The organism is Nocardia sp. NPDC088792, from assembly GCF_044750615.1.
In the GTDB taxonomy this organism is placed as follows: domain Bacteria; phylum Actinomycetota; class Actinomycetes; order Mycobacteriales; family Mycobacteriaceae; genus Nocardia.
In genome coordinates this window covers 113,045-169,650 of record NZ_JBIVKC010000003.1, presented here as the reverse complement: position 1 = coordinate 169,650, position 56,606 = coordinate 113,045, and the positions used below count along the sequence as shown (strand labels likewise).

Genomic DNA, 56,606 nt, shown 5'->3' with positions numbered 1-56,606 from the left:
GACGGCAGCCCGGACAGGCTCAGGTCCTCGATCCACACCGCGGTGCGCTGCACGAGCGCCTGCCGCGCCGGCGTGGCCACACCGGGCGGCACATACCGCCACCGCTCGGCCTCATGCGCGTCGATGCCCGCGAAACCGAGTAACGACAGGGACGCGTCGGTGCCCGCGGACCAGATCGCCACCGCGGTAGCGCCCAGCGGTTCGAGCGCGTGGTCGAATATCGACCTCGCCACTCGCTGCGTGTCACCGCCTGCGAGCAGCCCGCTCTCCGCCGTGCGCAGTCGTACGGCCGCGGATATCTTGTCCGGCTTGGCGGTTCGGAGCAGGAACTCCTCCGCCACGGCACTGACCTTGTCCTGCGCTGCCTGGTTGACCAGGTCGGCGGCCAGCTCCATGAGGGTGACACCGGCCTGCTCGGCCAGCGCGTCGAGCTGGCGCGCCGCCTGCACGGGCCCGCAACGCAGCCGTTCGATCAGCACGCCCTTGGCCATCTCGACCAAGCCGCGGCCGTCGGCGTTGGCCTCGGCCTGCTTGATCTCGCGGCGCAATCGCTCCACGGTGGCGGCGAGGCGATGAATGGCAGGCAACGGGGTTGCGGGGGCGCCCGGAACAGCTTCCGAATCGCTGCCGCGGGTGTCGGATTCGGTCATCAGACATCCAGCCAGTTCTGGATGCAGGCAAGCAAAGCATCCGCGTCGACCGGTTTGGTGACGTAGTCGTTGGCGCCGGAGGCAAGACTCTTCTCCCGGTCACCGAGCATGGCCTTCGCGGTCACCGCGATGATGGGCAGGTTCTCGTGCTCGGGCATCTCGCGAATCGTCGCGGTCGCGGTGTAGCCGTCCATCTCCGGCATCATCACGTCCATCAGGACCAGGTCGATCTCGGGGTGCGCGAGCAGTTTGTCGATGCCCTCTCGCCCGTTCTCGGCATGCACCACGCTGACACCGTGCAATTCGAGAATACTGCTGAGCGCGAAGAGGTTTCGTGCATCGTCATCGACGATCAGCACCGTACGGCCGGCGAGCTTGCCGTCCGGGCGCGGCGCGTCCGCGGGCCGGTTCTCCTCCCGGCGCACCAACGCCAGTACATCGCCGGGCGCCTCGGCGGTGACGTGCAAGGCGATCCGCTCGCGCAACTCGTCCAGACTCGAGAGCAATTCCAGCGACTGGTGCGCGGCCTGCTCCTGCAGCAGCCGCTGCTGCTCGGCATCGAGGCGGCGGTTGTGAGCCAGCACCGGAACGCCACTGAGCGCGGTGTCGCCGGCCATCGTCTCCAAGAACCGCAACGCGGCATCGTCGGGCATTTCCAGCTCCAGCACCACGCAGTGGAAGGCGTCGGAGGCCATCGCCGCCACGGCGTCCGACCCGCCCACCGCGGTCACGACCTGCACCGGACCACGTGGATCGTTGCTGTCGGCGAGGTCGGCGACCGCGCTCTGCGCGACCAGCGACAGCAGACCCTGTGGCCGTTCCTCCACCACCAGCAGCCTGCGGTTCTGCGGCAGCACCGCGGGTAAGGGGGTGCGTTCCGGGCGGCTGTCGGCGGGCTCTGTGCTGTCCGAATCGTGGTGGGGCAGCTCCTGGAAATCCGGTCGTGCGACGGGCAGATAGAGCGTGAAGGTGCTGCCCTGACCGACCGAGCTCTGCGCGGTGATCACGCCACCGAGCAGATAGGCGATCTCGCGGCTGATCGACAGACCCAGCCCCGTGCCGCCGTATTTGCGGCTGGTGGTGCCGTCGGCCTGCTGGAACGCGCCGAAGATCGACTCCAGTTGATGTTCGGCGATACCGATTCCGGTGTCGATCACCTCGAATGCGAGCGCCGGTCCGTGCCAGCGCATCGCGGCGGGCAGATCACGCGGATCAGCCGCCTCGATCCGCAACTCCACCGACCCGGTTTCGGTGAACTTCACCGCATTCGACAACAGATTGCGCAGCACCTGCCGCAGTCGCGAATCGTCGGTGACCAGATCCAGCGGCAGGCCGGGCGCGGTGGTGACGCGGAAGCCGAGACTCTTCTGGATGGTCATAGGCCGGAAGGTCGCCTCGACATAGTCCAGCAGTTTGCGCAGCGGCACACGCTCGGGTGTGAGGTTCATCTTGCCCGCTTCGACCTTGGACAGATCGAGGATGTCGTTGATCAGCTGCATCAGGTCCGAACCCGCCGAATGGATGATGCCCGCGTATTCGACCTGCTTGGCGGTCAGGTTGCGGGTCGGGTTCTGCGCCAGCAACTGCGCGAGGATCAGCAGACTGTTCAATGGTGTGCGCAGCTCGTGGCTCATGTTGGCCAGGAATTCCGACTTGTACTTCGACGCGAGTGCCAGCTGCTGGGCACGGGTTTCGAGCTCCTGACGCGCCTGCTCGATCTCGAGGTTCTTGGCTTCGATATCGCGGTTCTGGGTCGCGAGCAGCGCCGCTTTCTCCTCCAGCTCGGCGTTGGAGCGCTGCAGCTCTTCCTGGCGGAACTGCAATTCCTGTGAGCGGGCCTGCAATTCGGTGGTCAGGCGCTGCGACTCGCCCAGCAGTTCGTCGGTGCGAGCATTGGCGATGATCGTATTGACGTTCACGCCAACGGTTTCCATCAACTGGTCGAGGAAGTCGCGCTGGGTGCGGGTGAATCGGTGCAATGAAGCCAGTTCGATGACGCCGAGCACCTGGTCCTCCACCACGATCGGCAGCACGAGCAGGTTGACCGGCGCGGTCTTTCCCAGTCCGGAGGAGATGGTCAGGTAGTCACCTGGCACGTTGTCCACCCCGATGGTGCGGCGGCTGCGTGCGGCCTGACCGACCAGGGATTGACCGAAAGCGAAGCGCGGCGGGCTGTCCGGCTCCTCCGGGTTGCCGTAGGAGCTGATGAATCGCAACTCCGGGTGTTCAGCGGTGTCGTCGGCCAGGTAGAACGCGCCGAACTGCGCCGAGACCAGCGGCGCCAGCTCATCCATGATCAGTTCGGCCACCACGTTCAGGTCGCGCTGGCCCTGCATGAGGCTGGAGATGCGGGCCAGGTTGGACTTGAGCCAGTCCTGGTCCTGGTTGGCCTTGGTGGTCTCCCGCAGCGACCCCACCATCGAGTTGATGTTGTCCTTGAGTTCGGCGACCTCACCGGAGGCCTCGACGGTAATGGACCGGGTCAGGTCACCTTCGGCGACGGCGCTGGTGACCTCGGCGATCGCACGCACCTGGCGAGTCAGGTTGCCCGCCAGCTCATTCACGTTCTCGGTCAACCGTTTCCAGGTGCCCGACACACCCTCGACTTCGGCCTGACCGCCGAGGCGACCCTCCGATCCCACCTCGCGAGCGACACGGGTGACCTCGGCGGCGAACGCGGAGAGCTGATCGACCATCGTGTTGATGGTGGTCTTGAGCGCGAGGATCTCGCCGCGCGCATCGACATCGATCTTGCGGTTCAGATCGCCCTGTGCCACGGCCGTGGTCACCTGGGCGATATTGCGCACCTGGTTGGTCAGGTTGTTGGCCATGGAGTTGACGTTGTCGGTCAGGTCCTTCCACGTGCCGGCCACGTTCGGCACCCGGGCCTGGCCACCGAGCATGCCCTCGGTGCCGACCTCGCGGGCCACACGGGTGACCTCATCGGCGAAGGCCGAGAGCGTATCGACCATCGTGTTGATGACCCCGGCCAGCGCCGCGACCTCACCCTTGGCCTCCACGGTAATCTTCTGGCTCAGATCACCGCGGGCAACCGCGGTGGCGACCTGCGAGATCGAGCGCACCTGGTTGGTGAGGTTGGAGGCCATGACATTGACATTGTCGGTGAGGTCTTTCCAGGTGCCCGAAACGCCGCGCACGGTGGCCTGGCCGCCGAGGTTGCCTTCCGTGCCGACTTCGCGGGCGACGCGGGTGACCTCGTCAGCGAAGGCGGACAGCTGGCCGACCATCGTATTGATGGTCTCTTTGAGTTCGAGGATCTCTCCGCGGGCGTCGACGCGGATCTTCTGGGTCAGATCGCCGCGGGCGACGGCGGTGGTGACCTCTGCGATCGAGCGCACCTGTGCGGTCAGGTTGTCGGCCATGACATTGACCGACTCGGTGAGGTCCTTCCAGGTGCCGGAGACGCCCTTGACGTCGGCCTGACCACCGAGGCGGCCCTCGGTACCGACTTCGCGGGACATGCGGGTGACCTCGTCGGCGAACGACGAGAGCTGATCGACCATCGTGTTGATGGTGTTCTTCAGCTCCAGAATCTCCCCGCGCGCGTCGACGGTAATCTTCTGCGACAGATCACCGCGCGCCACCGCGGTGGCGACCTGCGCGATGGAACGCACCTGCGCGGTGAGGTTGCCGGCCATGAAGTTCACCGAGTCGGTGAGGTCTCGCCAGGTGCCGGAGACGCCCTTGACGTCGGCCTGACCACCCAAGCGGCCGTCGGTACCCACCTCGCGGGAGACGCGGGTGACCTCGTCGGCGAACGACGAGAGCTGATCGACCATCGTGTTGATGGTGTTCTTCAGCTCCAGAATCTCCCCGCGCGCGTCGACGGTGATCTTCTGCGACAGATCACCGCGCGCCACCGCGGTGGTGACCTGGGCGATATTGCGTACCTGGGCGGTCAGGTTGCCGGCCATGAAGTTGACGGAGTCGGTGAGGTCTCGCCAGACACCGCCGACGCCGGGCACCTCGGCTTGGCCGCCGAGCTGGCCTTCCGAGCCGACTTCCCGTGCGACGCGGGTGACTTCGTCGGCGAAGGCGGAGAGCTGGTCCACCATCGTGTTGACGGTGTTCTTCAGCTCCAGGATCTCGCCGCGGGCGTCCACGTCGATCTTCTGGGAGAGATCACCGCGCGCCACCGCGGTCGCGACCTGCGCGATATCGCGGACCTGGCTGGTCAGGTTGCCCGCCATCGCGTTCACCGAGTCGGTGAGGTCTTTCCAGGTGCCCGACACGGCAGGCACCTCGGCTTGTCCGCCGAGGCGCCCGTCGGTGCCGACTTCGCGTGCGACGCGGGTGACTTCGGAGGTGAACAGCGAGAGTTGATCGACCATGCCGTTGAAGACGGTCGCGATCTCGCCGAGTAGTCCATCGGCGTCGGCCGGCAGTCTGGTGCCGAAATCGCCGTCGCGCACCGCAGTCAATCCGGCCAGAAGTTGGCGCAGCTCAACCTGATCGGGAGGGGTGGCGGATTGGTTACGGCCGGTACGGGCGGATGCCGCCGTCTCCGTCATGCAAATCCTCGTTCCGGCCGAGATATTCGGCCCGGTGGGTACGTCGGCTCGCCGCAACACCGCACAGGACGGTTCGCGTTCGAACGGTGATGTGCTGGCTGCTGAACACCCACCCTCCGCAAACTCTAGCCTCTCCGCGGCCTCCTTCGAGACACGTTCACCCGTGGGCGTAGACAGCCGCGGTCAGGAGCACTGTGCTAGGCACCGCCGGCATGCGGGATGCCGCGCGCTCTTTCGGCCGGGGTCGCGAGGTGTGCGCCGCCTCGGTGTGCCGCCGGTGCAGCGGTGTGGGCCGACGCATTCGGTCCGGTCATCGCGCCCGACCGCGGATGACGCTCACCCCGAATATCTTTGGTGAACAATGTCGCCGAACCGACTGCCACAGCGGCGATCACGAAGCCGATTGGCAACGCTCACCACTTGGTGGGCCGAGCTGCTGCTCGAATCAGTCTCCGCCACACCGGTTTCGGGTATCGGTGCCGTCACCTGTCCGCCGGGTGCGGCGCCCGGCGTCGATACATCGAGGCCACTCAGCTGTGTAGCGATGCCGGGTGGCGTGGGCGCTCGGCGGCGCGAGCCGCCACCCATGTCGGAACTCCGGTCTCGTTGTCGAGATAGAAGTTCTCCACCCGTCCGAAAACCTTCGACAGGTATTCGGTGGTTTCAACGGCATCCAGGCGGGCATGCGCGAATCGACCGAGATCGTGCGCCGACAAGGAGACCCACCGATGGGCCGAGCCCAGACCATTACCGACACATCATCTGCGCTGCCGGAGACCTTGCTCGATGGTGTCGACTGGCCGGGGCTGGTCCTGCTGGCAGCGGGCGTGGCGGCGTTGGCATGGACGATCACCGGTTCGAGCAGCGGTCCCGGTTTCCGTCTCGTGGGCGGTGCCGTGGCCACGGCTATCACTCTGATAACAGGTTTCGTCTGGATCACCGTCGAGCACAAACGCTTCGGCGATGATCGGAAAGAACCGTCGGAATCCTGATCTCCAAGCAGTAGCCCCGCAGAGGAGGGACATGTCCAACCCGAGCAACTACACCACCGACGATGCCGGCATTCCGGTCCCCAGTGACGAGCATTCCCTGACCGTCGGCCCTGACGGCCCGATTCTGCTGCACGACGCCTATCTCATCGAGAAAATGGCGCAGTTCAACCGGGAACGCGTGCCGGAACGTCAGCCACACGCCAAAGGCGGCGGTGCGTTCGGCGTCTTCGAGGTCACGCACGACGTCAGCGCCTTCACCCGGGCCGATTTCCTGCAACCGGGCAAGAGGACGGAGATGCTGGCCCGGTTCTCCACGGTGGCCGGTGAGCGCGGCAGCCCCGATACCTGGCGTGACCCGCGCGGATTCGCCCTCAAGTTCTATACCGAGCAGGGCAATTTCGACATGGTCGGCAACAACACTCCGGTGTTCTTCGTCCGTGACCCGATGAAATTCCAGGACTTCATCCGCTCGCAGAAGCGCCGCGCGGACAACAACCTGCGCGACCACGATATGCAGTGGGATTTCTGGACCCTGTCACCGGAATCCGCGCATCAGGTGACCTGGTTGATGGGCGATCGCGGTATTCCGCGCACATGGCGGCACATGAATGGATACTCCAGCCACACCTATCTGTGGTACAACGCTGCCGAGGAACGCTTCTGGGTGAAATACCATTTCAAGACCGACCAGGGAGTCGAGTTCTTCACCCAGGACGAGGGCGATCAGATGGCCGCCATGGACACCGACTATCACACACGAGATCTGTTCGAGCACATCGCCGCCGGTGAATTCCCCAGCTGGACGCTGCACATGCAGATCATGCCTTTCGACGATGCGAAGACCTATCGGTTCAATCCCTTCGACCTGACGAAGGTGTGGCCACACAGCGACTATCCGCTCCGCGAGGTCGGTCGCATGACGCTGAACCGCAATCCCACCGATTATCACACCGAAATCGAGCAGGCGGCATTCGAACCCAGCAATGCCGTGCCCGGTACCGGTCCGAGCCCGGACAAGATGCTACTCGGCCGCTGGTTCTCCTACCCGGATGCGCACCGGTACCGTATCGGCGCGAACTACAAACTGCTGCCGGTCAATTCGCCGCACGCCGCGCCGGCGCACTCGTATTCCAAAGACGGTCAGATGCGCTACACCAATGTCTCCGATCCGGTGTACGTACCCAATTCCAAGGGCGGCCCGCACGCGGATCCCGAGGCGTCGGGGCCCGTGATCGGCTGGCACACCGACGGTGAAATGGTGCGCACCGCATACGCTCTGCGCGCCGAGGACGATGATTGGGGCCAGGCTCGCACCATGGTCCGCGACGTCCTCGACGACGCCGCCCGCGAGCGGCTGGTGGACAACATCGTCGGGCACCTGCTCAACGGCGTCAGCGCTCCGGTGCTGACCCGCGCCTTCGAATACTGGCGCAATGTCGACAAGAGCCTCGGCGACCGCATCGAGGCGGGCGTGCAGGCCAAACATGATGAGCGTGATCCGAAGGCGGCGAAACAGGCGAATCCGGCTCGGTCCGGCGCACAGGAAAAGGCGTAGAACGCGCTGCGGTACAACGGTTTCCCTCCCCCGCACCAGGGCATCCCGAGATAGCAAACACTCAGCGCATATCCAAGGGATTCCCGGCGAATGCCGTACCCGTAGGGAGGAAAACCGATGACCGCACTTCACACCCACTACACCACCCTGCTGATCACCCTCGGCCTGGCAACTCTCGGCTGGACCGCCGGATGTGCCGACAGCACCGGCGCCACCGAGCCCGGGGATCCACCACCGATCCAGAGCCCGGACGGGCCGACCGTCACCTCGGCATCGGCGCAGCGGTTGTGCGACATGCTCGGGCCGGACGTCGACGCCTGGCGCGCGGAGGGGCCCACCTTCGCCAAGATCGCCCTGAACAACGCCGTACAGGACTGGGCCCTGCACAACAACGGGATCAATATCGCGGTCACACTGAACCGTTCGGTCGTCGACCGGGTGACCATCGCGACCTGCCCTGCCGTGCGCGACGCTCTGCTCACGGCACTGCAAACCTCGGACCTGGCTTCGGGACTGGTCGGGTTCCAGCGATGAACGCGAGTAACGAAACATCATCGACAGCGCGGTGATTCGACTGTTGCGCTCGGGCGGGCACTGTTGGCCGGGCGATCGCACCGGTGCCGTGACGACGTGAGGCGGTGCGTTGCTTCGAGCATCGGCACCCGCTCGAGTAAGCTGACCGGACAGCGGGTACCCGGCCCGCGCGATGCCACATATCCGGAGGTAGCGGAAGTTGAGCGGCGAGGTGCGAGAGCTGACCGTCACGACGAGCACAGTCGGGTCGGCGATCATTCTGTCCGCCTCGGGCGAGGTCGATATCGTCTCGGCCCCGAAGTTGTCGGCGACGGTATCCGAGGCGCTGGCCACCGGGTCATCAGTGCTCGTCCTCGAGCTCTCCGAGGTGAGTTTCTTCGGTTCAGCGGGATTGAGCGTGCTGGTCGAGGCGCTGCGTACCGCGGCCACTGATCAGCAGGTGAAGGTGGTCGGCTCGATGCCGGTACAGCGCCCCATCGAGCTGACCGGGCTCGACAAAATGCTCGACGTCCACGACACGCTGGAGGACGCGCTGCGAGATCGATCCAGCGATAGCGCGTAGGTCTGCCGAACAGCGCGATCGCTCGAAACCACCTCGGCCACAGATGCTTCCGCGCGCGAAGCCACCTTCCGCACCCCGCGACACCTGCTCGCCGTCCACAAGACCGCCGAGGAGGAGATCTTCCCACCGCGACAGGCAAGTTCCCTGCTCGCTGTCAGTCCCTCGGGCCTTTCTCGGAATCGCCTGCGGGACGGACTGTCTCGTGTGGCGCGATGCGAGCCCGGTCGGCGCTCGCGCGGCGAGCGCCCAGGTAGGCGGCCGCGAGCATGAGAGTAGCGCCGGTGATCTGCCAGGGCGAGGGTTTCTCGCCGAGTACCACGGCACCCAGCAGCAACGCCCCGACCGGGGTGAGGAGCAGCAAGGCCGCGCCGGCATCCGCGGACAGGTGCAGGCCGACCGAGAACCGGGCCGGTATGAAGCCGTCGGCCATGAAGCGTTGCTCGAGTTCTTGTGCGAGCAGCCCGCATACCGCAGGACCCAGCAGCGCCTGATCGGACCACGGGCTACGGGCGAGCGGCAACGGCTGGAATGCCTCGCCGACTGGCTCGAAGAAGGCGGGAATCGGGAATGCTGCTCATCTGTCTCCTCGCGGGAAAGCCTGTCCGGGACAGTGTGATCCGCGGGCGCCACCGCGAGCGGAATCGGCGGATCGGAAGGGTGCCCTCGACACGCCCTGCACCTCCTGATCATCAGCACTATCCCGATGGCACGCTCGATTGCTCGCGCCCGCCGGCGCGGTGATCGCCGGGACCAAGCCGGGAATTTCGGCTGGCCGACGCCGAGATGGCGGTAGAAGTAGTGCACAGCGGGCCGTTGTACTCGAAATGTCATCCCCATATGTGGTTCCGGCCTCATAGTGCGGGTCGCCGGTACGGCGCAGCAGATCGTCGCCGGAGGCGGTGCATCTCAGTCCCGTAGTACCTTCTCGTGCAACGTGTTCAGCGTCTGTGACAAAATTCGTGAGACCTGCATCTGTGATACGCCCAGGGTTTCGGCGATCCGCGCCTGGGTCTGGGTGTCGAAGAACCGCATGGCCAGTACTCGGCGGTCGCGTTCGGGCAGCGCTGCGATCAACGGCTGCACCGCCATCCCGTTCTCGACGGTGCAGTACTGCGATTCTTCGGCACCGAGCGAGGAACTGCGGTAGGCGTTGCGCGCGATCGAGGCATGGGTGACGAGGAGCCGGTCGCCGCGTGGGCGACTGACCCAGGCCGCCACCGCGCGGCAACACGAATCGAACGGCCACCGCCTCTACGCCTTGGCTGCCGGAATCGCCTACGCCATAGCCTTTTTCAGCACTCTCATGTTCGTGGTGCACGGCCGGACACCGGCCTCCGGGGACGCCACAGCACGCGATCTGACCGCTCGGATAATGAGCTGGGACGGCGGGTGGGTGGTTGTCGCGCTGATCGGTGTGATGTCGCGCGCGGCGCGGTGGTCGTCGGTATCGGAATCGCCGAGGCCAAGTGGCGGCGGACCCTCGGCGGCATCCCGGTCTGAATCGCGCGGTAGACGAGTCGACCGGGAGTCCGGCCGGATGGCGGCTACCAGCGATACCAGCGGCTGCGGGTTCCCGCGGAGTCCGCACTGCGGAAGGCGAATCCGAGTAGCCAGATCACCAGTACCGCGATGGCCACCCACCACAAGACTTTCACCAGGAAGCCCAATCCCGCGAACACGAGAGCCAGCAACAAGACGAGCAGCAATACAGCCATGACAATCTACCTCCTGGCGCCCGCATACCCGTGTGCGCGAATTCCTAACCGGCGCAACCGCCCAAGCTCGTCATCGGCTAGGTTCGGGTGCTCGATTCTGCGGTGATGGCGGCGATGAAGTCGGGGAGATCCCGGGGTCGCGCGAGGTGATCGGCGTCCGGTCTTTGTGCTCGGCGCCGACCAGCAGCCATGGTTCGTGGCAGGTGATCGCAGGGGATGCAGGTCGATCGATTCGCAAGTTCTGGGTATCGCCGACGTAGTTCGAGAAAGGAGTACACGTGCGCTCACACCTTCTGACCTACGCCTGCATGATCATGCTGGCCGTTCCGGCCTGCGACTACACCCACGGCGATACTCGATTGCCACCCCGGCCCTCCACCGGAGCCGGTCAGCCGGATACCTCAGAAAGCGTTGCCCCACCGTGGAACTCGCTGGCGAACACCACTCCGGCCGTGATCGCACCGAAGACACTGCGCAACTTGTTCTGCACGAGTCTCATGCCACAGCTGACCCGGGTCCGTCATGGCGCCGGCAAGTCGGCCGTCGATCGCACCGTCGACGCCACTATCGCCGGCTACCCGTCCACCGGGGACTGGCGGAAGTTGACCGACGAACAGCGCCGAGCGGCGGTCGACGGGACTCACGACGCCGCGACGGGCACCTGCCCGGTCGGCTGAATCACCGACTGTGATCGCCTCGCCGGCGGGATCGGGCTGTCAGCGGATCAGCTTCGACGGCTCTGTCTTCAATGACCTTGCCGCAGCTCCGAACTCGGCCCCGGTCCTTTGCGGCACCGCCGCCATTCGGTGCCGATCACCGCGGTACCGGCGAGCAGCAGTAGTACGCACGCGATCGCGGCGATCACTGCCCAGCCGCTGAACCCGTAGCCGGCGGCGACCAGTGCGAGCGCGGCGATCCGGCGACTCGGATGCTGCCCGGTTTGAGTAGGCTGATGCGAACCATGATCGTTTGGGTCCCGACCAGGTCAGGGAGGTGCCGATGCCGGGTGCTGCTCGCGGGGTGAGCAAGGCGTTCGATCGCGTCATCGCGGGAGCCGATGACGCGATGTGGATCGCCACCACCGTTGCCGAAGGGCGCCGGGCGGGGTGCCTGGTCGGATTCGGCACCCAAGCCAGTATCGAGCCGCGACGGTTCCTGGCCTGCCTGTCGACCGCGAATCACACCTACACCGTGGCCTGCTCCGCGCAGCATCTCGCGGTCCATCTGCTCTCCTCGGAATCCTTGGCGCTGGCGCAGCTCTTCGGTGCCGAAACCGGTTCGGAAATAGACAAATTCGAGCATTGCGAATGGCGCGAGGGACCGCACTCGTTACCGATCCTGGCCGGCGCCGCGGGCTGGTTCACCGGTGAGATCCTGCGGCGCGACGACTTCGGCGACCATGTCGGCTTCCTGCTCGCGCCGACCTCGGCCCAACCGCCCGATCCCGGGCATGCGCCCTTGCGCTTCCACGAGGTCGGCGCACTCACCCCGGGTCACCGGCCCTGACCGCCCGACCGTCGTCAGCTCAATGGCCGCGGGCCCGGAACGTCTCCTGAGCCTTCGTCTTCGCGCCCTGTGCCACGAGCTGCCGGGCTCACCGCGCGGAATCATGAGTCGGCTATGCCCGCCGATAACTCGGATATGCCCTCCCTTCTCGGCCTGGAAGTGCTTATACCGGAACGCGTTTCACCTGCATCAGCGGAAGAAGGCCGCCACAATCAGGATATTTCACCCGAGGAGATCCCGATGTCAGCGAGCCCAGCACCGCAGATGCTCCCCGACGCCCCCGCTGATTCCCCGGCAATCGGGTGGATGGCACCGTGGTGTGGTTCGATGCCGCCAAAGGATTCGGTTTCATCTCCTTCGACGAACAGCCACAACGCCAGGTATTTGTCGAGTTCTCCGGGATCGACCCATCCGGCTATCGCACTCTCACCGAACGACAGCAGGTGACCTTCACCGTTCAGCATGACGAGCGCGGCGCACGTGCTGCCACCGTGCGTCCCCGCCAGTCACCGTCCCATCATTCCGGATTCCATACCTGACCAGCGGTTTAGCGCGGCTGCCCGGGTGGTATCGCGGCATTGCGTCACGTGATACCGCCCGTTGCCGTACCGATCTTCCCCACTGGCTGCCTTCACCTCTCCCACACCGAGGAGCCTCGATATGCACTCTGCCGAAACATGTCTGGCCGCTTCGACACTCTCCGTTCCGCCCGTTCCCCCCGTGCAGCCACCCGACCCCCTCCAGCCCCCGGCCCCGCCCGAACCGGATCCCGCGCGCCCTGCCCCGGCACCGCCGCTCCCGCCGGTCCCCGAACCGGGCGGACCCGTACCGCCCCCGCCACCGGACGATCCACCGTCTCCGCTGCCGGACCCGAGGTGGTAGGCGCGCGGGCCGGCCAGTCCTGCAAATTCGCAGCGCCGTCATCCAACTCGGCGTCACGGTTTCATAACGGGCGGTGAAGGTGGGCACGTCGTGGGAATGACTGTTCACCGCGCCGCGGAACTGGCCGAGATCCCACCGGCCCGCCTCGGCGCCGACCTGGCCAGAACCTTGGCGGTACGCGGAATATCCACGGCCGCAGGCGCTTCCATTGGGAATCTCCTGTATCGCGGTCATGACCCTCGACTACGGTGTGGAGAGTCCGGCGAACCGATTCTGGAACGGCAGGGTCAGCAGGAAGCCGGTCAGCAACTGCACACCGGTCTGCACTACCCGCAATTCCTGCATGAGGCTGGCCCAATTACGATCCAGCTTTTCGGTTTCGGTCTCGTGCCTGCCGTTCGAAGCCGGTGTATCGGCGCCGCCCTCGCTGGGCATCGTGACCCCCCTCTCCTGCCGCTGATCTTCGCCGTCTACCCGGAACCCTCCGTTTCAATCGAGGCGCGTTTGGACCGGCAGCACCCGGGTAGGGCGGCATTGCGGGCTGCTTGCAGGTCACCCCAGCAGCGCGGTGGACGGCGTTCCGGCAAAGCCGGCCCGAAAGGCCTGACCCGCGATCAGCTCTACAACGAGGACCGACAGCGCAACATCCACGGCCGCTCCCGGATCTCCAAATCCGAACTCGCCGAAGCACTCGGCAAGAAGTGAGGAAATCCCGACTCCAGCCGCCGCACGGGTTTGACAGCCGAGGGGCCGGGCATTGCATGAGCGTCAAAACCCTTCCAGCGAAGGAATTCTCATGATCGTCCTCGGACTCATATTGCTCGTCGTGGGGTATCTGATCGGTATTCCGATTCTGACGACCATCGGCGTCATCCTCCTCGTCGTCGGCGCAGTACTCGCGCTGCTCGGCGCGGTGGGACGGCCCATCGGCGGGCGCGGCCATTACTACTGACCCGCACTGCCGACCGGCCGACCTCGCCCCTGAGCCGGCGGGGCGTAGCCGGCCGGGATCGTTCGAGGAATGAGATCGCCTCTGCGGGAACAGTTCACGTGGCAGGTTCCGGCGGCCGAAGTCGCCGGATCCTGCCACTGCATTTTCCGGATCCGTTTTCACCTGATGCGGTCGTAGCCGGTTTCGGATCCGCTACGGCGGGCACGTCCCATATGTAAACGGGACACATTTCGGATCAGAAGGAAAACCGGTGTCGGTACCACTACAGAACGCCGATCCCATGGCGCTCGAATGCATTACGTTGGCTCTTGGATGGGATCCCGCACCGGAACCGGAGGTGGATGTCGAGGCGATGCTGCCGGTGGCCGCGCGAATCGACCTCAATATCGCTGCCCTCCTGTTCGGCGGCGATCGACTGCTCGATGTGGTGTACCACGAGCATCTGTCCTCACAGGACGGATCCATCCGCCATACCAGCGACAATCTCACCGGTGAGGGTCGCGGTGACAGCGAAACGATCGTCGCGGCACTGGGCCGAATATCGCCCGCGGTGACCTCCGTCATCACCATCGTAACGTCCTATACCGCAATGCCTTTCGAGGGTATCGAGAATGCGTACTGCCGCATCGACGATGCCGAATCCCTCATCCAGATCGCCCGCTTCGCCTTGACCGGTGGCCCGCACACGGCATTGGTGGTGGGGAAACTGGCCCGCACTCCGGCAGGCTGGGAATTCATCGGCATCGGGGCCGGGATCCCGGCGACTCATGTCGCAGAGGCTGTGCCGTATTTGGCGCCTTATCTCCCCTAGCGCATTACGGGAGCAAAGTTTGCCGAACGCCTCCTGCACAATGTCGCGGGAGGCGTTCGGAAATGTCGAAGGGGTTGCCGGACATCTTTGTCCCGCAACCCCTTCAACGATTCGGCGCGAAAAGGATCGAGCTAGCGATCCTGCTGCTCCTGCTGATAGCCCCGCTGAATCTGCTCGTCGACGGCGGCCTTCGCACGCTCCTTCTCCGCGGCCGCTTCCTTCAGCGCCGCCTCGCGCTGGGCGTCCGCCTTGTCCTGCTGAGCCCGCCCTTCGCCCTGAAGATCGTCGCTTCCGAAGACGACCCCGGCGACCTCCTTGGCCTTCCCCTTGATGCCCTCGACGACGCCTTCCAGTCCTTCACGCGGACCACTGTTGTGCTCGGACACGATGCCCTACCTCCGAATTCGCTGTGTCACTGGGACATCAGCGGTATGCCCGGAAGGATCTTGTTCAATCGAACTGTGAGCCTTCCGACAATGCCCGGATCGATCGATCCCTCGGCGTGTACGCAGCCGAAAAACGGGCAGAACGAGTTCGCAGGACTGTCTGGATCTTCGGCGAGCGGGCCGGGAGCGCCCGATGCGGGTACTCCCGGCCCTGACACGAAATGGCAAGGTACTCAGTCGCGGAAGGCGTCCTTGACCTTCTCGCCGGCGTCCTTGAGGTTCGCCTTGGCCTGATCGAGCTTGCCTTCGTTTTCCTTGCTCCGGTCGCCGGTCGCCTGGCCGGCCTTTTCCTTGGCCTGCCCGGCAATGTCGTCGAACTTGTTCTTCGCCTTGTCGGTGGCGCTCATGCGGGTTTCCTTTCCACAGATGGCGCGCCGTCTTTCTCCACCGCGCCGTTCCCGCCATAGCCGGCTCCGCGGGTTCCAAACCCGTGCCGTCAGCGCGGTATGCGCTCGTGCGCGGTCAGCAGGATGTGATCGAACGCGGCAACGGTCGCGGGCAGCGGCGGCGGCACCTCCATCAGATCGACGAGCAATTGAGTGGCCAGTGCGCGCAGTTTGGTGTTCGTTTCCTGGGACCGCCAGATCAGCACCTTGAATGCTTGTTCGGCGTTGATGCGGTACATGCGCATGAGCACGCCTTTGGCTTGTTCTATCACCGCCCTGGCTTCGACCATCTCCGGCAGCCGCTGGGTGACCAGATCCTGCTCGGCCTCGGCGAGGGTGCTCGACAGATCGACATAGAAGCCCGCCGTGCCGACCGGCTCGCCGTCGTCACCGAGGATGCGGTCGGCGACGACCATGACCGTATGTTCCGCACCGGTGGTGTCGACGAAACGGTGCCGGCTCGAGAACGGTTCGCCCTCGTTGATGGACCGCGCGATGGTGGCGGCGACATGTTCGCGATCGTCCGGATGTTTGTGCGCCAGTAGCAGATCGGTGGTCGGCTCGAGCTCGCCCGGGGTGTAGCCGTGCATGCGGTACAGCTCCGGCGACCACTCCCAGCGTTGCGTGGCGAACCAGAATCGGAAACTACCCGTCATAGGCCCCAGCCGCGGTGAGGAAGGTTTCGCAACAGACAACAGCCCGGTCGCAAGGTGTGGGCTTCGTTCGCGGGTCATCAACGTTCCTCCTGCCGAAGTCTCGTGGGTGCGCCCACGGCTGGTGGGCACGACAATTTTACGACACTAATACAGAAGATCTGCCGAAGATACAATAGATTTCTTCAAGAGCCGACGCTGGATGAGTGCAAGACTGTACAAGAGAGTTTCTGCGACGAGAGGGGAAGCGTTGAACGAACCGGGACCCTCCCCGGCTGATGGACATCTGCCCGAGTCCGGCCGCGGCGTCTACGGCATCTCTGTCGCTGCCGAGCTGGCCGGCGTCACCGTGCAGACACTGCGCCTCTACGAGCAGCACGGACTGCTGACACCCTCGCGCAGCCCGGGCGGCACCCGCCGCTACAGCGGCGACGATCTCGCCCGGCTACGGCGAATCACGGACCTGGCCGGACAGGGCATCAATCTTGCGGCGATCGCCCGCATCATCGATCTCGAAGACGCCAATGCCGACCTGCACGCCCGCAACCGGCACCTGACGAGCGACAACCAGCGCCTACGCCGCGAATCGTGAAACCGGCAGCGCCGGAGCCCATCTGCTTATCCCCCGGGGTCGAGCCTCGGCTCGCCGGCAGCTCGCTCGATGAGCCCGTCCAGCGCGGGTGCAGCCTTCAGAGACCCAGTTGGCTCAGCAGCGGGCCGATGATCGGCAGGGAGTCGGCGCTGCCGGTCCCGGTGCCGCCGCCCGTGGTCGGACTGCAGCTCTGGCCCGCGGGCGCGTGGTCGACCACATTGACCGTCTGCGGGCCGATGGTGCCCCCGCCGCCGGGCTGGATGCCACGCCACCACAGCGTGTGGGCACCACTGTAGGTGGGAGTCCACGAGGCCGTAGCGTCCTGGCCGTGGGAGATGGGCTGCTCGCTGCCGATCATGGTGGCGCTGCTCAGGTTCGGGCCGTCCAGAAAGTAGTAGGACGAGATGCCCGTCTCGATCCTCATGGCCGGCACAGTGAGCGTGTACGTCTGGTTGACGCACTGCACCGTGCCCGAAACCTGGATCCAGTCGTCGGCGGCGGCCGTCGCGGCCATCGACACCGTGGTCGCGGCCAGCACCGCGATGCCGGCGGCGCACGAGCCCAGACGAGTAAGGCTTTGACGCTTCAAATCGTGCTCCTTCTTTTGACTACCTGCGGGAGTTGCTGTAGCAGAGGCGATTTCATCACACTCCGCTCGAGGATTATGCCGCATAGAACTCTAGGAGTGACCCGTCCCGAACAACAGCTGCGAATTCTGGGGGCCCACAATCACGTAACGTGCACGATCGACCGCGCGATTCAACCGCACACCCAAATGGCTATCGCCCCCAGGTGTTTCTCGAGAACGTGGCTCCGAATCCCGCGCCGGCAGCGACCGGTCAACCGCTACGACTGTAAAGCGGGTGCGTAGGAAAGTCCGATGATCAGGCCCTCGGGTGATTGCAGGCGAGCCACCGTCTGTCCCCATGGCTCCACTCGGGCACCGTGCAGGAGGGTGAACCCCTTCCGTGCCAGTTCATCCGCGGCGTCCTGAACGCCCTCGGCATCCCCGACCTCGAACTCGATGCTCGCCTGTGGGATCGGCCTGTCCGCCGGCCATTCGACGGTGCCGAAACATGCCTGCGCAGCCCGCTCCAGGGGCCAGATGCCGAAGCTCTTGCTGCCCTCGATGTCCTCGCTGTGGCGGTAGCCATCCGGTTCACCATTGAGCGGCAATCCGAGCGCATCGACATACAAGCCCTTGCTGGCCGACGCATCCGGACTGATTACCGCGACACTGCCGATGAACGCGATATCCATGACGATCCCTCCGATACCTGTTCGCGCTCGACCGTTAACCGGCTCCGCTGGTGCCGCGGCCCAGGAGGTGGCCGAGAGTGGATTCGATGTCCTGGCTACGGAAGTGGTGCCTGGCGGCGGTCAGGCGATCAGGTAGGACGCGTTGACTGGCCGCGGTGAGCTGCTCCACTCCCTCGCGGCCGAGCAACAAGGCGGGGCCGAACCGAGGAATCGGCAGGATCGCCGGGCGGTGCAGTACTCGTGCCAGGGCGTGGGTATAGTCGAGGTTTCGAACTGGTTGTGGTGCAACGGCATTGACGGGTCCGGACAACCCGGAGTCCCATAATGCGCGGTGGTAGATGTCGATCAGGTCGTCGATACCTATCCAGGACAGCCATTGGCGGCCGTCGCCGAGGGGCCCGCCCAGCCCGGCCGTGAACAATGGGCGCAGCAGGCGCAGTGTGCCGCCGCGCGGTGATTGCACGATGCCGGTGCGCACCATAACCACCCGGGTGCCCGCGTTTTCGGCGGCAAGTGCGGCAGCTTCCCAGTCCGCGACCACGTCGGCGAGGAATCCTGTGCCGCGTGCGGCAGTTTCATCGAGTAGTTCATCGCCGCGGTCCGCGCCGTAGTATCCGATCGCGGCGGCACTGACGAAGGTGCTGACGCCGGTTGACCCGGCCAGCTCGGCGAGCCTGCGGGTCGGCTCTATGCGGCTGTCTGCGATGGCCTGTTTGTGCGCGGCAGTGAATCGACCGGCGATGGAGGCACCCGCCAGATGGATCACGGCGTCGACGCCCTCCAACAGATCCGCCGACGGCGACTCCGGATCCCACTGCCGCTCATAGGCATTGGCCGGCGCGCGGCGGACCAGGCTGATGACGCGGTGACCGCCGGTGGTCAGGAACGCCGACAGCGCCGACCCCACGAGGCCGGAGGCGCCGGTGATGGCGATCGTGGATTTCTCGAATCCCTGTGCGGCAGCTCTGCGATGGGCCGCCAGGTCGCCGGAGATCTGGCGGTAGCGATAGTCGAACATGGGCCGGAGCAGGGCGTCGGGAATCGGGGTGTCGACCCGGTCCACGAGGCGGGTGTGGCCATCGTCGACGACCTCGAATTCGTGGATGTGCTGCCACGGCAATACGCGCCCCAATGGCATCGAGCGATATCCGTCGATGGCGATCCGATCGACGAATCGCCGTGGCGGGTCGAAGTCCGCGGCACTGTGCTGCGCCACCCACCGCAAGCCACCCGGCAACCGCAGCACGGCTCGGCCGTCGGCGAGGGATTCTGCCTCGGACTCGATGGCGGCCGGCTGCCACGGGGGTGCCAGTCGTGTGAACGCGCCCGGCCTGCCGAACCAGTCGAACACTTCGGCTCGGGGAGCCGCGACGATGGTCGAGCATTCGATGCCCACCAACCCCACGGTAGTCGCTACACAGTCCCTCGAAGCGAATGTGCATCGGTGTGCGCTTGCCAGATTGTCGCCCAGGCCGATGAAAGGCCGTTTGGTTCGGTACGGACGGGGAATCGACTGTGCACAAGTGCTGATGCCGGTTGTACTGACTGCGAAGGGCGGGCGGACAGGTGGAGACTGCGGTGTTGCTGTCGACCGGTTCACTTCTGATGATCGTCGGCGGATTTCGTGTGGCGCACGAACCGCGACGGTTGTCGACAGGGCTCATCCTGCTCGTGGCCGTCGCATTGCTCGGGAGCGGTGCCGGTGTATTCCTCGCAGGGCCCGATATGGGTGTGCCGTCACGTTCCGAGTGGATTGCCGCCACCGCATTCGGTACCTGTGTCGTGGGCATGGCGTTGGTGGCCAACGGGTTCGCTGTCATCCGGCACGAAGGCCGGTCGCCGACGACGTGTACTCCCCTGGTGGTCGGCGCGGGACTGATGTTGCTGGCAACCGGACTCACCGTCGTCGCCGTAAACCCTCGGGTGCCCGCGTGGACTACCCAGCTGATCGCCGTGTGCTGTGTGGTCGGCGGCTACCTGGTGGTGCACCTGATCGCATTCGCCGGGTACGCGCTGCTCTACAGCAATCTCCCTGATCGCTGCGAAGCCGACGCGATCGTGATCCTCGGCTGCGGTCTCAATCGCAGAGCGGTCACTCCCCTGCTCGGTGCGCGCCTCGACCGAGGTATCCGCGCCTACCAGGTTGCAGAAGCAGCAGGAGCTCTTCCCGTGATCGTCACCTGTGGCGGTCAGGGTGACGACGAGGCGACGTCCGAAGCCGACGCCATGGCCCGCTACCTGGCCGCCCGCGGTCTTCCGATGAATGTCGTCGTCCGAGAACGGCATTCACACAATACGGCCGAGAATCTCGAAAACTGCATACGCGAACTCGCACTTCGCGGCATACCGGCCGAGAGAGTCCGAATCACAGTCGTCACCAGCAACTTCCACGTACTGCGCACGGCCGCGCTCACCCGCCGGCTGGGAATCGACGCCCAGGTCGTCGGCGCCCGCACCGCCGGATACTTCATGCCCGCGGCATTTCTGCGCGAGTTCTTCGCCGTACTGGCCACTCATTACCGGCGTGCTCACCTGGCCGCGGTAACGATCACAGTGGCTGCTCTGACCGCCGTCATCGCCAACGCCGCACTGCCGCCGCGATAAGGCCGGGTCCGGGGCGAGCGCTCGAGCCCTGCGGCTGAGAAGATCCACAGACCACCGCTGGTGGCCCCGGCGTCGTCGCCGTCACCGGCGACGACGACACCGGCGCGTGATTCCGATCGATCCCCGCGTGACCGGACGCCAAGGTTAACGGGCCGGTCGCGGGGCGGCGCCGCGGCCTCGGACCCATCCTGTAGCAAGCTCACCGGCGGCTCACCGTGAATTACCAGGCACCGAGCGCGTAATCGACCTCATCACAGGTCGCGAAACCTCGCGGACCAGGTAATTCGAAAAGGACCCCGCCATGACCACCCCCGACCCGGAGGCCACGGCCTCCATTCCCGAAGAACCCCACACCGTCCCGGTAGCGCCGGAGGCCGCCACCCAGACGGTTCGCCCAGCAAACAATATCGGCTGGGCGGTGACCTCCCTGCTGTTCTTCTGGCCACTCTCGTTCTCGGCATTCACCCACTCCCTCAACGTCTTCCCGCTGTGGAGCGAGGGTGACACCGAGGGTGCCCGGTACGCCTCCCACCGCGCCCGCTACCTCGGCATCCTGTCCCTGATCATCGGCGGAATCCTGTTCGCGCTCTTCGTGATCGCCTACATCCTGATGATGTTCCTGCTCGTGCATCACGGCCATCATGGCCACCACGGCGGCTGGAACAACGGAGGCCAGCACGGCGGCCACGGCGGCGGCAATCGCGGATTCGGCCAAGGCCATCACCCGATGATGAACAACGGCGGCAGCCCCAGCACCACCGTCCCCACCCCGACCACCACCCCCACTCCCACTCCGACGCACTGACGACATCCGGGTCTCTGCCTGCGGGGCGGCAGAGACCCGGCGTCGCCGGCGCTGCGCCTCGCATACGATTCAGCCTTCCCAGCCGCGGAGGGCACCACCGTCCGATATCCGCCGGTGCCGGACTTCGATGGCGGGGAGACTGTGTTGCGTGAGTGACGTTTTCGACGGGATCGTCGACCGGTTCGTACTGGCGAGTGCCGAATTCGAGCGACGGCTGCGGATGGCTCGGCCCGACCAATGGGATTGGCCGACGCCTTGCACCGAATGGAATGTGCGACAGCTGGTCAACCATATGGTTCGGGGAAACCTCAACTATCTGTTGCTACTCGAGGGCGGCAGCCGTGATGAATTCCTGCGCCTGCGGGACGTCGATGCGATGGGCGATGATCCGCTGCTCGCCTACACCGAGTCCGTGCGGGACTGCCGTGCCGCGTTCACCGCGCCCGGAGTCCTGCATCGGGTTCTCGACTACCCCACCGGTTCTTCGCCGCTCCCGGCAAGGTGAATACCGCTGCTGGGACACGACAGGACCGACTGCTACGCCTGATGGGCAGAAACCCCGACCATCGTTGAGCGCCAACGTTATTCGAGGCTGGGTGCCGGGGCAGGCATCAGTGCGTTCCACAGTGGGCTGGCCTCGGAGTGGTGGCGGGCGCTGAGTTCCTCGAAGTACCAATCCTGTCCGAGCAGTTGCTTGACTCGCGGAATGGCTACCCCGTCGGGCCCGCTGTAGTAGTGCACCTTTTTGCGGTCGCCGTCGGTGACCATGCGGAACATGACGTCGGCGGTGCCGGCCGGGTCGGAACGTACCGTGTTCAGCGAATTGAATTTCTCCCACGACGCCAGGTAGTCCTGCGGCACGCCCCCGGCGACGTCGATCTTGGTGAAGATCTTGGTCTGGTGGTTGCCCGGGTGCTGCGCTACTTCGAGACGCGGGAAGAGATCTTCCTTCGATTGGCCAGGGCGGCGTGGGCCGAATGGGCGCACGCGGCGGTCGGTGCGCTCGACGCGATACCGGCCGCACAGCGTCGAGCGCCCGAACGCGCGGTGGCGGAACGCCTGGCGGCCACCCTCGTCCAGCGGCCACTGTTCTGCGACCTGCTCGCGCATGTGCCCCTGAACCTGGAACGCGGCGTCTCCGCACCCGTGGTCAAAGACTTCAAACTCACGGCCATCGACGCCGCGGTCAGCGTGGCGGCCGCCGTCGAAACCCGCACCGGCATAGAGGGTTCCGAGGCGATGAACGTCATCGCCACCGCCACGGCGATGGCCGGCGCGCTCTGGCAAATGGCCGCGCCCGGCACCGCTTTACGCACCCTCTACGAAACCGACCCCGATCTCGCCCACGCCCTCGTCGACGTCGAGCCCCGCCTCACCGACATCCTCACCGCACTCCTCACCGGCTACACCCACCGGGGCCGGTAGCGCACGACTCTACGGCGCATCGGGCAGTCGACCCGGTTTGCGGCCGAACACCATCGAGGTCGGCCCGATCAGGTGCCGCTTCTTGATGTGGACGAATCCGGCGTCGCGAAGCCAGCCTTCGCACTGTGTGGTCGTGGCTTCGAAGCCCTCCCGCATTTCCAGCATGATGTTCAGGCTGGAGAGATAGCTGATGAGATTGTTCCTGCGGCTCGGGTCGGTCATGGCGTCGTAGACGAGCAGCGCGCCACCGGGCGGCAAGGCCGCGTAGGACTTGCCGATCATTTCCCGCCGCTTGGTTTCGCTGTAGCCGTGCAGCAGGTGGCCGAAACAGATCACGTCCACACTCGGCAGCGGACCGTCGTTCATATCGCCGGCGACGAAGTGGATCCGGTCGCCGAGCGCGAACGATGCGACGTACTCCTCGAAAATCGGTCCCACCGCGGGCAAGTCGTAGCTGAACCCGCTGACGTGGGAGTGGGTGAGCCCGACTCGCACCGGCAGCGCCCCTTGCGCCGCGCCGATGTCCGCGAACGTCCGGAAGCGTTGCCACGGAAAGCGTTTGGCGATGAGCATGGCCTCGCCGGTCGAGATTCCGGTCATCCCGGCCAGGAATTTCCGCAGCGCCGCCGGATCACCGTAGAGCGAGGAGAAGAATTCGCTTTCTCCGTGCTCCTCTACCGCTCCCGGTTTGCCGGTCCGCAGCAGATCCCCCAGCCCCGACCACAGATCGTAGAGCCGCGTGCTCGACAGCTCCATCAACCCGCCGATGTAACTGGGTTTGGCGCGGTCGAGGAACAGCGCGGCCTGACGCGAGTTCACGTAGAGCCCGGCACGGTTTCGCCGCAGCAATCCCATATCGACCAGAGCGCCGAGGAACGGGCCGGCAGCACGCGGATGCCACCCGAGGCGGTCCATCAGATCCTGCTGCGACCGCGGACTCACCGCCAGCTCGGTGAAGACACCGGCCTCGACCGCCGTGAGCACGACCCGCGAGGACCAGAACGCCATCCCCGTCTCCAGGACCTGCTGGGGATCGGCGAAGCGCCGCAGTATCGGACCACCGATCCGGCTCTGAAAAGCCTTCATCAGCAACAACTCACGGCGAATCCCCCGAACACGGTCGGCACCGAGTTCCGCGACCGGCTTGCCCGGCTCCGGAGGAATCGCTCGGCCCGGCGGGAGTGTGCTGCCTTCGACCGGACTCTTGGGATGTGCCATGTGCAATTCCTCCAGTGTGATGACCGATGCGCGAACCGCCAGCCGGGTGCGATCCCGAGCCGAGCGCGAGGCTCGGGTCAATCACATCACTGTGCGGCGGCCCCGGTACAGACATAAGCGACAAGACCGTCCCTCGTCCTGCGATCCGGCTCGCCGCCGCGGCTCGCAGAATGCCCGCGAGACGGGGTCTTCGTGCCCGTCGGCTAATATGGAGGCGCTAGCTCCGCTTATGGTCACGACCGGCACCGACACCACCCGTACAGAAGGCGAGCACATCGATGACCGATTCCGGCAAACGCATCGTCGGCTTGATCTGGGCTCAGGACCGGCACCGAACGATCGGTCTCGACGGCGGAATTCCATGGACCGTCCCCGAGCATTTCAAGCACTTCGACGAGGTCACCGGCGGCCGTCCGATCGTCATGGGACACCACACCTGGAATTCCCTGCCCGATGAGGTGCGCCCGATTCCGAATCGCCGCAATATCGTCGTCACCCACACCCCCGACTGGTCCTACGACTCGGTGCTGACCGCCGGAACCCTCGAGGAAGCCCTGGCCCTGACCGACCCGGAGGAGACCTGGATCATCGGCGGTGGCGAAACACTCTCGGAGGCAATGAAGTTCGCCACCGTCCTCGCGGTCACCGATGTCTCCGCGAACATCGCCGGTGATACCCGCGCACCGGACATCCCGGTGCAGGATTTCATGCTCGCCTACACCAGCGGCCCGCACGAATCCGATGAAAGCGGGCTGACTTACGAGTTCCGCGGCTATGTACACCGAGACCTGGCCGGCGATCAGAACTAGTCACACCGGATCGACTCGATGAGGGATCGGGCCGTGGCCGGATCGCCGGCGACGGCGGTCGCGGCGAAGATGGGAGCCGAACGGCCCAGTCCCCGAACGGCGGTCGGCACCACGCGGTAGCCGTCCGCCCACAGTTTGTCGAAGCACGGGCGTAGGTGTTCGGCATAGGAGAGCCCGCCGGGCTCCGGCGGCGCCGGGATACTGTCGTGCGAATGCGCGACGCTGCCCGGGTCCCCGGTGCCCCAATGTTCCAGTAGCGCAATGGGATGCATCGCGCCGCTGCGGCGCGCATTGATCTCGGTGACGTAGAGTTCGCGCTGCCGGTCCACGAGGCAGTCCGCACACAGCCAGCCTCGATAGCCGAGTGTGTGGGCGGCCTTGCCTACCTCGTGGCCCAGAGTGCGTAGTGGCGCACGGAGATCGGCGGGGACACAGCTCTCCCCCACTGCCACCGATTCATATCGTTTGACGTCGACGGTCATCGTGCTCAGCACGACTGACTCGACGCCGGTCTCGGTGACGAGGATATCGACGGCGGGGCACCCGGCATCCGGCGCGTGGTCCAGATAGGACTGCACGAGCAGGGGGTAGGTGCGCAGAAATGGATCATGAAAGGCATTGGCCCAGAAGGTGTCCGGGGAGACACCGGCCGGCCCGACGACAACAGAGCCGTCACCGCTGACACCGTGCATGCTCTTGACGATCACCTGGCCGCCGCCGCGGACCAACGCTCCCAGCGCACCCTCCAACTCCATCGGCGTCGTCACCGTGACTCCGGGCGGGACCCGGAACCCCGGAATCCGACCGGCCAGGTCGAGGCAGCTGAGCTTGTTGTCCAGATACACACTCGCCCAGTAATCATCCTGCGCGGGGCCGTCGAGTTCGACCTCGATACCCCAGCCCTGGATCGTGGCCAGCAGCCGATACATCGCCGGAGCCATTCCCACACACAGGATCCGCACCCGGAGGGAAGTCAGGAGTTCACGAAGCTCGTCCAGCGCCGACTCGTCGGCGAGCAGATCCTCGACCAGTCGGCCGGTCCGGCGCACCGGGCTGACGACCGGCGGCGGGTCGACCTCCAGCACGCGGTGCACGTCGGCGAACCACTCCGGATCCGTCCCGTCGGCCAGCACCAGTACGCGAGGCCCGGTGGACCAGAAGACGGCCTGATCGGAGAGCATGTCGCCGGCCGCGATGAAATTTGCTTCGGCCGCCCGGTCGAAACGGGGCGGAAAATTGCGAAGATTGAACTCCGCATTGTTCGGAATAATGAGATCGACCGAGTCCGTCATACCGCCAGAGTGGCAATAATAAAGAATTATGGTAACTAGCCGTTCGGGCATGCCCTTTTGTTCGCACTCCTTGGCACAGCATCTTTCGCGGCGGGCATATTTCCGTTTAGCCTTACCGCATCACGACCTCAGCAATGCGACCGATGCTCCACTCGCGAGGGGATTTCCGCTTTGGACACGAAAAACGATCCGCCGCTCGACGGCATCGCCGTCCGCGGGCGCGGATTGACCAAATGTTTTTCCGACCTCACCGCCGTCGACGCCGTGGATATCGATGTGTACTCGGGTGAATTCTTCGGATTGCTCGGCCCGAACGGCGCCGGGAAATCATCCACGATGCGCATGCTCAGCTGCATTTCCCGGCCCACCGCGGGCGACCTGCGGGTTCTGGGCCGCGATCCTCGCCGCGATGCCGCGCGAATCCGCCGGAACCTGGGCATCGTCCACCAGGAGAACAATCTCGATATCGATCTCACCGCACTCGAGAACCTCACGACCTACGCGCGATATTTCGGATATCCCCGGCCCGAGGCGCGCCGCCGCGGTAAGGAGATGCTGCATTTCGCGCAACTGGACGAGAAGGCCGATACCAGAGCTGACGACCTGTCCGGCGGCATGCAGCGCCGGCTGGCCATCGCCCGCGGCCTGGTCAATTCGCCCGAGCTGGTCTTCCTCGACGAACCGACCACCGGACTCGATCCGCAGATGCGCCATATCGTGTGGCAACGCCTGCTCGAGCTCAAACAGCAGCGCACGACCCTGGTGCTCACCACGCATTACATGGATGAGGCGGAACAACTCTGCGACCGCATCGTCATCATCGACCGCGGCCACATTGTCGCCGAGGGCACGCCGCAGGTGCTGATCAAGGAGCACGCCGGCCAGGAGGTCGTCGAACTCTGGTTCCCGGACAGCCCGACCGAGGAGACGACGCTGCTGCTCGGCGGCATCGCCGAGCAGTTCGACATCCTGCCCGACCGGGTGATTCTCTATGTCCCGCACGGTGACAGCGCGGTCAGCGAGGTGCATCGCCGCGGATTGTCGCCGACCCGGGTGACCGTGCGCCGGTCCACGCTGGAGGACGTCTTCCTGCGCCTCACCGGACGAACCCTGGCGGAATGACATGGCTCCCCAAGCGGTCACCGTCCTCGAACGGCACGTCAAGCTGTATCAGCGGCTGTGGCGGGCCTCCGCGTTCTCGTTCTTCATTCTGCCGATCCTGTTCCTGGTCAGCATGGGCTGGGGGGTCGGGCATTACGTGCACACCATCGGCGGCCACGATTACCTGAAATGGATCGCACCGGGCCTGCTCGCCTCGACCGCGTTCCAGATCGGCGCGAACGAATCCACCTACGGGGTATTGAGCGAATTCAAGTGGGTGGGCGGGATTCACGCGATGCGTTCCACGCCGGTCCGCGTCCCCGATATGGTGCTCGGCTGGCTACTCTATGTCCTGATCGTCACCGAGGTCGCCACCGGCGCTTTCTTGATCGTGGCGTGGGCTTTCGGTGCGGTGACGCCCGGCTTGGCCGTGTCCGCGCCTTTCATCGCCGGGCTCGTCTCGATCGCCGTCGCCGCACCGACCACGGCCTTCTCGGCGGCGATCGACGATGTGGACTGGTTCCTGCTGCTGGGCCGCTTCCTGATCCTGCCCGCGGTGCTGTTCTCCGGTGTGCTGTTCCCGGTCAGCCAGTTGCCGGTCTTCCTGCAGCCGCTGTCCTACTTCTCACCGCTCACCCATGCGGTGATCCTGTTGCGGGACTTCACTTTCGGTAATCCCCCGCTGCTGTCCGCCGCAGGCCATGCCGCCTATCTGCTGGTGTGGCTGGTCGCCGGCTGGTGGCTGGCGAAGCGCTCGTTCCGACGCCGTCTCGACGATTGAGGTCCCGACACCATGGCTACCGTTGTCTCCACCGGTTCCGCCGCACCGGATCGGGCGTTCCCGGTTCATGTTCTCACCGTGCTGGAACCCATGTTCGTGTTCACGTTCAAGCATCGGCGCGGGGTGACGCTGTTCAGTGCGATCTGGCTCTCGGCGGTCCTCGAGCCCGTGCTGTATCTGCTGGCGCTGGGTCTGGGCGTCGGCAGTCTGGTGAACCGCCGGATCACCACCGACGGCCAGACCATGAACTATCTGCATTTCGTCTCTCCCGCAATGCTTGCCGTGTCCTGCATGTCCGGCGCGATCTCGGCGTCGGTGTTCAGCTTCTATACCCGGCACAAGCAGCACGGCATGTTCCGCATGATTTCGACGACGTCGATCACCACCCGGGAAATCGTGGTCGGCGACTGGTTGTGGGAGATCCTGCGGGTTTCCATGCTCAGCGGCATCTTCGTCATCGTGCTGGCGCTGGCCGGACTCGTCGGAATCGGTAATGCCGTGGTCGCTTTCGCCGCGACCGTTCTCATCAATGCCGCGTTCAGTGCCGTCGGTATCGGGCTGGCCATGCTGCTGCGTGGCTGGCAGGACTTCGATATCGTCACCGTCGGCCAGACCGTGCTGTTCCTGTTCTCGGGCACGTTCTTCCCGGTGTCCCAATACCCGTCCTGGGCGCAGGTTTTCGCCGAACTCACCCCGCTGTATCACGCGATCGAGCTGCTACGCGGCATCACCGTCGGCGATTACGGCACCGGAATGCTCGTGCACGCCGGCTACCTGGTGCTCATGACCGCCGCCGGACTCGTTTTCGCCACCCGGCGGGTCGATGCCGACCTGCACGCGTGAACCTTCCCGACAGGAGTTTCGATGCCTCACTTCATCAGCTCGCTGGACGAGCTGGAAACCACCGCTCCGCGCCACGTCCTGGTGTTGTATTCCGGTGGGGTGGACGGCAGTTATCTGCTGCAGTGGCTGGCCCGCCGCCGTATCGAGGTGACCGCCCTGCAGGTCCGCATCGGCGAGGCCGGTGAGGTCGACTCGGACCTCGCCAAACGGCGGGCCGCCACCTTCGGGGTGAGCCTGCACACCGTGGACGCCTCCCAGGAGTTCTTCACCCGATTCCTGCCGCCCGCAATCCATGCCGATGCCTACTATCAGGGCCAATACCCCGTGGGCTCGACGCTGACCCGGCCGCTCATGGCCAAGGTCGCCGTCGATGTGGCCGGCCAGTTCGGGTGTGATGCCGTCGCGCACACCGCCACCTACACCCAGAACAGCTCGCTGCGCCTGAGCGCCTCGCTGGCGGCGCTCGACCGCGAATTGGTCGTCGCCGCACCGTTCCTGGGCTCGCACATCCCCCGCGAGGTCAAGGTGCAGGTATTGCAGGAGGCCGGAATCGGTTTCGACATGGGCGTTTACAGTGTCGACGCCAATCCGTGGGCGCGCGTCATCGAATCCGGCGGCGTCGAGGACCCGGAGGTGACCCTCGACGAGACCGTCTTCACCTGGACCCGCGATATCGACGATTGTCCCGCCGGCGGCACCGAGATCGAGCTGCGCTTCGCCGGCGGGCTGCCCGTCGAACTGGACGGTCAGCCGACGACTCTCGGCGATCTGGTGCCCGTGCTCAACGAACTCGGCGGACTGCACGGCGTCGGGCGTTTCTCCGGGCTCGAGGACACCCCGTTCGGCGTGAAGAACCACGAGGTCCGCGAGGCTCCCGCCGCCACGGTCATCACCACCGCGCACCGGGCCCTGGCCAATGCCGTCTACGGGATGCGCGAGCACACCATCCGCGCCGCCCTCGCCCGGGAGTGGACCGACCTGGTCGTGCACGGCGGCTGGTACGGCCATCTGGCCCAGAGCCTTTCGCGTTGCCTGGCCGATCTGGACGAGCCGCTCACCGGCACCCTGGGCCTGCGACTGCATCGCGGGGCCGTGCGCGTACTGCGGCTGAAGTCGGAGAACGGGTTGTACTACTCGCGTTTCGGCCAAGACTTCACGCGCTGGATGAGCGGATACTCCTACGGGCCCTGGCTGACCCAGGCCACCATCGCCGATGCGGTGCGCAGCGGGCACGACGGCCTCTGGTGACGGCGCGATGAGTCCTCTCGGCGATGGCACGACGAGCGCTGCCGACACGCTGGACGCCGGTAAGCGGATCGTCGATCTCAGCCACCCTGTCACCGCCGGGATGGTCACCTATCCCGGCCTGCCCGGACCGGAGATCTCCGACCACCTGTCGCGTGCCGAATCCCGCCGGAAGTATGCGCCCGGAACGGAATTCCAGATCGGGCGCATCAGCATGGTCGCCAATACCGGCACCTATCTGGACGCGCCGTTCCATCGCTTCGGCGACGGCGCCGACCTTGCCGCGATACCGCTGTCGCGGGTCACCGATCTCGAGGCGATCGTGGTGCGCGGCACGCATCGCGCCGTGGGCGTGGGCGAGCTGGCGCCGCACCGCGCTGCCGTTCCCGGCCGGGCCGTGCTGCTGCACACCGGCTGGGATCGGCATTGGGGCACGCCCGGTTACGGCGCGGCCGACCATCCGTTCCTCACCGCCGAGGCCATCGAATGGCTTGTCGCACAGCGGCCTTCGATCGTCGGCATCGATTCGGTGAACATCGACGATATGGCCGACGGCACGCGGCCCGCGCACACCGGGCTGCTGGCCGCCGGTATCCCGATCGTCGAACATCTCACGGGACTCGACCGCCTGCCCGATCGCGGGTTCCGGTTCCATGCGGCGCCGATCGCCATCGCCGGCATGGGCACGGTGTCCGTGCGCGCCTACGCGGTCGTGCCCGGGGATCTCGGCTGAACAACCCTCGTGCCCTTCATCGGAACTGCTCGCGCAGATCGGTGAAGGGCATGCACGGATGGAAGTACACGTACTCGCCGCGGGTTTCGATCTTCTCGGCCATCAGGTCGATCGTCGCCCGCGCCGACCGCAGATCCCCGGCGCGTTGCTGCGCCATCGCCAGCAGTCCGAGATTCAGCGGTACCCGGATTTCGACGCGGGTCCGGTCCAGCCGTCCGAGGGCCTCGTTGATCAGTGCGAGGCCGTCGTCGACGCGGCCGCGATACGCCATGGCCCAGCCGTACAGTACGACGGTCATATCACCCCAGTAGTCCAGTTCGTGGGTTCCGGTCAGCTCCAATGCGGCGGCGCTGCTGAGCCATACGCGCTCCACGTCGTGCGCCAGGACGGCGACCAGCGCATCCACGTAGAGGAACAAGGCCCGTTCGGCGGGTGGACTGTCCGCGGTCAGGGTCTCCATCTGCGTCAGCCACTGCCCGGCGCGCGTCCGATCCCCCAGCAGCCATGCGCACATCGCCCCGTAGGCCCGGCAGATCACCCGCGGGTCGTACTGGAATACCCGCCGCAGTTCACCGACCTGATACGGCTGCACCAGATCGTCGGCGGCGTGCACCGCCGCGGCGAACTCCGCCAGCGCGCCACGGACATCGCCCTGCACGTAACGCACCAGGCCCCGTCCGTACGCGCCGCCCACCACGGCGATGACATTGCCGGTGCGCCTGCCGATTTCGCGTAGTCGTTCGGCGAGTTCGGCGGCCGTTCCGTACTGGCCCGCCGCCCACTGCGCCAGGTTCAGCCCCAGCAGCACCGACGGCTGATCCGGATCCGCCGGCTCCTGCGACAGGTCCTCCGCCCGGGAGAATGCCCGCCCCGCTTCCGCGTCGGCGAAACCGGCTGTGATGGTCAGTAGTTGGCCCAGCCGGGTCTGTAATCGCCGTTCCCATGCGGTCACCGCCGCACCCGCGCCGGCGGTGCGCGTCAATTCCACCGCGCGGCGCAGCCACATCTCGGCCTGCTCGTAGTCGAGGTTCCGTTCGGCTCGTTCGGCCGCCATGGCCAGTCGCTCGAGCACCAGTGCGGTATCGAGTACCGCGGCCGCGCGCCAGGAGTGGTAGGCGATCTGCTCGATGTATTCCTCGGCCGCGGTGCGCCTTTCCACCAGTACCTCGGTCACCCGCCGATGCAGTGTGGCCCGTTCGCTCGCCGTCAGTTCCTCGTGCAGCACGTCGAACACCAGGGCGTGTGTGAAGCGCAGGACGTCGATGCGGTCGGGATCCGCCCGTAACAGGTTGGCCCGCATGGCCTGTTCGATGTACCGGTGGGTCGGGCGATCGGCGCCGAACACCGAATACAGCAGGGAGACCGGGATCTCCGTGCCGATCACCGTGCAGCAGCGCAGCAGGGCCAGGGTATTGGCGTCGAGCTTGGACAGGCGGTGGTGCAGCACTTCGCGCACCCCGAACGGCACGTGATTGAGCAGTAGCCTGCCGATCTCGGCGCCGTCGCCGGTGCCGCCCTGTGCCAGCGAGGACAACAGCTGGGTCAGCAGGAACGGGTTGCCGTTGGTGCGCGCGTGCAAGGCCGCGCGCAGGGCCGCCGGGATCTCGTGACCGGTGAGCGCCACCGCCAGCTGCGCCACCGCTTCCGGGCTGATCCCGCGCAATTGCACGGTCTCCGAATAGGATTCGCGCAGCACGCAGCCCAGCGTCTCGCGTAGTGCGGGCGAGAGATCGGGGGCGGTGTCCCGGGTCGAGGCCACCATCAGCAGTGGAGTGTGCCGGATCCGTCCGGCCAGTAGCCGGAACAGCTCCAGCGAGGGCCGATCGGCCCAGTGCAGATCGTCGAACACGATCGCCAGCGGACGCTCGGTGGCCAGTTCCACCAGGATCCGGCACAGCTCGTCATGTATCCGGAAGCGGGCCTGCGCCGGGTAGACCGACTGCGGCGCAGGCGATTCCGGACGCGATAGATACCCCGGTAGCAGCGGTGCGAGCAGGGCCTCCGACCCGGCGATCATCCGGCCGAAGGCCTCCGGGCGCAAGGCCGCGAGTTGCCGGAGCACCTGCACCCACATCCAATGCGCGGGCGCCCCTTCGACTTGCACGCCGCTGCCCCACACCACATCGATGGCGCCGGCGGTCGAGAGGTTGCCGTCCAGCTCGATCAGCAGTCGTGTCTTGCCGATTCCGTCTTCGCCCGCGACCACGATCGTCCGCCCGGCGCCCGTCAGGGTCGCCGCCGTGGCGCGTTCGAGCCGTGCGAGTTCCTGTTCCCGGCCCGCGAGCACGGGACGGTCCGCGTGCGTGATCGCGGAGCGCACCTGCGCGGCGGCGGTGACCGGGCGGGCGCCCGCGTCGGCATCCTTCAGGCTCGGATCCTGCCGCAGGATCGCGCTGTAGAGATGCTGGAGTTCCTCGCCCGCGTCGATGCCGAGTTCCTCCGCGAGCCGGCGGCGGGTGTGTTCGTAGGCGTGCAGCGCATCGGCCTGCCGGCCCGACCGGTACAGGGCGAGCATGAGTTGCCGCACCATGGGCTCGTGCAGCGGGTGGTTGCGCACCTCGTCCACCAGGGTGGCGATGACGGCTTCGTGCCCGCCGAGGGCGATGGCGGCCTCCGCGTGCCCGGTGACCGCTGTCAGGCGCACCTGTTCGAGGCGATCGGCCTCGTCGGTGGCGAAGCGGTAGGCGGCGAATTCCGCGAAGGGCGTGCCTTGCCACAGTTCCAGTGCGCCGGTCAGCCGTTTCCGTGCGAGCTCGAAATCCCCTTCGCGCAACGCGATTCGGCCTGCCGCCGCCTCGTCCTCGAAGCGGAAGGCGTCGATCCTTTCCCGGTCGAGCGCCAGCAGATATCCGGGCGCGCGATGTTCCACGAGATTGCCGCCGAGGCCGCGCCGGGGACCGCGCAGGATCCGGCGCAGCCGGGAGACGTAGGTCTGCAGCGTGGCCGCGGCGTGCTCGGGCGGCGCGGTGCCCCAGATTTCCTCGGTGATCTTCTGGGTGGAGACGACATGACCGGTGTGCACGGTCAGCAGTGCGAGAATTGCGCGTTGCCGGGGCGGGCCGATATCCACCGGGCGCGTACCACAGAATGCCGCGAAATCTCCGAGAACCGCGATATTCAAACTTTCCAGATTGCTCATCCTGATATCAACGCCTCAAAATAGCCGGAGCTGACATCGGATTTCGGAAGAATACCGCCCGACGGCACTGGCGCCAGCGGCCCCCATCGGCCCTACCGCACCCCCTCCCGATAAATTACAGCGGCACAGCCGGATTCGCTGCCGACAGACCAGGGCACAGCCTTGCCCGGTCAGCCCATTCCAACGATCACCGGAAAATGCTCACAGTCAGGTGCCCACCGGATCGAGATCCGATAGCCGACGATGGAAGTGAGGTCTTCGTGTTCTGTACATCGGCTGAACTCCTCCGCAATAACGATCGAGCCGTAGCATGCTCGAATTTGTCGATATCGGCAGAACAACTTCCAAAACAAGACCGCCGATGCTACCGGACCGGGTCCGGGCCGGACCGGTGTGCAGGTGAACAATGTCTGACGGTCGAATAAGCATCATTGCTGAAGACGAATCGACGCGGCGACTTCCCGGACCGTGCCCGTCAGTACTCGCCCGGGTTCGAGCCGCACGTTCAGCTCGCCCTTGCATTCATCGAGCAGCCGGAAGGCCAGCATCGAATTCCCGCCCAGTTCGATGAAGGTGTCCCCGACCCCGACCGACTCGACCGCCAGTACCCGCCGATAGATGGCGATCAGCGCCGCCTCCTCCGCACTCGCCGGCGGTTCCGCCTGCCGCGCCGACGTGACGCTGTCGTGCCAGGCCGTCAGCAGCGCGGCGGTGTCGATCTTGCCGTTCACGGTCGAGGGAATCCGCGGCAGCACCACGATCCGCTCGGGGCGCATGTGCTCGGCGAGCGTCGCCGCGGTCTCCGTCCGTAGTGCGGCCGGGTCCAGCGCCGCGGGTTCGAGGCCCGCGGCGGGTGCCACGAAGGCCAGCAGTCGCACCGGGGTACCGTGCGCCAGCACCGCGCAATCACCCACCCGGGGATGGGCGGCCAGCACCGACTCGATCTCGCCGGGCTCGACCCGCAGTCCCCTGATCTTGATCTGCCGGTCGATGCGGCCCAGATGTTCCAGCACCCCGTCCGGCCGGAACCGGCACAGATCCCCGGTGCGATACAGCCGCGCGCCCGGCGGCCCGTAGGGGTCCGCGACGAACCGCTCCGCGGTGCGTGCCGGGGCATTCCAATACCCCAGTGCCAGACCGATTTCGCCGCCGATGTAGGCCTCGCCCGCCATGCCCGCCGGAACCGGTTCGAGGCGTTCGTCCAGGATCGAGAACCGGAAGTTCGCGGCCGGTCGCCCCAGCGGCACCGGGGCGCCCGGTTCCACCGGCAGCGGCATATCGACCACGCTGCCGGCCTCGGTGGGCCCGTAGCAGTTCAGCAGCGTCGCCGCCGGCAGCACCCGGTGGAAGGTGTCGCGGATGCGGGTGGTCACCGGCTCACCCCCGCACAGCGCCCACCGCAGTCGCGATACCCGCACTGCCGCAACATGTTCGAGGAACGGGCCCATCACCGTGGGCGACAGGAACAGCGTCGATATCGGAAACCGCTCGACCAGCCGGGCGAGATGACCCGGGTCCCGATGCCCGCCGTCCCGGCAGATCACCAGGCGCGCACCGTGATACAGCGGCCAGAAGATCTCCCAGATGGACACGTCGAAGCCCGGCGAGGTCTTGAACAAAGCGCTGTCGTCCGGGCCGAACGGATACCGTTCCTGCAGCCAGAGCAGATTCGCCAGCGCGCCCGCGGTCGGATAGGCGACGCCCTTCGGGCGCCCGGTGGTGCCCGACGTATAGAGGATGTGCAGCAAGCCGCCGCTCGCGGCCGTCACCCCCGGATCGGTGGCGGGGCAGGCCGCGTACGCGGCCTCGTCGGTGACATCGACAATCTCCCAGGGCCCCGGTGGGATTCGATCCCGGCCGGCGGTATCGGTGAGCACCTGGACCGGCGCGGCGTCGGCGAGCATGAAAGCCACTCGCGCATCCGGCAATTCGGAATCCACCGGCACGTAGGCCGCACCGGTCTTCACCACCGCGTAGATGGCGACGATCTGTTCGATACTGCGGCGCAGGCACACCCCCACCCGCGCACCGGGCCGCACACCCCGCCGCGCCAGCAGATGCGCCAGCCGGTTCGCCCGATCGTTCAGTTCCCGGTAGCCGACCTCCGTGCCCGCCTCGTCCACGAGCGCGACCGCGTCGGGAGTGCGCCGCACCTGTTCCTCGAACGGACCGGCCATCGTGCGGTATCGGATATCGGGACGCTCGTATCGGTTGAGGCCGTAGAGAACCCGCCCCCGCTCGGCAGCGTCCAGCAGCGCATGCGCATCCATCGCCCGCTCGGGGTCGCGGGCCAGCCCGCTCAGCAGTCGCACGAACGACTCCGCCCAGCACAATGCGACGGGTGCGTCGGCCGCCGCGGTCATGCTCTCCGCATATACCCGCGCCCCGTCCGCGGAGACCACGATGGTGGCCGCCACCCGCTCTTCCGTGTCCTGAGCGCCGACCGCCGCAACCCGTAGTTCACCCGCCCCGAGCAAGGCCGCGCCGAAGCTGTCCCCCGGATCGACGGGCGCGGGCGTAATAGCCTCGCGCGCACCCTGAATCACCCGCACCCGATACCGTGCCCCGAACCGCGACAACCGCTCGGCCAGCACCGTCGCCCCGATCGACAACGCCACGAATTCGTCGGTTCCCGCTCGCGCAGCCAGTTCCCGCAGCCGCTGCGCGACAGCGACCGGCACCGCGACAGGGCCGGCACAATCCGACAGCAGCGAATCCTCCGACTCGGCCACGGCCGTCGACCGGCCGATCCCCGCGGAATCCTCGAGCTCGGCGACGGCTGCCACCACACCGTTCACGGCGGAATCACGCGACCCATTGGCAGCGGCCGACAGTCTGATTGCCGCCGAATCATCGGATTCGGCGGCTACCCACAGGCCATCGGCCGCCGGACGACGGCCGGCAGGTGAACAGTCGCGCAGGGAATTCGGTGGTGTAGGGGCGGTCGAGTCCGGTGTCATGAGCGCTCCCATCGTCCGGGCCGGCCGGGTGCCCGGCCGACGAACCGCTCCCCTCAGGGTCGTGTCCAGAATGCGAATATTCCTGTCCCGCGTTCACGCGACACCGGCTGCCCGCGTAGCACTTTCACGTGACTGACCTGCTCCGACCGCCGGAATCTACTGTCGGAGCTGGCAATTGGCAAGCGCCGCGACAGCGGCCGGCGACCGGAAGGCCACGCATGGATATCGCGATATCGGCGACCGCGACCGCGCCCGTACCGCCCCTGGACCTCATCCGCGCCCGGGCCGAACAGGCAGGCGACCGCACCGCCCTGAGTGGCGACGGCCGGTCGACGACCTATCGCGAACTGCTCGCCCGGACCGACGCTCTCGCACATCGATTGCGCACCGCCGGCGTAACGCCACAACTGCCCGTCGCGGTCCACCTGAACGACCCCGCCGACACGGTGGTGGCCATGCTGGCGACTCTCACCGTGGGCGCGGTGTACTGCCCACTCGACACCACCGCACCCGCCGACCGCCTCGCGGCGATCATGTCCCGGCTGCATTGCCGCTTCGCAATCGCGGACGCCACCAGCGCACACCGTCTCCCCGCCGCAGCGGCCATTGTCGATCCCGCAACCACGCTCGCGCGTGCCGCGACGGTCATATCAGAGCCCGAGCCGAACGTTGCCGACCCCGCGGCGGCCGTGACCAATGCCGTAGCGCTCGCACACGACGCCACCCCGTGCCTCGCGCACCCCGATGGGCTGGCCTATGTCATCCATACGTCCGGTTCCACGGGCGTCCCCAAGGGCGTCGCGATGACTCGTCGCGGACTCGCCCGGCTCATCGACTGGCAGATCGGCGACGGTGAGACGGGCTTGCGCACACTGCAATTCACCGCCGCGTCCTTCGATGTCACCTTTCAGGAAGTGCTGTCGACCTTGGCATCCGGTGGCACTCTGATCCTTTCTTCGGAGAACATCCGCCGCGATCCCGCCGCCTTACTAGACGCTCTCGTGCGCCGTCGCATCGAACGGCTGTTCTTGCCTTATGTGGCCCTGCAATTGCTGGCTGTCGAGGCCGGTCGCCGGGAGGTGTATCCGGATTCGCTGCGCCAGGTGATCACCGCGGGTGAGCGCCTCATCATCACCCCCGCTATCCGCGCCTTGTTCGCGGCATTGCCCGGTTGCCGGCTCGACAACCATTACGGCCCTACCGAAGCGCACTTGGTCACCAGCGCGACCCTGCGCGCCGAATCCCGCCGCTGGCCCGAGATTCCGGATATCGGGGCTCCGGTGTCGGGTGTCTCCTGCCGGGTGCTCGATGATCGGTTGCGCGCCGTCCCCACCGGCGAGGCCGGTGAACTGTATGTCGGTGGCGCAGGCCTGGCGCGCGGCTATGCACACGATCCGGCTCGCACCGCGGAACGATTCGTTGCCAGCCCCTTCGCCCCCGGCGAGCGCCTCTACCGCACGGGCGATCTGGTCCGCGCCGCCGCGGCCGGCCACTACGAATTCCTCGGCCGCGCAGACGACCAGCTCAAGGTCCGCGGCTTCCGCGTGGAGCCCGGCGAGGTGGAGCACGCGCTCTCGGCGCACCCGAGCATCGACGCGGCCGCCGTCGATCTGCGCCTGCTCGCCGACGGGGTACGGGCGCTCGTCGCCTATCTCCAGACCACCGCGCCGATTTCGCACCGGGAGCTCAGCAACCGGCTGCGCGCCACTTTGCCCGCATACATGATCCCGAGCCGCTTCATCCCGGTAGACATCTTGCCGCGCACCACAACCGGCAAGATCGACCGGCGCGCGCTGGCCGCCCTACCGCTGCCCGCCGCTCCCGGCAGCCGCGCCGAATCCGCACCACGGGAGCTCCTCCGGCCCGCCGATCTCGCCGCCCCCTCATCCCCAAGGCATTCCAACCCCAGCGACCTCGCCCCACCCGCACCTCCGGGGCATTCCCAGCCCAGCGGCGTCGCCGCATCCGCACCTCCCGGGCATTACCAGCCCAGCAACCTCGCCATGCCCTCACGACAGGAGCCCGCCTTGCCCAGCGACGCCGCCGAATCCACCTTGCAGCAGCCCGGGAACGCGCCCTCGTTGACTGAGCTCGTCACCGGCATCTGGGTCCGAGTACTCGGCCACGACGAATTCGCCGGCGACGACGACTTCTTCGATGTGGGCGGTGATTCGCTGCTGGCCACCTGGGTCGTCACCGAACTCGCGCAACTGCTCGACCGTCCCGTCGAATTGTCGTTGCTGCTGGAGTACGGCACGGTCGACGAACTCGCCGCCGCCCTGTCCTCCGCCGATCTTCCTGCGGCGCAACAGCGTTCCTCCCAGATCGTCACGCTACGTCCCGGCAATTCCGGCCGCGGCGTCTATCTCGTGCACCCGCTGGGCGGCGAGCTGCTCGCCTATCGTGAACTGGCGCTGGCCTCCACCGCCCCGATGCGATTACTCGGTATCGGATGGACCGGCGCCCCACCGAAATTCGGCAGCACCCTCGCCGATATCGCCCGCCATCACGTCGAACAGTTGCGGGTGGTGGAACCGGACGGCCCGTATTGGCTGGCCGGCTGGTCCTTCGGCGGCGTGCTGGCCTTCGAGATCGCCCGGCAGCTGCGGGCCGCCGGCGCGGAGGTCGCGTTCCTGGGCTTGTTCGATGCCAACCCGGTCATCGACCCCATCACCGGACTTCCCATGGCGCGCACGCCGTTCCTGGAACTGCTGGACACCGTCGCCGCGCGGCTCGACGATCCGTCCACCACCGACGCCGAACTGACCGAGCTCACTTCCGGCTCCACCTGGCTGCAACTGATGGGCGCACCCCTGCAGAGCCGCGCGTCCACCGGCTACCTGCGCACGGTCCTCGACACCGCCCGCGCGTGCATGAACGCCGCCATGCGCTATGAGCCGCAACCATATTCGGGCCCGGTGCACCTGTTCGATGCCGCCGACACCCCGCCCGAGCGCCGTGCGAGCGCCACCGCCGCCATGCGCGAACTCTGCACCGGCCCGCTGACCATCGTCGAGATCGCCGGTGCACACCGGACATTCATCACTGGAGAACACGCCGCCGAGGCCGCGGCGCAGCTCGATGCTGCGCTCGAGCACGTCGGCGCCGAAGGGAGCGCGAATCGTGGATCCGAACACTGACGCGGCGACATTCGCCGAGCAGGGCTATATCGGGCCGTTCACCCTATGGGAGCCCGAGGAGATGAACGCGTGGTGGAAGACCCAGCGCCGCGCGCTGCTGGACCCCGCGAACAATGCCCGCAAGGTCTTCGACAACCCGGTCAACTATGACCGCCATCTCGATATCCCGGGGTTGAGCAAGCTCATCACCGAACCGGAGATGGTGCGGCGCATGCAATCGCTCATCGGCCCCGACATCCTGTGCTGGCGTACGGAATTCTTCCCGAAGAACCCGGGTGATTCGGGCACCGGCTGGCATCAGGTCGAAACCTACGCCATCGGTGAGACCAGCACCGGCATGCTGGAGGCGACCGAGCACTCCCCCGGCATTCCGATGGAGCTCACCTGCTGGGTGGCCTTCACCGACGCCATGGTCGACAACGCGTGCATGAAGGTCATTCCGGGCAGCCACCGGCAGTGGCGCTATGACGAGCACGCGCCGATGAAGTGGAACAACGCCGCCAAGGACAATTCGTTCTTCGGCTACAACTACGACGACATCAAGATCGACAAGGACTGGAATCCGGATCAGCAGAACGTCCGTCACCTGGAAATGCGCGCCGGCCAGTTCTTCATCTTCACCGCCCGCTGCATTCACGGCTCGACTCCCAATATCAGCCGCCGCCAGCGCATGGGCTTCGCCATCCGCGTGGTGCCCACCCACGTCCGCATCTACGGCGGGATGACCGAATTCGAGGAATTCGGGCACCGTTTCGACCTCGACCGCCACGGCAGCGTCCTGGTCGCGGGCCGGGATGCCTACGGGCTCAACCGCATTGCCGACACCAATGCCTGGGACGAACCGTTCACCCCCGTGGAAAGCGTGGTGTGAACCGATGAAAACCAGTTACGTCACCACGATCTCGCTCGACGAGGACCGGCTGGCCAAGGATCTCGCCCAGGCCGAGACCTTCCGCTACTCCGAGGCCTACAGCAACTACCTCATCGGCGGCCCCTGGAAGAACGCCATGCTCTGGGCCGCCGGCGGCGACACCGGCACCGGCCTGGTCACCGAATACGCCTACGAGCAACGCCCGACCTTCACCGATTACGGTGCGCGCCTGCCCTACCTGCAGGACATCATCACCACCGTCGCCGATCCGGACCTGCTCCAATTCGTGCGCCTGGCCGTGGTTTCCGACAGCGTGATCATTCCGCACCGCGATTACCTGGAGCTGGGCGAGCTGCCCGAGGATCAGCGCCCCGCGCACCGGCTGCACATCCCGCTGATCACCCATGACAACTGCTTCTTCAGCGAGGACAACACCGTCTATCGCATGCGTGCGGGCGAGGTCTGGTACTTCGATGCCGCCCAGGTACATTCGGTGGCCTCCTTCGACCGGAAGGCGCGCATCCACCTCATCTTCGACTTCGCCGACCGCCCGGACGCCGGCCCAATGTTGCGGCTCACCTCGGCGAACAGCGGCGACCGCTTCCCGGCCGAATCGCGCATCACTCGCCCGGCGCTGCCCGACTCGCGGCGGCAGGAGCTGCGTCGCCTGGCCGACCTGCTCACCATCGACAACTATCGCGACGTCTTCAGCCTCGTCATCAAGACGCACTTCCGCTTCGACGGCGGCGAGGATTTCGCCTGGGACACCATGACCGCGCTCGCTCGCGCCTGTCCCGACCCCCTTGTCCTGCCGCAGATTCTGGAGCTGCGCCAGTACTTCACCCTCGATCGTTCCGACAGCAAGGAGTAACGCCGATGACCACTCGTCTCTCGGTCGGTGACCGGCTCGATGCCAGCCCGATCTACCGCGCCTTCCGCGACCATCCGTTCTTCGCCGGCGTCGACGACGCCGATCTCAGCAAGGGCCAGGCCGCGGTCCTCATCGAACAGTGGTGGCACCCATTGCATTACTTCCCCACCTTCCTCGCGCGCTGTGTGGCGGTGCTGCCCGATATCGCCGCCAAGAGCGCGATCACCCGCATCCTCAATCAGGAGGCCGGCGGCGGCGCGGTCGAGAAGGCGCACGAGGTCATCTACGTGGACTCCATGCGCGCCTGCGGATTCGACGCCGCCCGGGTCACCGGGACCGCGCCCTATCCGGAAACGGCCGCACTGGTCGAGGGCTATCGGCGCGCCTCGGAAGCACCGGAGAGCGCATTGGGATTCATCTTCGCCACCGAGAACACCGATCTGCTCATGGTCTCCAGCATCGGCAAGGCCGTCCGGCACACCACCGGCGTCACCGATAACGCCTGGGTATCCATCCATGTGCAGCAGGAGCCCGACCATGTCGAGGAGGCCAATCACGCGCTGCTCACCGGAATGACTCCCGCGCAAGAGGATACGGTTCTGCGTGCCGCCGACGAGATGTGGCAGCTGTGGATCGGGTTCTTCGACCGGCTCGCCGCCGAGACCGGCGTCGGGGCCGGTCGCTGAGCGAGGTGCGCCGTGGACGATATCCGGGCCACTTATCTGCGCTTTCCCGGCTGGACCCAGCACTTCTGGACCTGGCAGACCGGCCGGGCCCTGCCCGGACAGCGACCGCTCATCCGGCACGGCTGGGCCAGCTATCTGGCCCTGACCCTGGCGGTATTCCTCACCGGCCTGGCCGTCTCCACGCTGGCGGTGAGCCTGATGTTCCCGCTCTGGTATCTGGCCCTGCTGCTGGGCTGGCTGCTGACCGTGCACGGCGAGCGGCTCATGGTGCTGGTCATCGCCCATCAGGCCCTGCACCGGCGATTCTCGGGCAGTAAGCGCCAGGACGCGTTCTGGGGTGAGGTCGTCACCGTGCTGTCGGTGTTCCACACCTTCGGCGACTTCAAGGAGGAGCACTTCGACAATCACCATCGCCGTGAGGTTTTCGCGACCGCCGCCGACCCGCCGGTGCAGTTCCTGCAAGCCCTCGGCTTCCGTCCGGGGCTGAGCCGGGCCGCACTGTGGCGGCGGGCGTGGCGGGTGTTCCTCTCGCCGATGTTCTACTGGCACGGCCTCACGGGCCGAGTGGGCAGCAATCTGCATGGAAAGCCGTGGCGGCTGGCCGGTTTCGCGGTATGGATCGGCTGGTGGCTGTTACTGCCGTTCTGGCTGCCGCACGGTGCGCTGGTGCTGCTGCTGGCCTTCCTGATACCGGTGATCCTGTTCGCGCAGTTGAGTGCGCTGCTCGATCGCCTCGGTGAGCACACCTGGCTGGCGCCGCGCGATCCCGGTCTGGGTCATCGCTTCTACACCGCGTCGAATACCGCCGCCCGCTTCTGCGGGTCGGCGGTGCCCGCCCGCGGGGGCGGTCCGCTGGCCTGGTTGCGCTGGACCGCGGTCAATTTCGGCTATCACCTGCCCGCGCGGCTGCTGGTCGTGGTGGGCGATCTGCCCAATCACGATTATCACCACCGTTATCCGTCCACTCCGGAGTGGACTACGGCCGCCTATGCGCGCCAGCACGATATCGACACCGGGCCGGAAGGCCCGCCGTACCGGGAGGTCTGGGGCATGGGGGCGGCAATCGACCTGATGTTCCGGAGCCTGGCCGGCCGCGAGGAGGATCTCGGCAATGCGCCATCACATAGTTGACACTTTCGCCGACGCGGAGCACGCGGGCAATCCCGCCGCGGTGGTGCAGGTCCCGGAGTTCCCGTCCGCCCTCGAGATGCAGCGGACCGCGCATCGGATCGCCTTGCCGACCACGGCTTTCGTGGTCGCGTCCGGACCGGGCGAGTATCTGGTGCGCTGGTTCACCCCGTTCAAGGAGATCAATCTGTGCGGGCACGCGACGATCGCCAGTGCACGGGTACTGCTCTCGGGCACTGACCACGATCGGCTCGCCTTCGTAGCCGGCAGCGCGGTCCTGCACGCGGAACGAATCGGCGACCTGATCGCCATCGACCTGCCCGCAGCGGCACTCACCGTCTGCGAGCCACCGCCGGGCCTGCTCGCCGCGCTCGGGGTCGACGCTGCGGTGTCCTGCGCGGTATCCAGTGACGATATTCTGGTCGAAGTCGATTCAGTGGACGCCGTACGCACAGCCGCACCGGATTTCCCCGCACTGGGCGCCCTGCCCTATCGCGGCCACATCCTCACCGCCCGCACCGATTCCGGCGATGACGGCACCGATTTCGTCTCCCGCACCTTCTTCCCCGCCCTCGGGGTGAACGAGGACCAGGTGTGCGTCACCGCGCACTGCAAACTCGGACCGTACTGGGGCGCGCGACTGGGCCGGGACACACTGCACACGATCCAGCTGTCCGAACGCGGCGGCCGACTCGAGGTGCACCACAACGGCGATCGGGTCCGGGTCCTCGGTAGTGCGGTGCTCCGCGGCGAGGTGCGCGAGGACCGCCCCCTCGAAGGCGCCCGGCAATGAGCGCACACCCTCGCACTGCTGGTATTCGAAGACACCCGGCAATGAACGCACACCTTCGCACTGCTGGTATTCGAAAGCGACCGGCGATGAGCACACACGATCTCGCTCTGCTGGTGTTCGAAGGCGTGCGGCAATGAGTGCGCATACCGTCGCGCTCCTGGTATTGGACCTCGCGGTGATCGCCGCGGTGGCTCAATTGCTGAGTCGGCTGGCCCGGCACCTGGGTCAGCCGCCGGTGATCGGTGAGATCCTCGGCGGCATCCTGTTGGGGCCCACCCTGTTCGGCGGTGCGGTGACCCGGACGCTGTTTCCGGCGGCGGTATTACCGTCGCTGACCGCGCTGGCCAACATCGGAGTCGGCGTGTTCATGTTCCTCATCGGTGTGGAACTGGACCGGAACCTGTTGCGCGGTCAAGGCAGAGTGGCGGCGGGGGTGGCGGCGAGCGCGATCATTGTGCCGTTCACCCTCGGGGTTGTGCTGGCGCTGTATCTGTACAGCCACCATCCCGGGCCCTCGCGCACGGCGTTCGTCCTCTTCCTGGGCACCGCGATGGCGGTGACCGCGTTCCCCGTGCTGGCCCGCATTCTCGCCGATCGAGGGTTACTGCGCACTCCCATCGGCGCACTCGCGCTGGCTTGTGCTTCGCTGGACGACATTCTGGCTTGGTCGCTGCTGGCCGTGGTGGCGGCGATCGCCTCCAGCGTGGCCGGTCTGTGGCGGATCGCGTTGATCGTGCCGTTCGCGGCGGTGCTGCTCCTGGTGGTGCCGCCCCTGCTGGCCCGGCTCGCGCGTCGCCTCGACGCGCTGGATCGGGATGACCGCGCGCCGGATCGGGATGACCGGCGGTGGGCACGGGTCCCGGTGTGGGCGGCCGCGGTGGCCATGATCGGGGCCGGATTGTGGTTGTCGGCGCAGGCAACTCAGTGGATGGGCCTGCACCTGATCTTCGGCGCGTTCCTGTTCGGGGTGGTGATCCCGCGCGAACACGCTGTGCGCCTGCGTGAATGGGTGATCCCGAAGGTCCGCGGCGTCTGCGCGGTCCTGCTGCTGCCGGTGTTCTTCATGGCGGCGGGCTTGAACGTGAACCTGTCGAACTTGAACGCGGCGGCGTTCGGCGAGCTCGGCCTGATCCTGCTGGTCGCGATCGGCGGCAAGGGGCTGGGCGCCTACACCGGGGCTCGATTCAGCGGTGTGCGCGTTCGGCATTCGGCAGTGCTGGCGATCCTGATCAATACTCGTGGGCTCACCGAGCTCATTGTCCTGACCGTCGGCCGGCAACTGCACGTGCTCGATGCCCGGCTGTATTCGCTGATGGTGGTGATGGCATTGGTGACAACCGCGATGACCGGAGTGCTACTGCGCCTCGTCTATCCGGAAGCTCGCGCACAGGCGGACATGGCGCCGCGTGCCACGGTCTCGGGAACGGAGGCAATGTCGTGACCACACAACAGGATCGCCGGCGCATTGCCGATAAATGGCTCCCACGCCCGCCCACACCGGCCGCGACCGGACGGGTGTTCTGCCTGCCGCACGCCGGCTACGGGGCCGGCGTATTCGCCGCCTGGCCACCGCAACTCGGCGGGGTCGAGTTCCTCCCGGTCGAATTGCCCGGCCGCCTACCGCGTTTCGGTGAGCCGGTGCCGGACAGCTTCGAGGAGCTGGCCGCGCAGCTCATCGCCGGACTGACCCCTTGGTTCGACGTCCCCTTCGCCTTCTTCGGGCACTGCTGGTCGGCGCTATTGGCGTATGAGGTGACCGCGCAGTTGCAGTCCGCGAGCGGTCCGACGGCCACAAGGTTGTACGTCTCATCGCAACTGGCCCCACAGGACGGACCGGTCGGCCGAATGCTGGCCATGACCGACGACGAGCTCACCGAGGAACTCGAGACGACCATCCGCGCCCAGGGCAATGAACCCCAGCGCGAACTGGTCGCCCTGTATCGCACCATGCTGCGCGCCGATATCGAGGCGAGCCGGCACTACGTGGTGCCGCACCCCCTGCGGTTGCGCTGTCCCATCACCGCGATAGGCTGGCGCGCCGACACCGAAGTGCCGCCGGGGCTCATGTCCGGCTGGCCGACGTGCGGTGACACCACATTCACGGTGTTCGACGGTGTGCACGAGCGCTTCACGCAGGCACCCGCGGAGCTGCTCGAGACCCTCCGCGCCGGACTCTGAAAGCGAATCATCCAGAGACCGTAAGGTTTTGGTCGGCAAACTCGGTGGGCGCCGCGCCACCGAGACCGACGGACCCCTCCGTGGACACGACGGCAGGCGCATTCAGCAGCCGGGAAATGTCCGGGGAGGTCTTGTGATTCGGACGGATCTACTCATCAAGTCACCGTTGTTTCTCATGGGTCTACGTCAGACTTTGAGCGCGGCCGGTATCAAGGTGGTCGCGGTACGCGCCACCCCCGACGAACACCCGTTCTGGCTGGCCGACACCGCATTGATCGACGCCGCGGTACTGTCCGCCACCGGGGATCTGAGCCCCATCACCGAGGCGGCGAAATCGGCCGCGGTGCTCGTCCTCGACGAGGAGGGCGCCGTCGCCGACGAACTGTACCTGCGAGCCGGCGCCACCGGCGTGATCGGCAAATCGGAGCCGGGCGAAAACATCGTGCGCGCGGTCCGACTGGTCTCCTCGGGCGCCGCGACGCGCACCGAAGCGCCACCACCACTGCCCGAACCCGTCCACACCGACGGCCGCCGCTTGTCCGCCCGCGAGTCCCAGGTACTCCGTCAGATCGCCCACGGGCTCACCCACGCGCAGATCGCGGTCCGCCTCGGGATCAGCCCGCACACCGTCGACACCTATGTGCGGCGCATCCGAGCCAAACTCGGAGTAGGTAACAAGGCAGAGCTCACGCGCGCAGCACTGCTCGGCCGACTAGACCGCGACCCCGACGACGAGCTACTGACCAGGCCCCTCGGATTCCATTCGGCGACAGCCGGTCTGCGCCCCACGGTCACCGCCCAGCGGGAAAGCCGTTGACCCATGGACGAGAAGCTGATCGTGGTAGACGAAATCCCCACCTTCCGTGCGGGTTTGACCACCGTCCTGGAACGCGGCGGCTTCGAGGTCGCCGACCCCGAAGCGACAACCGCCTGGATCCACCGCCATCCGGTGGATGCCGCAGTGGTAACAGCCCACACCGCCGACATGCGCCCCATCCGCGAACTGGCAGCAGGCTTCCCCCACCTGGTCCTGGTCTCGGTCCTGGTGTCCGCGCGGTACTCGGATTTCCGCAGCGCCCTCCGCGCAGGCGCGCACGCCGCGGTCCGCTGGGACTCACCCCCGGAGGACATTGTCGCAGTGGTCCGCTCGGCCATAGCCGGCCAAACCGTCCTCCCGACCCGAGTAGTCCAATCCCTGGCCCGCTCCTCCCTCGGCACCCCCGACCGCGGCACCCTCCGCACCGAGGAGGTCCGCTGGCTCCGCGCCCTCGCCCACGGCACCTCGGTAGTCCGCCTGGCCCGCGAGGAAGGCTATTCCCAACGAGAGATCTTCCGTCGCCTAGCAGACGTCTACGCCCGCATGGGCGCCCGCAACCGCCACGAAGCAATCGCCCTAGCCAGCCAATGGGACCTCCTCTCCGCCTCAGCCGAATAAACCACTGAATCCATCGAACCAGTATCGCGAATCTGGCTATGGAATCTCGTACCAGAATTCACTGATGGTGGACTGATGACATCAGCTACACCGCTCGGTGAGGAACCCATCCCGGCAACCGGCCGCTTCGTCATCCGCCGTCTGAACGCGGTCGAACAGCTGCGCGCGGGGCGGAAGTTGCGCAGGTTCCCGCAGTTGCTGGTCGGCCTGATCGGTTACGGCGCATCGGTGATGGTGCTGGTCACCTCCGGGTTGGGTGCAGCCAGTTGGAGCGTGCTCACCGAAGGAGTCTCCAGGTCGGTAGGTATCTCCTTCGGTACAGCAACGAATCTCATCGCGGTGATCGTGCTTGTCGGGTGGCTTCCGATGCGGGAATTGCCCGGCGTGGGAACGCTTTTGAACGTCGCGCTTGTCGGGGTCGCTGCCGACGCGGCGGCGTTGATCATTCCGCGACCGCTCGGCGTCGGCACCGAGGCAACCTACTTGGTTATCGGAATTGTCGGGCTCGCATTTTTCGATGCGGTCTATCTCGGTGCGCAGTTCGGTGCCGGGCCCCGTGACGGACTCATGACCGGTCTGGTCCGACTCACTCGGCGACCAGTTGCGCTGGTACGCACCGGCATCGAAGTCACCGTCGCCGCCGCCGGCTGGATCCTCGGCGGCACCCTCGGCATCGGGACCGTGCTCATCGCGATCACCATGGGCCCACTCGTCGGCTACTTCCTTCCGAAAGTAGCCGTCGAAATCCCCGACACCTGAACCCGCACCGATTATCGTGCGATCGATCGGTCGTGGTTTCCGAACAGGCGGATCGCCAACAGGGCAATCCATATGCCGCCGGCAATGATCCCGATTCGTTCGATGAGCCCTGTTGGTCCCCCGTCCATCAGTTTGGCGGTGAGGACGAAGGCGATATAGGAGGCGGCGAGCAGCAGGCCGGTGGCAACTGAATACCGGTACCATCCTCGCCTTTCGAGCGGTTCGTCGCGCCGTGCGAGGACGAAACAAGCCGCAATCAGCGACGTGAACTGAAGCAGACCGAAGAGACTATGAATGGCGCCGTGAATGGTCAGCGCGCTCGACGCTCCTGATGGGTAACCCAGCGACGGGTCGGGAAGGATCGGCCCGATGGCGATGAAGGTGAGGCCATAGATGCCGAGCAGGATTGGCCCCCAGGTGGATCCACGTCCCGTCTGCAGACGCAGACTCATCCCGATGGCAAAAGCAAGCAGCAGCGCTCCGGTAACGATGTAGTTGGTGATTTGTATCCACCCGCCATCCCCCAGTTCAAGGTTGCTGTCGGGGACCTTCCAAGCGTCGTAGCCAGGGCGCATGGCCCCGAGGACAAGAACCACAACAATATTGAGCAGCGGAGCGATTACACCGCAAGCCAGCAGCAGTCTCACCGCCGCCGACCGCTCTCCAGTCCGTTGCGCTGAGGTTTCGGCGGTCCTTGCAGGGCCGAGGATGTCGTTCACGACACGAGTCCTCTCGTCGATCTGAGTGAGGGTTCGAGTTGCGTTCCGCTCGCCGACCGCACCCGAGGTGAACACCACTATCGACCGATCGGTCACCCCGGCGATTGGAAAAATGTTCTCCACGCCCGGTACCGATAGCGGGCAGATGGCGAGCGCGACGATTCGGGGAACTTGATCGAATACGGGGGCTCGAAAAACGTTGGTCCCGGCCAGAATTTGGCTATCGCCCCCAGCATGAACTCGAGGGCGAGAAACCAGAGGAAACCGGTCGCGACCCATCCGGGCCAGGTGTGTGCGATAGCTATTCCTGCTGACCGTCCGCGCGGTCCTAACGTGACAAGGCAGTGATCATATTGCTGAATCACCTTGGGCTGGAGAAGGAGTGGCTCAGAATCAAGGGACGCTCTGTGGGGGCGTCGCGCCCAGCAGCTTCCGCCCCGACCACCGCGCAACAGCACTTCCTCACCACCACAGTCCAACTGAGTGAACCGACCTTCGAGACCGGAATCCACACCGCCCAGGTCCGGGGATTGGCAGGCACCGGACGTCTCGAATTCAACGCCACCGGAGTGCGGGTGGCCAACGAAGTCGGCGCGTACGGAGAGGTCCTGGCCTACAAGGTCGTATCCAACCTGGTGAAGGCCCAACGGGTCGAAGGAATGCCGTCGGGCATCGGGGGCATCGACTTCACGGCCTTCGGGATACAGGTCTCCAACACCTCCGGGGGTGAGTCGGTCGTCATCACCGACCGGATCGTGGCAAATCTGGTGAGCGCGAAACGGGTTCAGGGGCCGAGCAATAGCGACGGATCGATCACCTTCCCCGAATCCGGCATCCAGGTACGCAATGGCGCGTTCGACAACGCTCCGGCACACGGCTCCGTGTTCGCCGAGAACGGCATCTACCAAAACCAATCCTTCTCCAAAGGATCGGAGAATCGGTGGATCAACCTGAGCGACGGTCCCGACGTATCGGTGGTACACCGACACGCGGACGGGACGACGACCTACGGCAACCTGAAGGTGTCCAGGATCGAGACCGATGCCGCCCGCTGGTGATTCGACCCTTCAGGTCGGGTTGGGATATCTCAGCCGTCAACGGCTAGCGCTTCGTCGTGATGACGTTGGGCCCGTTCAACGTCCGCGCTGTGCACCGAAATCCAATCCAGCAGGCTCTGTAACGGCTCGCTCGCACTCGATCCCAGCGGAGTGAGCGAGTAGCTCACCTTCGGTGGTGTGGAAGCGTCGACGGTGCGGGCGATGAGCCCGTCGCGGACCAGCGTACGCAGCGTCTGCGACAGCATCTTCTCGCTCATCCCGCTGATCTTGACGTGCAGGCCGGAAAAGCGCACCGGGCCGGATCGCAGCGCCGCCAAGACCAGCACACCCCAGCGGCTGGTGATGTGATCGAAGACCACCCGTCCGCGGCAGCCGCCGTTGAATGCATCACCTGCGGCGTCTGCCGCGACCACGTCTGCCTGGACACCTACCTGCATGTCAGTACCGTACCTCCAGGAACGTCCTTTCCAGGAGAAAGCTGGTTGTCTAGCGTCCGCTGCATGACCGGAATCGAGTACCGCTTCATCGAGACCAATGGGATCCGCGTTCGGGTCGCTGAGCAGGGACGGGGGCCGCTGGTGGTTCTGCTGCACGGATTCCTGAACTACTCCTACTCGTGGCGTCACCAATTACGCGCCCTCGCCGAGGCCGGATACCGGGCGGTGGCACCGGATCTGCGCGGTTACGGCGGCACCGATCGGCCCGCAGATCCCGGGCAATACACACAGCTACATCTGGCCGGTGACATTGTCGGGCTGATCGACGCCTACGGCAGCGAGAGCGCGGTGGTCGCCGGGCACGATTGGGGCGCGATGGTGGCCTGGACCACCGCGCTGTTGCGTCCCGACCGGGTGCGCGGTGTGGTGGGCATGAGCGTGCCGTATGTGCCGCGTGGCCGGGACAGTCTGCTGACGATGATGCGAGACCGGTTCGGTGAGCGTCACTACATCCAGTACTTTCAGCAATCGGGCCCCGCGGAGGCCGAGCTGTCCGCCGATATCGCTGCTACGTTCCGGGGCGTGTTCCACTCGGGATCCGGAGCGGCGCAAACCTTCTGGAACCCGGTACTCGCGCCCGGCGGTCGCTGGCTGGATGCCCACCCCGATCCGGGCACGTTGCCGCGGTGGCTGCCCCAGGCCGATCTCGACGCCTACGTGGCGACGTTCTCGAGCACCGGATTCACCGGCGGCCTCAACTATTACCGAGCCATCGACGCGAGCTGGGCGCTGATGGGCGCATGGACCGGCGCGAAGATTGCCGTGCCTGCGATGTTCCTGTACGGCGACCGAGACTCCTTCGGCAATTACGCCTCGGACCTGATCGACGCACTGCCCGAGCATGTTCCGCACCTGCGCGAGACCCTCGTACTGACGGGCTGCGGCCATTGGGTTCAACAAGAGCAACCACGCGAAGTCAGCGACGCTTTGGTGAGGTTCGCGCATGCAATGTATCCACAGCGGTCGTAGCCACTGGACGCGGCGAGGGAGCGCCGAGGGACCGGCTCATGTGTGGGCCGCTATTGCCGAATGCGTTGTCTCGCTTGAATGGTTCTCCGTTCGGGCGGGATCGGTCTCGGCGCCTGCGTGATCACGTCGCCGTCTGCTGAGAGTCCGCTATCCCGGTGAGGATTCGGCGTAAGCCGTGCGAGAACTGTTCGGCCGGGCTCAGATCGGCGGCCATGATCATGCGCGAAACCTGGGGATATGCACCGCTTTCGATGATCTTGCGCATATAGGGGGCGACGGCGGCGCGCCACTGGTCCTCGGTTTGGCCGGTGCGCCGCCGGGTCTCCTTCTCGGCGAGTTCGCGCATGACCGCGCCGCGCACGTAGTCCCTGATCAGACCGACGGCCGAGCCCGCGTCGGAGGTGAGCGGGGCGGCCGCGCCGAGAGCATGTTCCAGGCCGCGCAGCCAGTTGGGACCGAGCGAGGGCCGGGTGGCCAGCAGCGGTGCGAGCCAGGGATGCCGCAGCCACAGCTCGCGCTCGTGGTGGGCGTACGCCTCGAGGTCGGCGAGCCAGTCTCCGGTCAGCGGCGCGTGGTCGTCCTGTACCGCATCGGCCATGAGGTCGAGCAGGTCGTCACGACTGTCCACGTAGCGGTAGAGCGTGGTCGTGCCGGTCGACAGCTCGGCGGCGACGCGGCGCATCGAGAGCGCGTCGAGCCCTTCGGCGTCGGCGAGGGCGACGGACGCGTCCACGATGCGCTCCACGCTCAGAGCCTGGCTTTTCGGCCGGTAGGGCTCACGGTCCCAGATCAGTGACATGGACGAGAGTCTACAGATGTGGGTACAGTGTGCCCATGAACGGGAACACTGTACCCACGGACGTTTTGATAGCCGGCGGCGGATCCGTCGGGCTGATGCTCGCGGTGCTGTTGCGCCACCACGGCGTCAAATCCCTTGTCGTCGAAGAGAAGCCGGAGCTCTCGCCGCACCCGAGGGCCACCGGCATCGGGTCGCGGTCGGTGGAGATCCTGCGCGAGATCGGCCTGGAGCAAGCGGTCGACAAGGCCGCGGTCGACTTGCAGGCGGGGAAGATCAGCGGGCGCACCCTCGCCGAGGCCGACTTCACCGAAACCGGCGACTGGAAAACGAAGAGCTCGGCCGAGATCACCTACACACCAGCCCGGCTTCGCGGCACCTGCGCCCAGAACCGGCTCGACCGCGTCTTGATCACCAGGGCCGGCGACGTCGAATTCGGCGCGGCGCTCGACTCGTTCGAGCAGGATTCCAGCGGCGTCACCGCGACCCTGTCCGACGGTCGTGTCGTGCGGGCGCGCTATCTGGTAGCGGCCGACGGCGTGCGCAGCCGGGTTCGCCAGCTCCTCGGCGTCGGCGTCACCGGTCCCGGCGTAATGGGCCGGGAGACAACGAGTGTCCTGTTCAATGCAGATCTGCATCCGCGAAAGCCGTTCGCCATGTGCAATATCGAGCACCCGGACGCGCCCGGCCTGCTAGTGACCGTCGACGGCAGACACGAGTGGGTCTTCCTCACCACCCTCGACACCGAGCCGACTCCCGACCTCCTCCGCACCGCACTCGGCGACCCATCCATCGAGGTGGAGATCCGCAGCGTGCTGAAGTTCCGGGGACGCGGCCAGGTAGCCGATCGCCTCTCCGTCGGGCGCGTCTTCCTGGTCGGCGACGCGGCCCACGCCATCCCCCCACTGGGCGCGTTCGGCCTGAACGCCGGCATCGCCGACGCACACAATCTCGCATGGAAACTCGCACACGTACTGCGCGGTGAAGCCGCCCCCGAGCTACTCGAGACCTATCACGAAGAACGCCACCCCGTGGCCCTCATGACAATGGAACAGGCCCACCTGCGATTCAAAGATCCATCCCTGCACTGGGGTAAGGACATGGCCGCAGCGCGCAAGGCAGCAGGAGCGATCAACGCGCCGGTGGTGCACATGGGCTACCGCTACGGCGGCGCCGAACTCCCCTCCACCGAGGACATCACCCTCGACCTCGACGGCTCACCGGGCTCCCGTCTGCCGCATATGTGGGTGGCCGACGGGGTATCCACGCTGGATCTGCTCCGATCGCAGTGGTGCATACTCACAGCCGATCCCGAAGTGGCGGCCGACATTCCGGTACACCTCGTCGATGGCTGGCCGTACGGAACGCTACTGGTCCGCCCCGACGGTTTCGTAAGCCGCTCGTACTGACTACGCGACAGGCGGTCATCGGAACACTTCATCGAGTACCAGCAATGGTGCTACGCCCACAGCCTGTCGAGCGCGGCGCACCCTTCGTATTTGAGTTGTGCCGTCGCGATTCGGGGCGAGATCAGGAGGATCCGCAGCTGACGCAGCAGGCCGAGCATCGACCAACGAGGTGTCAGCCGCAGGTAGATGTAATGCCATCGAAGACCCACTCCGCGACACAATCCGGATGGAACAGGGCCACAGCGTCTTCCAGTGCGGCCTCGTTGGTGATTCGTTGCGCTTCGGCCACGAATGCGGTGGCATCGATGGCACGAACGGATGAATTCGCCCCCACCGCTGGCGAATTCGGCCGGGATGCTGCGCACATGGCTGCGCTCCTATGCGGATCGGGGTGAGCGGGTGATCAGCCGCGTCAGCAATCGAAGGGCGAGACGCGGATGCGCGAGCGCCCACGGCACCACCGGCCGCGCGATGGCGAGAGGGTTCGCAAAGGTGTCGCGACGGCGCACCGGGCCGCCTTCGAGGACGAAGCGGTCGACCAGGGGAATCGCCAGCGCGCGGCGGCCCAGGGTGCCGCGGGCGACGAATTCGATCAGCACCCCGTCGTGGGTGGCTCCCCATCGGCGAACCTCGGCCCGCAGGTCGGGAACCGCCAGGAACAGTGGTTCGAAGATGTGGCGGAATCCCGCATGCCCGTGTGCGGTTCGCACGAATGGCTGCAGGAGCGTGCCGAGGAGTTCGTCGTCTTATTCTCCGACGGGTTCAGAGGTGGCGGTTACGAACAGTTCCTGCAGCACTTTCTTCCCCGGATCGGCGACGACGTGGTGCTCGTGGCACTCCCGATCGTCGAGCCGAACGGACTACGCAGATCAGAGTCCACATCGGTTCACCCCGCAACCCGTTCGAGCTGGGGCATGGCACGCCTCGGTACCCCGGATGCGGATCAATACATCAGCTCCGAGACGCTGACCGTCGCCGTCGCAGCTCGATTCAACCCGGCGACCTCCCACGACGCGACCGGCACGTACCAGCTCGACATCGACGCACGCCCCTTCCTGCTCGACATCGGCAACGGTGAGGTCAGTGTGCGAGCCGGCGAGGCCGACCGCCCCGGAGTATCGATCAGCACCGATTCCGGCAGCCTGATCGCACTCATCAACGGCACCCACACTCTCGCCGACTCACTGACCGAGGGGTTCATCACGATCGATGGCGATCCCGCCGCGACCATGGCCCTCGCCCGCGCATTCGACCTCGCAGTCACAGAGCCCGAATAATTAGGTTCCCCAGCCGAATACACGGTGCTACCGTCATTCCACCGAACCACACCATGAAAGGTCTTCCGCCATGTACGGGCAGCTACTGAACCAGCCTCAGCGCTGGCTCGACCGCGCCCGACTCCAGGGCGCATCCCTTTCCACCACGGTCGTACGCCCGCGCATCCGCAGCGGCCCCTGAGGTCTCCCCAGACCCCTTCTTTCAGGGCCGCATCCGGCAATCAGCCTCGGAGCGGCCCTTTTTCATACCCATTCCCTCGTAGCCCAATTGGCAGAGGCGGCAGGCTCAGACCCTGTCTGTTGCGAGTTCGAATCTCGCCGAGGGAACCGTTACGGCCATCCTGGGGTGAGGCGGACAGGCTGCGGCGCAGGAGGATCCGCCGGCGCCGGTCGGTGAGCCATCGCAGTACGGTGCCGGTGTGAGTGAAACCGACACCGAATTGGCCATCCGCGCCGCGCAAGCCGCGAGCGCAGTCATCCGGTCTTGCTTCCATACCCCGATGACCAGTTATTCGAAGGGGGACAACGATTTTGCGACTTCTGCCGACATTGCGGCCGAGAAGACGATTCTCGCAATGATCAGTGAGGCTCGTCCGGGCGATCGGTTCATCGGCGAGGAGTCCGGCGGCAGTGGTACAGCGACATCGGATCGGGTGTGGTTGATCGATCCATTGTGTGGAACACGGAATTTCGCCGCCGGCACGCCGCACGTGGCGGTGAACATCGCCACGCGGGTCGGCACATCGATCACCACGGCCGTCGCCGCCGATCCGTTCACCGAGGAGGTGTTCTGGGCCGATGGTGATGGCGCCTGGATACGTCGAGATGGCCATGATCTGGCGTTGACGCCAGATGCCGACACCCGGCTGGTAGAAGTCAATCTCGACTATTGGATCCACCATGAGGGCGGCTTCGACCCCACCCGCTTGCTGGCAGACCGAACATTCAATGCCACCTTCGGCACCCGCGTCCTGTCGACCACCCTCGCGGTGGCGTGGGTGGCGGCCGGCCGCCGCGCGGCCTACGTCACCGACGGC

Annotated in this window: 57 protein-coding genes, 1 tRNA gene and 1 pseudogene (2 of these 59 running past the window's edge); 38 read left to right on the top strand and 21 right to left on the bottom strand. The window is 66.2% G+C overall.

Translation table 11 applies throughout. The annotated features are described in order from the left end of the window. A protein-coding gene (locus tag ACIP5Y_RS18735; protein WP_400351506.1) for a SpoIIE family protein phosphatase crosses the window boundary here: on the bottom strand, positions 1-650 show its 5' end (the start). The gene continues 1,738 nt to the left of window position 1, outside the view; only the first 650 of its 2,388 coding nucleotides appear in the window; the start codon lies at positions 648-650; its stop codon lies off the left edge, out of view. Then, entirely contained in the window at positions 650-5,182 is a 4,533-nt protein-coding gene (locus ACIP5Y_RS18730) for a HAMP domain-containing protein (RefSeq protein WP_400351505.1), read from the bottom strand. Before ACIP5Y_RS18730 ends, ACIP5Y_RS18735 begins: the two co-directional genes overlap by 1 nt. 551 nt (positions 5,183-5,733) lie before the next feature. On the opposite strand from ACIP5Y_RS18730, the gene ACIP5Y_RS18725 reads away from it, so the two are divergent. The 4 genes from ACIP5Y_RS18725 to ACIP5Y_RS18710 all read left to right on the top strand — a co-directional run bounded on the left by ACIP5Y_RS18725 (position 5,734) and on the right by ACIP5Y_RS18710 (position 8,825). Beyond that, positions 5,734-6,174, top strand: coding sequence for a hypothetical protein (locus ACIP5Y_RS18725; RefSeq protein WP_400351504.1), 441 nt, complete (start codon positions 5,734-5,736; stop codon positions 6,172-6,174). Positions 6,175-6,205: 31 nt separating this feature from the next. Continuing rightward, positions 6,206-7,729, top strand: coding sequence for a catalase (locus ACIP5Y_RS18720; protein ID WP_400351503.1), 1,524 nt, complete (start codon positions 6,206-6,208; stop codon positions 7,727-7,729). 117 nt (positions 7,730-7,846) lie between these two features. Further along, positions 7,847-8,263, top strand: coding sequence for a hypothetical protein (locus tag ACIP5Y_RS18715; RefSeq protein ID WP_400351502.1), 417 nt, complete (start codon positions 7,847-7,849; stop codon positions 8,261-8,263). 199 nt (positions 8,264-8,462) lie between these two features. Then, a complete protein-coding gene (locus tag ACIP5Y_RS18710; protein WP_400351501.1) occupies positions 8,463-8,825 on the top strand; it encodes an STAS domain-containing protein in 363 nt (120 codons plus the stop codon). A gap of 154 nt (positions 8,826-8,979) precedes the next feature. On the opposite strand, the gene ACIP5Y_RS18705 is transcribed toward ACIP5Y_RS18710, so the two are convergent. The 3 genes from ACIP5Y_RS18705 to ACIP5Y_RS18695 form a co-directional block, all read right to left on the bottom strand. Continuing rightward, the gene (locus tag ACIP5Y_RS18705) at positions 8,980-9,345 is read right to left on the bottom strand and encodes an EamA family transporter (RefSeq protein ID WP_400351500.1); all 366 of its coding nucleotides are present in this window, start codon (positions 9,343-9,345) and stop codon (positions 8,980-8,982) included. A 386-nt stretch (positions 9,346-9,731) separates the two neighbouring features. Continuing rightward, on the bottom strand, positions 9,732-10,043 hold the full coding sequence (locus ACIP5Y_RS18700; protein ID WP_400351499.1) for a sigma-70 family RNA polymerase sigma factor: 312 nt from the start codon (positions 10,041-10,043) through the stop codon (positions 9,732-9,734). 326 nt (positions 10,044-10,369) lie between these two features. After that, the gene (locus ACIP5Y_RS18695; protein ID WP_400351498.1) at positions 10,370-10,540 is read right to left on the bottom strand and encodes a hypothetical protein; all 171 of its coding nucleotides are present in this window, start codon (positions 10,538-10,540) and stop codon (positions 10,370-10,372) included. Between the two features lie 278 nt (positions 10,541-10,818). On the opposite strand from ACIP5Y_RS18695, the gene ACIP5Y_RS18690 reads away from it, so the two are divergent. From ACIP5Y_RS18690 to ACIP5Y_RS18680, 3 genes are all read left to right on the top strand, one after another. Then, positions 10,819-11,217 carry a hypothetical protein gene (locus ACIP5Y_RS18690; protein ID WP_400351497.1) on the top strand — a complete coding sequence of 133 codons (399 nt, stop codon included), beginning with the start codon at positions 10,819-10,821 and terminating at the stop codon, positions 11,215-11,217. A 322-nt stretch (positions 11,218-11,539) separates the two neighbouring features. Beyond that, a complete protein-coding gene (locus tag ACIP5Y_RS18685) occupies positions 11,540-12,046 on the top strand; it encodes a flavin reductase family protein (RefSeq protein ID WP_400351496.1) in 507 nt (168 codons plus the stop codon). A gap of 314 nt (positions 12,047-12,360) precedes the next feature. Next, positions 12,361-12,585: a cold-shock protein gene (locus tag ACIP5Y_RS18680; protein WP_400351495.1), complete on the top strand. Its 225-nt coding sequence runs from the start codon at positions 12,361-12,363 to the stop codon at positions 12,583-12,585. Between the two features lie 595 nt (positions 12,586-13,180). Here the strand turns inward: ACIP5Y_RS18680 and ACIP5Y_RS18675 are convergent. Beyond that, positions 13,181-13,363 (bottom strand): annotated as a pseudogene (locus ACIP5Y_RS18675) (DUF6328 family protein); the annotation flags it as partial. Between the two features lie 69 nt (positions 13,364-13,432). Here ACIP5Y_RS18675 and ACIP5Y_RS18670 point away from each other — a divergent pair. From ACIP5Y_RS18670 to ACIP5Y_RS18660, 3 genes are all read left to right on the top strand, one after another. Continuing rightward, positions 13,433-13,633 carry a hypothetical protein gene (locus ACIP5Y_RS18670; protein ID WP_400351494.1) on the top strand — a complete coding sequence of 67 codons (201 nt, stop codon included), beginning with the start codon at positions 13,433-13,435 and terminating at the stop codon, positions 13,631-13,633. Between the two features lie 91 nt (positions 13,634-13,724). Continuing rightward, on the top strand, positions 13,725-13,880 hold the full coding sequence (locus tag ACIP5Y_RS18665; protein ID WP_400351493.1) for a DUF6131 family protein: 156 nt from the start codon (positions 13,725-13,727) through the stop codon (positions 13,878-13,880). Positions 13,881-14,130: 250 nt separating this feature from the next. After that, positions 14,131-14,691 carry a TerD family protein gene (locus ACIP5Y_RS18660; RefSeq protein WP_400351492.1) on the top strand — a complete coding sequence of 187 codons (561 nt, stop codon included), beginning with the start codon at positions 14,131-14,133 and terminating at the stop codon, positions 14,689-14,691. Between the two features lie 131 nt (positions 14,692-14,822). On the opposite strand, the gene ACIP5Y_RS18655 is transcribed toward ACIP5Y_RS18660, so the two are convergent. From ACIP5Y_RS18655 to ACIP5Y_RS18645, 3 genes are all read right to left on the bottom strand, one after another. Continuing rightward, entirely contained in the window at positions 14,823-15,077 is a 255-nt protein-coding gene (locus ACIP5Y_RS18655; RefSeq protein ID WP_400351491.1) for a CsbD family protein, read from the bottom strand. Between the two features lie 233 nt (positions 15,078-15,310). Then, a complete protein-coding gene (locus ACIP5Y_RS18650) occupies positions 15,311-15,484 on the bottom strand; it encodes a CsbD family protein (protein ID WP_400351490.1) in 174 nt (57 codons plus the stop codon). A gap of 89 nt (positions 15,485-15,573) precedes the next feature. After that, positions 15,574-16,179 carry a PAS and ANTAR domain-containing protein gene (locus tag ACIP5Y_RS18645; protein WP_400351489.1) on the bottom strand — a complete coding sequence of 202 codons (606 nt, stop codon included), beginning with the start codon at positions 16,177-16,179 and terminating at the stop codon, positions 15,574-15,576. A 247-nt stretch (positions 16,180-16,426) separates the two neighbouring features. Between ACIP5Y_RS18645 and ACIP5Y_RS18640 the strand changes: the two genes are divergently transcribed. Then, on the top strand, positions 16,427-16,768 hold the full coding sequence (locus tag ACIP5Y_RS18640; RefSeq protein WP_400351488.1) for a MerR family transcriptional regulator: 342 nt from the start codon (positions 16,427-16,429) through the stop codon (positions 16,766-16,768). 97 nt (positions 16,769-16,865) lie between these two features. On the opposite strand, the gene ACIP5Y_RS18635 is transcribed toward ACIP5Y_RS18640, so the two are convergent. The 3 genes from ACIP5Y_RS18635 to ACIP5Y_RS18625 all read right to left on the bottom strand — a co-directional run bounded on the left by ACIP5Y_RS18635 (position 16,866) and on the right by ACIP5Y_RS18625 (position 19,424). Continuing rightward, positions 16,866-17,357, bottom strand: a complete 492-nt coding sequence (locus tag ACIP5Y_RS18635) for a hypothetical protein (RefSeq protein WP_400351487.1) — start codon at positions 17,355-17,357, stop codon at positions 16,866-16,868. 257 nt (positions 17,358-17,614) lie between these two features. Further along, positions 17,615-18,028: a VOC family protein gene (locus ACIP5Y_RS18630; RefSeq protein WP_400351486.1), complete on the bottom strand. Its 414-nt coding sequence runs from the start codon at positions 18,026-18,028 to the stop codon at positions 17,615-17,617. Positions 18,029-18,062: 34 nt separating this feature from the next. Continuing rightward, entirely contained in the window at positions 18,063-19,424 is a 1,362-nt protein-coding gene (locus ACIP5Y_RS18625) for a TIGR01777 family oxidoreductase (protein WP_400351485.1), read from the bottom strand. A 182-nt stretch (positions 19,425-19,606) separates the two neighbouring features. Here ACIP5Y_RS18625 and ACIP5Y_RS18620 point away from each other — a divergent pair, with 182 nt between their 5' ends. The 3 genes from ACIP5Y_RS18620 to ACIP5Y_RS18610 all read left to right on the top strand — a co-directional run bounded on the left by ACIP5Y_RS18620 (position 19,607) and on the right by ACIP5Y_RS18610 (position 21,942). Next, complete coding sequence (locus tag ACIP5Y_RS18620) at positions 19,607-20,632, top strand: YdcF family protein (protein ID WP_400351484.1); 1,026 nt, start codon at positions 19,607-19,609, stop codon at positions 20,630-20,632. Positions 20,633-20,933: 301 nt separating this feature from the next. Next, positions 20,934-21,437 (top strand): CD225/dispanin family protein, encoded by a 504-nt coding sequence (locus ACIP5Y_RS18615; protein WP_400351483.1) that lies wholly within the window; start codon positions 20,934-20,936, stop codon positions 21,435-21,437. Positions 21,438-21,585: 148 nt separating this feature from the next. Beyond that, positions 21,586-21,942 (top strand): maleylpyruvate isomerase N-terminal domain-containing protein, encoded by a 357-nt coding sequence (locus tag ACIP5Y_RS18610; protein WP_400351482.1) that lies wholly within the window; start codon positions 21,586-21,588, stop codon positions 21,940-21,942. A gap of 77 nt (positions 21,943-22,019) precedes the next feature. Here the strand turns inward: ACIP5Y_RS18610 and ACIP5Y_RS18605 are convergent, their stop codons facing one another. After that, on the bottom strand, positions 22,020-22,298 hold the full coding sequence (locus ACIP5Y_RS18605; protein ID WP_400351481.1) for a hypothetical protein: 279 nt from the start codon (positions 22,296-22,298) through the stop codon (positions 22,020-22,022). Positions 22,299-22,337: 39 nt separating this feature from the next. Here ACIP5Y_RS18605 and ACIP5Y_RS18600 point away from each other — a divergent pair, with 39 nt between their 5' ends. Next, a complete protein-coding gene (locus tag ACIP5Y_RS18600) occupies positions 22,338-22,862 on the top strand; it encodes a hypothetical protein (RefSeq protein ID WP_400351480.1) in 525 nt (174 codons plus the stop codon). A 9-nt stretch (positions 22,863-22,871) separates the two neighbouring features. Here the strand turns inward: ACIP5Y_RS18600 and ACIP5Y_RS18595 are convergent, their stop codons facing one another. Further along, positions 22,872-24,080 (bottom strand): methyltransferase, encoded by a 1,209-nt coding sequence (locus tag ACIP5Y_RS18595; RefSeq protein ID WP_400351479.1) that lies wholly within the window; start codon positions 24,078-24,080, stop codon positions 22,872-22,874. Positions 24,081-24,358: 278 nt separating this feature from the next. On the opposite strand from ACIP5Y_RS18595, the gene ACIP5Y_RS18590 reads away from it, so the two are divergent. Continuing rightward, positions 24,359-24,889, top strand: coding sequence for a dihydrofolate reductase (locus ACIP5Y_RS18590; protein ID WP_400351478.1), 531 nt, complete (start codon positions 24,359-24,361; stop codon positions 24,887-24,889). Here ACIP5Y_RS18590 and ACIP5Y_RS18585 read toward each other — a convergent pair. Beyond that, positions 24,886-26,181 (bottom strand): hypothetical protein, encoded by a 1,296-nt coding sequence (locus ACIP5Y_RS18585; RefSeq protein ID WP_400351477.1) that lies wholly within the window; start codon positions 26,179-26,181, stop codon positions 24,886-24,888. The two genes, ACIP5Y_RS18590 and ACIP5Y_RS18585, sit on opposite strands and share 4 nt — an antisense overlap. 171 nt (positions 26,182-26,352) lie before the next feature. On the opposite strand from ACIP5Y_RS18585, the gene ACIP5Y_RS18580 reads away from it, so the two are divergent. Genes ACIP5Y_RS18580 through ACIP5Y_RS18560 form a run of 5 tightly spaced genes read left to right on the top strand, consistent with a single transcriptional unit; the run spans position 26,353 to position 30,884 of the window. After that, a complete protein-coding gene (locus ACIP5Y_RS18580; RefSeq protein WP_400351476.1) occupies positions 26,353-27,303 on the top strand; it encodes an ABC transporter ATP-binding protein in 951 nt (316 codons plus the stop codon). Position 27,304: 1 nt separating this feature from the next. Continuing rightward, positions 27,305-28,063, top strand: coding sequence for an ABC transporter permease (locus tag ACIP5Y_RS18575; protein ID WP_400351475.1), 759 nt, complete (start codon positions 27,305-27,307; stop codon positions 28,061-28,063). A gap of 12 nt (positions 28,064-28,075) precedes the next feature. After that, positions 28,076-28,906 (top strand): ABC transporter permease, encoded by an 831-nt coding sequence (locus ACIP5Y_RS18570; RefSeq protein ID WP_400351474.1) that lies wholly within the window; start codon positions 28,076-28,078, stop codon positions 28,904-28,906. 21 nt (positions 28,907-28,927) lie between these two features. Next, on the top strand, positions 28,928-30,154 hold the full coding sequence (locus ACIP5Y_RS18565; protein ID WP_400351473.1) for an argininosuccinate synthase domain-containing protein: 1,227 nt from the start codon (positions 28,928-28,930) through the stop codon (positions 30,152-30,154). A 7-nt stretch (positions 30,155-30,161) separates the two neighbouring features. After that, complete coding sequence (locus tag ACIP5Y_RS18560; protein ID WP_400351472.1) at positions 30,162-30,884, top strand: cyclase family protein; 723 nt, start codon at positions 30,162-30,164, stop codon at positions 30,882-30,884. A 16-nt stretch (positions 30,885-30,900) separates the two neighbouring features. On the opposite strand, the gene ACIP5Y_RS18555 is transcribed toward ACIP5Y_RS18560, so the two are convergent. Both ACIP5Y_RS18555 and ACIP5Y_RS18550 read right to left on the bottom strand, forming a co-directional pair. Next, entirely contained in the window at positions 30,901-34,023 is a 3,123-nt protein-coding gene (locus ACIP5Y_RS18555; RefSeq protein WP_400351471.1) for a BTAD domain-containing putative transcriptional regulator, read from the bottom strand. Between the two features lie 428 nt (positions 34,024-34,451). Continuing rightward, the gene (locus ACIP5Y_RS18550; RefSeq protein ID WP_400351470.1) at positions 34,452-36,983 is read right to left on the bottom strand and encodes an amino acid adenylation domain-containing protein; all 2,532 of its coding nucleotides are present in this window, start codon (positions 36,981-36,983) and stop codon (positions 34,452-34,454) included. Positions 36,984-37,201: 218 nt separating this feature from the next. Here ACIP5Y_RS18550 and ACIP5Y_RS18545 point away from each other — a divergent pair, with 218 nt between their 5' ends. From ACIP5Y_RS18545 to ACIP5Y_RS18495, 11 genes are all read left to right on the top strand, one after another. Next, entirely contained in the window at positions 37,202-40,123 is a 2,922-nt protein-coding gene (locus ACIP5Y_RS18545) for an amino acid adenylation domain-containing protein (RefSeq protein WP_400351469.1), read from the top strand. Then, on the top strand, positions 40,107-40,994 hold the full coding sequence (locus tag ACIP5Y_RS18540) for a chlorinating enzyme (protein ID WP_400351468.1): 888 nt from the start codon (positions 40,107-40,109) through the stop codon (positions 40,992-40,994). Before ACIP5Y_RS18545 ends, ACIP5Y_RS18540 begins: the two co-directional genes overlap by 17 nt. Before the next feature lie 4 nt (positions 40,995-40,998). Continuing rightward, positions 40,999-41,865, top strand: coding sequence for an aspartyl/asparaginyl beta-hydroxylase domain-containing protein (locus ACIP5Y_RS18535; protein ID WP_400351467.1), 867 nt, complete (start codon positions 40,999-41,001; stop codon positions 41,863-41,865). A 5-nt stretch (positions 41,866-41,870) separates the two neighbouring features. Then, a complete protein-coding gene (locus ACIP5Y_RS18530; RefSeq protein WP_400351466.1) occupies positions 41,871-42,551 on the top strand; it encodes a TenA family transcriptional regulator in 681 nt (226 codons plus the stop codon). Positions 42,552-42,563: 12 nt separating this feature from the next. After that, positions 42,564-43,682, top strand: a complete 1,119-nt coding sequence (locus ACIP5Y_RS18525; RefSeq protein ID WP_400351465.1) for a fatty acid desaturase — start codon at positions 42,564-42,566, stop codon at positions 43,680-43,682. Beyond that, entirely contained in the window at positions 43,663-44,472 is an 810-nt protein-coding gene (locus ACIP5Y_RS18520) for a PhzF family phenazine biosynthesis protein (protein ID WP_400351464.1), read from the top strand. Before ACIP5Y_RS18525 ends, ACIP5Y_RS18520 begins: the two co-directional genes overlap by 20 nt. 133 nt (positions 44,473-44,605) lie before the next feature. Then, positions 44,606-45,913, top strand: coding sequence for a cation:proton antiporter (locus ACIP5Y_RS18515; RefSeq protein ID WP_400351463.1), 1,308 nt, complete (start codon positions 44,606-44,608; stop codon positions 45,911-45,913). After that, positions 45,910-46,650 carry a thioesterase II family protein gene (locus tag ACIP5Y_RS18510; RefSeq protein WP_400351462.1) on the top strand — a complete coding sequence of 247 codons (741 nt, stop codon included), beginning with the start codon at positions 45,910-45,912 and terminating at the stop codon, positions 46,648-46,650. Before ACIP5Y_RS18515 ends, ACIP5Y_RS18510 begins: the two co-directional genes overlap by 4 nt. A gap of 175 nt (positions 46,651-46,825) precedes the next feature. Next, complete coding sequence (locus ACIP5Y_RS18505; RefSeq protein ID WP_400351461.1) at positions 46,826-47,467, top strand: LuxR C-terminal-related transcriptional regulator; 642 nt, start codon at positions 46,826-46,828, stop codon at positions 47,465-47,467. A gap of 3 nt (positions 47,468-47,470) precedes the next feature. Beyond that, the gene (locus ACIP5Y_RS18500) at positions 47,471-48,085 is read left to right on the top strand and encodes a hypothetical protein (RefSeq protein WP_400351460.1); all 615 of its coding nucleotides are present in this window, start codon (positions 47,471-47,473) and stop codon (positions 48,083-48,085) included. Positions 48,086-48,160: 75 nt separating this feature from the next. Further along, a complete protein-coding gene (locus tag ACIP5Y_RS18495; RefSeq protein ID WP_400351459.1) occupies positions 48,161-48,844 on the top strand; it encodes a YitT family protein in 684 nt (227 codons plus the stop codon). Between the two features lie 11 nt (positions 48,845-48,855). On the opposite strand, the gene ACIP5Y_RS18490 is transcribed toward ACIP5Y_RS18495, so the two are convergent. Continuing rightward, positions 48,856-49,563, bottom strand: coding sequence for a DUF998 domain-containing protein (locus ACIP5Y_RS18490; RefSeq protein ID WP_400351458.1), 708 nt, complete (start codon positions 49,561-49,563; stop codon positions 48,856-48,858). A gap of 407 nt (positions 49,564-49,970) precedes the next feature. Here ACIP5Y_RS18490 and ACIP5Y_RS18485 point away from each other — a divergent pair, with 407 nt between their 5' ends. After that, positions 49,971-50,621, top strand: a complete 651-nt coding sequence (locus ACIP5Y_RS18485) for a hypothetical protein (protein ID WP_400351457.1) — start codon at positions 49,971-49,973, stop codon at positions 50,619-50,621. Positions 50,622-50,650: 29 nt separating this feature from the next. On the opposite strand, the gene ACIP5Y_RS18480 is transcribed toward ACIP5Y_RS18485, so the two are convergent. Continuing rightward, positions 50,651-51,058 carry a winged helix-turn-helix transcriptional regulator gene (locus tag ACIP5Y_RS18480; RefSeq protein ID WP_400351456.1) on the bottom strand — a complete coding sequence of 136 codons (408 nt, stop codon included), beginning with the start codon at positions 51,056-51,058 and terminating at the stop codon, positions 50,651-50,653. Positions 51,059-51,121: 63 nt separating this feature from the next. On the opposite strand from ACIP5Y_RS18480, the gene ACIP5Y_RS18475 reads away from it, so the two are divergent. Next, on the top strand, positions 51,122-52,087 hold the full coding sequence (locus ACIP5Y_RS18475; protein ID WP_400351455.1) for an alpha/beta fold hydrolase: 966 nt from the start codon (positions 51,122-51,124) through the stop codon (positions 52,085-52,087). Positions 52,088-52,208: 121 nt separating this feature from the next. Here ACIP5Y_RS18475 and ACIP5Y_RS18470 read toward each other — a convergent pair whose 3' ends face one another. Beyond that, entirely contained in the window at positions 52,209-52,886 is a 678-nt protein-coding gene (locus ACIP5Y_RS18470) for a TetR/AcrR family transcriptional regulator (RefSeq protein WP_400351454.1), read from the bottom strand. Positions 52,887-52,921: 35 nt separating this feature from the next. Between ACIP5Y_RS18470 and ACIP5Y_RS18465 the strand changes: the two genes are divergently transcribed. Next, entirely contained in the window at positions 52,922-54,292 is a 1,371-nt protein-coding gene (locus ACIP5Y_RS18465; protein WP_400351453.1) for an FAD-dependent monooxygenase, read from the top strand. Between the two features lie 377 nt (positions 54,293-54,669). Here ACIP5Y_RS18465 and ACIP5Y_RS18460 read toward each other — a convergent pair whose 3' ends face one another. Then, positions 54,670-55,002 (bottom strand): nuclear transport factor 2 family protein, encoded by a 333-nt coding sequence (locus tag ACIP5Y_RS18460; protein WP_400351452.1) that lies wholly within the window; start codon positions 55,000-55,002, stop codon positions 54,670-54,672. Positions 55,003-55,206: 204 nt separating this feature from the next. Here ACIP5Y_RS18460 and ACIP5Y_RS18455 point away from each other — a divergent pair, with 204 nt between their 5' ends. From ACIP5Y_RS18455 to ACIP5Y_RS18445, 3 genes are all read left to right on the top strand, one after another. Then, positions 55,207-55,569, top strand: coding sequence for an SCP2 sterol-binding domain-containing protein (locus ACIP5Y_RS18455; protein WP_400351451.1), 363 nt, complete (start codon positions 55,207-55,209; stop codon positions 55,567-55,569). A 253-nt stretch (positions 55,570-55,822) separates the two neighbouring features. Further along, a tRNA-Leu gene (locus ACIP5Y_RS18450) sits at positions 55,823-55,896 on the top strand. A 113-nt stretch (positions 55,897-56,009) separates the two neighbouring features. Continuing rightward, positions 56,010-56,606: the 5' portion of an inositol monophosphatase family protein gene (locus tag ACIP5Y_RS18445; RefSeq protein ID WP_400351450.1), read on the top strand. The gene runs 195 nt beyond the window's last position; only the first 597 of its 792 coding nucleotides appear in the window; the start codon lies at positions 56,010-56,012; its stop codon lies off the right edge, out of view.

Excerpts from the sequence above, each read along its gene's own strand:
- ACIP5Y_RS18560 (WP_400351472.1), top strand. The coding sequence starts at position 30,162 with ATGAGTCCTCTCGGCGATGGCACGACGAGCGCTGCCGACACGCTGGAC.
- ACIP5Y_RS18545 (WP_400351469.1), top strand. The coding sequence starts at position 37,202 with ATGGATATCGCGATATCGGCGACCGCGACCGCGCCCGTACCGCCCCTG.
- ACIP5Y_RS18685 (WP_400351496.1), top strand. The coding sequence starts at position 11,540 with ATGCCGGGTGCTGCTCGCGGGGTGAGCAAGGCGTTCGATCGCGTCATC.
- ACIP5Y_RS18650 (WP_400351490.1), bottom strand. The coding sequence starts at position 15,484 with ATGAGCGCCACCGACAAGGCGAAGAACAAGTTCGACGACATTGCCGGG.
- ACIP5Y_RS18585 (WP_400351477.1), bottom strand. The coding sequence starts at position 26,181 with ATGACGGACTCGGTCGATCTCATTATTCCGAACAATGCGGAGTTCAAT.
- ACIP5Y_RS18565 (WP_400351473.1), top strand. The coding sequence starts at position 28,928 with ATGCCTCACTTCATCAGCTCGCTGGACGAGCTGGAAACCACCGCTCCG.
- ACIP5Y_RS18715 (WP_400351502.1), top strand. The coding sequence starts at position 7,847 with ATGACCGCACTTCACACCCACTACACCACCCTGCTGATCACCCTCGGC.
- ACIP5Y_RS18595 (WP_400351479.1), bottom strand. The coding sequence starts at position 24,080 with ATGGCACATCCCAAGAGTCCGGTCGAAGGCAGCACACTCCCGCCGGGC.
- ACIP5Y_RS18720 (WP_400351503.1), top strand. The coding sequence starts at position 6,206 with ATGTCCAACCCGAGCAACTACACCACCGACGATGCCGGCATTCCGGTC.
- ACIP5Y_RS18615 (WP_400351483.1), top strand. The coding sequence starts at position 20,934 with ATGACCACCCCCGACCCGGAGGCCACGGCCTCCATTCCCGAAGAACCC.
- ACIP5Y_RS18630 (WP_400351486.1), bottom strand. The coding sequence starts at position 18,028 with ATGGATATCGCGTTCATCGGCAGTGTCGCGGTAATCAGTCCGGATGCG.
- ACIP5Y_RS18480 (WP_400351456.1), bottom strand. The coding sequence starts at position 51,058 with ATGCAGGTAGGTGTCCAGGCAGACGTGGTCGCGGCAGACGCCGCAGGT.
- ACIP5Y_RS18515 (WP_400351463.1), top strand. The coding sequence starts at position 44,606 with ATGAGTGCGCATACCGTCGCGCTCCTGGTATTGGACCTCGCGGTGATC.
- ACIP5Y_RS18645 (WP_400351489.1), bottom strand. The coding sequence starts at position 16,179 with ATGACGGGTAGTTTCCGATTCTGGTTCGCCACGCAACGCTGGGAGTGG.
- ACIP5Y_RS18570 (WP_400351474.1), top strand. The coding sequence starts at position 28,076 with ATGGCTACCGTTGTCTCCACCGGTTCCGCCGCACCGGATCGGGCGTTC.
- ACIP5Y_RS18695 (WP_400351498.1), bottom strand. The coding sequence starts at position 10,540 with ATGGCTGTATTGCTGCTCGTCTTGTTGCTGGCTCTCGTGTTCGCGGGA.
- ACIP5Y_RS18665 (WP_400351493.1), top strand. The coding sequence starts at position 13,725 with ATGATCGTCCTCGGACTCATATTGCTCGTCGTGGGGTATCTGATCGGT.
- ACIP5Y_RS18455 (WP_400351451.1), top strand. The coding sequence starts at position 55,207 with ATGGCACGCCTCGGTACCCCGGATGCGGATCAATACATCAGCTCCGAG.
- ACIP5Y_RS18475 (WP_400351455.1), top strand. The coding sequence starts at position 51,122 with ATGACCGGAATCGAGTACCGCTTCATCGAGACCAATGGGATCCGCGTT.
- ACIP5Y_RS18500 (WP_400351460.1), top strand. The coding sequence starts at position 47,471 with ATGGACGAGAAGCTGATCGTGGTAGACGAAATCCCCACCTTCCGTGCG.
- ACIP5Y_RS18590 (WP_400351478.1), top strand. The coding sequence starts at position 24,359 with ATGACCGATTCCGGCAAACGCATCGTCGGCTTGATCTGGGCTCAGGAC.
- ACIP5Y_RS18465 (WP_400351453.1), top strand. The coding sequence starts at position 52,922 with ATGAACGGGAACACTGTACCCACGGACGTTTTGATAGCCGGCGGCGGA.
- ACIP5Y_RS18535 (WP_400351467.1), top strand. The coding sequence starts at position 40,999 with ATGAAAACCAGTTACGTCACCACGATCTCGCTCGACGAGGACCGGCTG.
- ACIP5Y_RS18550 (WP_400351470.1), bottom strand. The coding sequence starts at position 36,983 with ATGACACCGGACTCGACCGCCCCTACACCACCGAATTCCCTGCGCGAC.
- ACIP5Y_RS18555 (WP_400351471.1), bottom strand. The coding sequence starts at position 34,023 with ATGAGCAATCTGGAAAGTTTGAATATCGCGGTTCTCGGAGATTTCGCG.
- ACIP5Y_RS18575 (WP_400351475.1), top strand. The coding sequence starts at position 27,305 with ATGGCTCCCCAAGCGGTCACCGTCCTCGAACGGCACGTCAAGCTGTAT.
- ACIP5Y_RS18505 (WP_400351461.1), top strand. The coding sequence starts at position 46,826 with ATGGGTCTACGTCAGACTTTGAGCGCGGCCGGTATCAAGGTGGTCGCG.
- ACIP5Y_RS18730 (WP_400351505.1), bottom strand. The coding sequence starts at position 5,182 with ATGACGGAGACGGCGGCATCCGCCCGTACCGGCCGTAACCAATCCGCC.
- ACIP5Y_RS18470 (WP_400351454.1), bottom strand. The coding sequence starts at position 52,886 with ATGTCACTGATCTGGGACCGTGAGCCCTACCGGCCGAAAAGCCAGGCT.
- ACIP5Y_RS18530 (WP_400351466.1), top strand. The coding sequence starts at position 41,871 with ATGACCACTCGTCTCTCGGTCGGTGACCGGCTCGATGCCAGCCCGATC.
- ACIP5Y_RS18495 (WP_400351459.1), top strand. The coding sequence starts at position 48,161 with ATGACATCAGCTACACCGCTCGGTGAGGAACCCATCCCGGCAACCGGC.
- ACIP5Y_RS18520 (WP_400351464.1), top strand. The coding sequence starts at position 43,663 with ATGCGCCATCACATAGTTGACACTTTCGCCGACGCGGAGCACGCGGGC.